At 66.0% G+C, this 47,776-nt stretch carries 57 protein-coding genes and 2 tRNA genes (1 of these 59 only partly in view); 32 read left to right on the top strand and 27 right to left on the bottom strand.

Annotated features, from left to right (window positions below; genetic code table 11):
- Positions 1–606 (top strand): tetratricopeptide repeat protein (locus tag ACYQ78_RS21265; protein ID WP_459802621.1); only part of this gene is annotated, 606 nt, incomplete at its 5' end.
- A 221-nt stretch (positions 607–827) separates the two neighbouring features.
- On the opposite strand, the gene ACYQ78_RS21260 is transcribed toward ACYQ78_RS21265, so the two are convergent.
- On the bottom strand, positions 828–1,109 hold the full coding sequence (locus ACYQ78_RS21260) for a winged helix-turn-helix domain-containing protein (protein WP_459802620.1): 282 nt from the start codon (positions 1,107–1,109) through the stop codon (positions 828–830).
- A gap of 206 nt (positions 1,110–1,315) precedes the next feature.
- Here ACYQ78_RS21260 and ACYQ78_RS21255 point away from each other — a divergent pair, with 206 nt between their 5' ends.
- Both ACYQ78_RS21255 and ACYQ78_RS21250 read left to right on the top strand, forming a co-directional pair.
- Positions 1,316–1,519, top strand: coding sequence for a hypothetical protein (locus ACYQ78_RS21255; RefSeq protein WP_459802619.1), 204 nt, complete (start codon positions 1,316–1,318; stop codon positions 1,517–1,519).
- Positions 1,500–2,135 (top strand): hypothetical protein, encoded by a 636-nt coding sequence (locus ACYQ78_RS21250; protein WP_459802618.1) that lies wholly within the window; start codon positions 1,500–1,502, stop codon positions 2,133–2,135. Before ACYQ78_RS21255 ends, ACYQ78_RS21250 begins: the two co-directional genes overlap by 20 nt.
- Positions 2,136–2,195: 60 nt before the next feature.
- Here the strand turns inward: ACYQ78_RS21250 and ACYQ78_RS21245 are convergent, their stop codons facing one another.
- Positions 2,196–2,759, bottom strand: a complete 564-nt coding sequence (locus ACYQ78_RS21245) for a nucleoside/nucleotide kinase family protein (protein WP_459802617.1) — start codon at positions 2,757–2,759, stop codon at positions 2,196–2,198.
- Positions 2,756–3,811 carry an AAA family ATPase gene (locus tag ACYQ78_RS21240; RefSeq protein ID WP_459802616.1) on the bottom strand — a complete coding sequence of 352 codons (1,056 nt, stop codon included), beginning with the start codon at positions 3,809–3,811 and terminating at the stop codon, positions 2,756–2,758. The genes ACYQ78_RS21245 and ACYQ78_RS21240 overlap by 4 nt, the downstream gene beginning before the upstream one ends.
- Before the next feature lie 217 nt (positions 3,812–4,028).
- On the opposite strand from ACYQ78_RS21240, the gene ACYQ78_RS21235 reads away from it, so the two are divergent.
- From ACYQ78_RS21235 to ACYQ78_RS21190, 10 genes are all read left to right on the top strand, one after another.
- Positions 4,029–4,382, top strand: a complete 354-nt coding sequence (locus ACYQ78_RS21235; RefSeq protein ID WP_459802615.1) for a hypothetical protein — start codon at positions 4,029–4,031, stop codon at positions 4,380–4,382.
- Positions 4,379–4,540, top strand: a complete 162-nt coding sequence (locus ACYQ78_RS21230; protein ID WP_459802614.1) for a hypothetical protein — start codon at positions 4,379–4,381, stop codon at positions 4,538–4,540. Before ACYQ78_RS21235 ends, ACYQ78_RS21230 begins: the two co-directional genes overlap by 4 nt.
- Positions 4,531–4,737: a hypothetical protein gene (locus tag ACYQ78_RS21225; RefSeq protein ID WP_459802613.1), complete on the top strand. Its 207-nt coding sequence runs from the start codon at positions 4,531–4,533 to the stop codon at positions 4,735–4,737. The genes ACYQ78_RS21230 and ACYQ78_RS21225 overlap by 10 nt, the downstream gene beginning before the upstream one ends.
- Before the next feature lie 9 nt (positions 4,738–4,746).
- The gene (locus ACYQ78_RS21220; RefSeq protein ID WP_459802612.1) at positions 4,747–4,938 is read left to right on the top strand and encodes a hypothetical protein; all 192 of its coding nucleotides are present in this window, start codon (positions 4,747–4,749) and stop codon (positions 4,936–4,938) included.
- Between the two features lie 172 nt (positions 4,939–5,110).
- A complete protein-coding gene (locus ACYQ78_RS21215; RefSeq protein ID WP_459802611.1) occupies positions 5,111–5,338 on the top strand; it encodes a hypothetical protein in 228 nt (75 codons plus the stop codon).
- A gap of 59 nt (positions 5,339–5,397) precedes the next feature.
- Positions 5,398–7,119, top strand: coding sequence for a helix-turn-helix domain-containing protein (locus ACYQ78_RS21210; RefSeq protein WP_459802610.1), 1,722 nt, complete (start codon positions 5,398–5,400; stop codon positions 7,117–7,119).
- 168 nt (positions 7,120–7,287) lie between these two features.
- A complete protein-coding gene (locus ACYQ78_RS21205) occupies positions 7,288–7,461 on the top strand; it encodes a helix-turn-helix domain-containing protein (protein ID WP_459802912.1) in 174 nt (57 codons plus the stop codon).
- A gap of 173 nt (positions 7,462–7,634) precedes the next feature.
- Positions 7,635–7,811 (top strand): ribbon-helix-helix protein, CopG family, encoded by a 177-nt coding sequence (locus ACYQ78_RS21200; protein WP_459802609.1) that lies wholly within the window; start codon positions 7,635–7,637, stop codon positions 7,809–7,811.
- Complete coding sequence (locus ACYQ78_RS21195) at positions 7,789–8,985, top strand: site-specific integrase (RefSeq protein WP_459802608.1); 1,197 nt, start codon at positions 7,789–7,791, stop codon at positions 8,983–8,985. Before ACYQ78_RS21200 ends, ACYQ78_RS21195 begins: the two co-directional genes overlap by 23 nt.
- 302 nt (positions 8,986–9,287) lie before the next feature.
- Positions 9,288–9,830 carry a GIY-YIG nuclease family protein gene (locus ACYQ78_RS21190; protein ID WP_459802607.1) on the top strand — a complete coding sequence of 181 codons (543 nt, stop codon included), beginning with the start codon at positions 9,288–9,290 and terminating at the stop codon, positions 9,828–9,830.
- Between the two features lie 193 nt (positions 9,831–10,023).
- Here the strand turns inward: ACYQ78_RS21190 and ACYQ78_RS21185 are convergent, their stop codons facing one another.
- Both ACYQ78_RS21185 and ACYQ78_RS21180 read right to left on the bottom strand, forming a co-directional pair.
- Positions 10,024–10,518: a hypothetical protein gene (locus tag ACYQ78_RS21185; RefSeq protein ID WP_459802606.1), complete on the bottom strand. Its 495-nt coding sequence runs from the start codon at positions 10,516–10,518 to the stop codon at positions 10,024–10,026.
- A gap of 25 nt (positions 10,519–10,543) precedes the next feature.
- Positions 10,544–10,834, bottom strand: a complete 291-nt coding sequence (locus ACYQ78_RS21180) for a hypothetical protein (RefSeq protein ID WP_459802605.1) — start codon at positions 10,832–10,834, stop codon at positions 10,544–10,546.
- Between the two features lie 973 nt (positions 10,835–11,807).
- Here ACYQ78_RS21180 and ACYQ78_RS21175 point away from each other — a divergent pair.
- The gene (locus tag ACYQ78_RS21175) at positions 11,808–11,993 is read left to right on the top strand and encodes a hypothetical protein (RefSeq protein ID WP_459802604.1); all 186 of its coding nucleotides are present in this window, start codon (positions 11,808–11,810) and stop codon (positions 11,991–11,993) included.
- Between the two features lie 40 nt (positions 11,994–12,033).
- Here ACYQ78_RS21175 and ACYQ78_RS21170 read toward each other — a convergent pair whose 3' ends face one another.
- A complete protein-coding gene (locus tag ACYQ78_RS21170; protein WP_459802603.1) occupies positions 12,034–12,444 on the bottom strand; it encodes an ATP-binding protein in 411 nt (136 codons plus the stop codon).
- A 172-nt stretch (positions 12,445–12,616) separates the two neighbouring features.
- Here ACYQ78_RS21170 and ACYQ78_RS21165 point away from each other — a divergent pair, with 172 nt between their 5' ends.
- The 9 genes from ACYQ78_RS21165 (at position 12,617) to ACYQ78_RS21125 (ending at position 20,579) form a co-directional block, all read left to right on the top strand.
- A complete protein-coding gene (locus ACYQ78_RS21165; protein WP_459802602.1) occupies positions 12,617–12,925 on the top strand; it encodes a putative quinol monooxygenase in 309 nt (102 codons plus the stop codon).
- Positions 12,922–14,124 carry a helix-turn-helix domain-containing protein gene (locus tag ACYQ78_RS21160; protein ID WP_459802601.1) on the top strand — a complete coding sequence of 401 codons (1,203 nt, stop codon included), beginning with the start codon at positions 12,922–12,924 and terminating at the stop codon, positions 14,122–14,124. The genes ACYQ78_RS21165 and ACYQ78_RS21160 overlap by 4 nt, the downstream gene beginning before the upstream one ends.
- A 179-nt stretch (positions 14,125–14,303) precedes the next feature.
- Complete coding sequence (locus tag ACYQ78_RS21155) at positions 14,304–14,633, top strand: SCO3933 family regulatory protein (protein WP_459802600.1); 330 nt, start codon at positions 14,304–14,306, stop codon at positions 14,631–14,633.
- A 94-nt stretch (positions 14,634–14,727) separates the two neighbouring features.
- The gene (locus tag ACYQ78_RS21150; protein ID WP_459802599.1) at positions 14,728–16,086 is read left to right on the top strand and encodes an FtsK/SpoIIIE domain-containing protein; all 1,359 of its coding nucleotides are present in this window, start codon (positions 14,728–14,730) and stop codon (positions 16,084–16,086) included.
- Between the two features lie 11 nt (positions 16,087–16,097).
- Entirely contained in the window at positions 16,098–16,244 is a 147-nt protein-coding gene (locus ACYQ78_RS21145; RefSeq protein ID WP_157520834.1) for a hypothetical protein, read from the top strand.
- Positions 16,245–16,431: 187 nt separating this feature from the next.
- On the top strand, positions 16,432–17,799 hold the full coding sequence (locus tag ACYQ78_RS21140) for a replication initiator (protein ID WP_459802598.1): 1,368 nt from the start codon (positions 16,432–16,434) through the stop codon (positions 17,797–17,799).
- Positions 17,789–17,986, top strand: a complete 198-nt coding sequence (locus tag ACYQ78_RS21135) for a helix-turn-helix domain-containing protein (RefSeq protein WP_062440095.1) — start codon at positions 17,789–17,791, stop codon at positions 17,984–17,986. Before ACYQ78_RS21140 ends, ACYQ78_RS21135 begins: the two co-directional genes overlap by 11 nt.
- The gene (locus ACYQ78_RS21130) at positions 17,986–19,113 is read left to right on the top strand and encodes a tyrosine-type recombinase/integrase (protein ID WP_459802597.1); all 1,128 of its coding nucleotides are present in this window, start codon (positions 17,986–17,988) and stop codon (positions 19,111–19,113) included. Before ACYQ78_RS21135 ends, ACYQ78_RS21130 begins: the two co-directional genes overlap by 1 nt.
- Positions 19,114–19,940: 827 nt before the next feature.
- Positions 19,941–20,579: a hypothetical protein gene (locus ACYQ78_RS21125; protein WP_459802596.1), complete on the top strand. Its 639-nt coding sequence runs from the start codon at positions 19,941–19,943 to the stop codon at positions 20,577–20,579.
- A 303-nt stretch (positions 20,580–20,882) separates the two neighbouring features.
- Here the strand turns inward: ACYQ78_RS21125 and ACYQ78_RS21120 are convergent.
- The 7 genes from ACYQ78_RS21120 to galU form a co-directional block, all read right to left on the bottom strand.
- Positions 20,883–20,956, bottom strand: a tRNA-Ala gene (locus ACYQ78_RS21120).
- A 53-nt stretch (positions 20,957–21,009) separates the two neighbouring features.
- Entirely contained in the window at positions 21,010–21,594 is a 585-nt protein-coding gene (gene sepX, locus ACYQ78_RS21115; RefSeq protein WP_459802595.1) for a divisome protein SepX/GlpR, read from the bottom strand.
- Positions 21,595–21,716: 122 nt separating this feature from the next.
- The gene (locus ACYQ78_RS21110; RefSeq protein ID WP_459802594.1) at positions 21,717–22,355 is read right to left on the bottom strand and encodes a GNAT family N-acetyltransferase; all 639 of its coding nucleotides are present in this window, start codon (positions 22,353–22,355) and stop codon (positions 21,717–21,719) included.
- A 36-nt stretch (positions 22,356–22,391) separates the two neighbouring features.
- Positions 22,392–22,868 carry a MogA/MoaB family molybdenum cofactor biosynthesis protein gene (locus ACYQ78_RS21105; protein WP_459802593.1) on the bottom strand — a complete coding sequence of 159 codons (477 nt, stop codon included), beginning with the start codon at positions 22,866–22,868 and terminating at the stop codon, positions 22,392–22,394.
- A complete protein-coding gene (gene moaC, locus ACYQ78_RS21100; protein ID WP_459802592.1) occupies positions 22,865–23,332 on the bottom strand; it encodes a cyclic pyranopterin monophosphate synthase MoaC in 468 nt (155 codons plus the stop codon). The genes ACYQ78_RS21105 and moaC overlap by 4 nt, the downstream gene beginning before the upstream one ends.
- Complete coding sequence (glp, locus tag ACYQ78_RS21095) at positions 23,329–24,534, bottom strand: molybdotransferase-like divisome protein Glp (protein ID WP_459802591.1); 1,206 nt, start codon at positions 24,532–24,534, stop codon at positions 23,329–23,331. Before glp ends, moaC begins: the two co-directional genes overlap by 4 nt.
- Positions 24,518–25,426, bottom strand: a complete 909-nt coding sequence (galU, locus tag ACYQ78_RS21090) for a UTP--glucose-1-phosphate uridylyltransferase GalU (protein WP_459802590.1) — start codon at positions 25,424–25,426, stop codon at positions 24,518–24,520. Before galU ends, glp begins: the two co-directional genes overlap by 17 nt.
- Positions 25,427–25,450: 24 nt before the next feature.
- On the opposite strand from galU, the gene ACYQ78_RS21085 reads away from it, so the two are divergent.
- The 5 genes from ACYQ78_RS21085 (at position 25,451) to ACYQ78_RS21065 (ending at position 29,983) form a co-directional block, all read left to right on the top strand.
- Positions 25,451–26,035 carry a 5-formyltetrahydrofolate cyclo-ligase gene (locus ACYQ78_RS21085; RefSeq protein WP_459802589.1) on the top strand — a complete coding sequence of 195 codons (585 nt, stop codon included), beginning with the start codon at positions 25,451–25,453 and terminating at the stop codon, positions 26,033–26,035.
- 18 nt (positions 26,036–26,053) lie between these two features.
- Positions 26,054–27,562 carry a potassium/proton antiporter gene (locus ACYQ78_RS21080; RefSeq protein WP_459802588.1) on the top strand — a complete coding sequence of 503 codons (1,509 nt, stop codon included), beginning with the start codon at positions 26,054–26,056 and terminating at the stop codon, positions 27,560–27,562.
- 88 nt (positions 27,563–27,650) lie between these two features.
- Complete coding sequence (locus ACYQ78_RS21075) at positions 27,651–27,947, top strand: FmdB family zinc ribbon protein (RefSeq protein ID WP_459802587.1); 297 nt, start codon at positions 27,651–27,653, stop codon at positions 27,945–27,947.
- Positions 27,948–28,025: 78 nt separating this feature from the next.
- The gene (locus ACYQ78_RS21070) at positions 28,026–28,832 is read left to right on the top strand and encodes an S-methyl-5'-thioadenosine phosphorylase (protein WP_459802586.1); all 807 of its coding nucleotides are present in this window, start codon (positions 28,026–28,028) and stop codon (positions 28,830–28,832) included.
- A 542-nt stretch (positions 28,833–29,374) separates the two neighbouring features.
- Positions 29,375–29,983, top strand: coding sequence for an SAF domain-containing protein (locus ACYQ78_RS21065; RefSeq protein WP_459802585.1), 609 nt, complete (start codon positions 29,375–29,377; stop codon positions 29,981–29,983).
- 281 nt (positions 29,984–30,264) lie between these two features.
- Here the strand turns inward: ACYQ78_RS21065 and ACYQ78_RS21060 are convergent, their stop codons facing one another.
- Positions 30,265–31,305, bottom strand: a complete 1,041-nt coding sequence (locus ACYQ78_RS21060; protein WP_459802584.1) for a D-alanyl-D-alanine carboxypeptidase family protein — start codon at positions 31,303–31,305, stop codon at positions 30,265–30,267.
- Between the two features lie 730 nt (positions 31,306–32,035).
- On the opposite strand from ACYQ78_RS21060, the gene ACYQ78_RS21055 reads away from it, so the two are divergent.
- Positions 32,036–32,111, top strand: a tRNA-Arg gene (locus ACYQ78_RS21055).
- Between the two features lie 115 nt (positions 32,112–32,226).
- On the opposite strand, the gene ACYQ78_RS21050 is transcribed toward ACYQ78_RS21055, so the two are convergent.
- From ACYQ78_RS21050 to ACYQ78_RS21020, 7 genes are all read right to left on the bottom strand, one after another.
- Positions 32,227–33,618, bottom strand: a complete 1,392-nt coding sequence (locus ACYQ78_RS21050; protein WP_459802583.1) for a tyrosine-type recombinase/integrase — start codon at positions 33,616–33,618, stop codon at positions 32,227–32,229.
- Positions 33,618–33,803 (bottom strand): helix-turn-helix transcriptional regulator, encoded by a 186-nt coding sequence (locus tag ACYQ78_RS21045; RefSeq protein WP_459802582.1) that lies wholly within the window; start codon positions 33,801–33,803, stop codon positions 33,618–33,620. Before ACYQ78_RS21045 ends, ACYQ78_RS21050 begins: the two co-directional genes overlap by 1 nt.
- Positions 33,804–33,813: 10 nt before the next feature.
- On the bottom strand, positions 33,814–35,358 hold the full coding sequence (locus tag ACYQ78_RS21040; RefSeq protein WP_459802581.1) for a YfjI family protein: 1,545 nt from the start codon (positions 35,356–35,358) through the stop codon (positions 33,814–33,816).
- Positions 35,355–36,236: a bifunctional DNA primase/polymerase gene (locus ACYQ78_RS21035; RefSeq protein ID WP_459802580.1), complete on the bottom strand. Its 882-nt coding sequence runs from the start codon at positions 36,234–36,236 to the stop codon at positions 35,355–35,357. Before ACYQ78_RS21035 ends, ACYQ78_RS21040 begins: the two co-directional genes overlap by 4 nt.
- A 351-nt stretch (positions 36,237–36,587) precedes the next feature.
- Complete coding sequence (locus ACYQ78_RS21030) at positions 36,588–38,723, bottom strand: cell division protein FtsK (RefSeq protein WP_459802579.1); 2,136 nt, start codon at positions 38,721–38,723, stop codon at positions 36,588–36,590.
- A complete protein-coding gene (locus ACYQ78_RS21025; protein ID WP_459802578.1) occupies positions 38,720–39,595 on the bottom strand; it encodes a DUF2637 domain-containing protein in 876 nt (291 codons plus the stop codon). The genes ACYQ78_RS21030 and ACYQ78_RS21025 overlap by 4 nt, the downstream gene beginning before the upstream one ends.
- 345 nt (positions 39,596–39,940) lie before the next feature.
- Positions 39,941–40,189 carry a hypothetical protein gene (locus ACYQ78_RS21020; protein WP_459802577.1) on the bottom strand — a complete coding sequence of 83 codons (249 nt, stop codon included), beginning with the start codon at positions 40,187–40,189 and terminating at the stop codon, positions 39,941–39,943.
- A gap of 217 nt (positions 40,190–40,406) precedes the next feature.
- Here ACYQ78_RS21020 and ACYQ78_RS21015 point away from each other — a divergent pair, with 217 nt between their 5' ends.
- Together ACYQ78_RS21015 and ACYQ78_RS21010 are read left to right on the top strand one after the other, a co-directional pair.
- Positions 40,407–41,165, top strand: coding sequence for a GntR family transcriptional regulator (locus ACYQ78_RS21015; RefSeq protein WP_459802576.1), 759 nt, complete (start codon positions 40,407–40,409; stop codon positions 41,163–41,165).
- Positions 41,162–41,977, top strand: a complete 816-nt coding sequence (locus ACYQ78_RS21010) for a hypothetical protein (RefSeq protein ID WP_459802575.1) — start codon at positions 41,162–41,164, stop codon at positions 41,975–41,977. Before ACYQ78_RS21015 ends, ACYQ78_RS21010 begins: the two co-directional genes overlap by 4 nt.
- A 151-nt stretch (positions 41,978–42,128) precedes the next feature.
- Here the strand turns inward: ACYQ78_RS21010 and ACYQ78_RS21005 are convergent, their stop codons facing one another.
- Both ACYQ78_RS21005 and ACYQ78_RS21000 read right to left on the bottom strand, forming a co-directional pair.
- A complete protein-coding gene (locus ACYQ78_RS21005) occupies positions 42,129–42,275 on the bottom strand; it encodes a hypothetical protein (protein WP_459802574.1) in 147 nt (48 codons plus the stop codon).
- Positions 42,276–42,382: 107 nt separating this feature from the next.
- Positions 42,383–42,775 (bottom strand): ATP-binding protein, encoded by a 393-nt coding sequence (locus tag ACYQ78_RS21000; RefSeq protein WP_459802573.1) that lies wholly within the window; start codon positions 42,773–42,775, stop codon positions 42,383–42,385.
- Between the two features lie 329 nt (positions 42,776–43,104).
- On the opposite strand from ACYQ78_RS21000, the gene ACYQ78_RS20995 reads away from it, so the two are divergent.
- Positions 43,105–44,439: a helix-turn-helix domain-containing protein gene (locus tag ACYQ78_RS20995; RefSeq protein WP_459802572.1), complete on the top strand. Its 1,335-nt coding sequence runs from the start codon at positions 43,105–43,107 to the stop codon at positions 44,437–44,439.
- On the opposite strand, the gene ACYQ78_RS20990 is transcribed toward ACYQ78_RS20995, so the two are convergent.
- From ACYQ78_RS20990 to ACYQ78_RS20975, 4 genes are all read right to left on the bottom strand, one after another.
- Positions 44,429–44,884: a hypothetical protein gene (locus tag ACYQ78_RS20990; RefSeq protein ID WP_459802571.1), complete on the bottom strand. Its 456-nt coding sequence runs from the start codon at positions 44,882–44,884 to the stop codon at positions 44,429–44,431. The genes ACYQ78_RS20995 and ACYQ78_RS20990 overlap by 11 nt on opposite strands.
- 391 nt (positions 44,885–45,275) lie before the next feature.
- Positions 45,276–45,437 carry a hypothetical protein gene (locus tag ACYQ78_RS20985; RefSeq protein ID WP_459802570.1) on the bottom strand — a complete coding sequence of 54 codons (162 nt, stop codon included), beginning with the start codon at positions 45,435–45,437 and terminating at the stop codon, positions 45,276–45,278.
- Between the two features lie 346 nt (positions 45,438–45,783).
- Positions 45,784–46,869, bottom strand: a complete 1,086-nt coding sequence (locus ACYQ78_RS20980; protein ID WP_459802569.1) for a hypothetical protein — start codon at positions 46,867–46,869, stop codon at positions 45,784–45,786.
- Between the two features lie 215 nt (positions 46,870–47,084).
- On the bottom strand, positions 47,085–47,776 hold the 3' portion of the coding sequence (locus ACYQ78_RS20975) for a M48 family metallopeptidase (protein ID WP_459802568.1). It continues 13 nt past the right edge of the window; the window shows 692 of its 705 coding nt (coding positions 14–705); its start codon lies beyond the right edge, outside the window; its stop codon occupies positions 47,085–47,087.

Here is a 47,776-nt window from a genome sequence, read left to right as displayed (position 1 = left end):
CTGGGGCGGCGCGAGGAGGCACTGAACGCAATCGAAGAAGCGGTGACTATCCGCCGGATGCTGGCCGAGGCCCGACCCGACGCCTTCCTCCCCGACCTCGCTACTTCACTGAACAACCAATCCGCCACCCTGTCGGGCCTGGGGCGGCGCGAGGAGGCACTGAACGCAATCGAAGAAGCGGTGACTATCCGCCGGATGCTGGCCGAGGCCCGACCTGACACCTTCCTCCCCGACCTCGCCACTTCGCTGCACAATCAGTCCAACCACCTCGCTGAACTGGGGCGAGGGGAGACTGCGCGGTCCTCGATCGAGGAAGCGGTAGCTATTCGCCGGGCCCTAGCTGAGGCTCGACCCGACGCCTTCCTCCCCAGCCTCGCCCTAACTAGGGTCCTACATGGGATGATCCTGCTCCAAACTGGAAACGTAGCGGAATCAGTCACCGCAGCTCTAGAGGGCTTGGCAATTGCTATTGAACGGAACCTAGAGGACCTAATCCCAGCAGCTGCTGACCTTTTGCGTCGCGCTTACAGTCAATTTCCAGAAGTGGTTGCGCAAGAATGGAAGAACCTCACCGACACTGAACCACCTACCTGGCTCACACAATGACCCGCCTCGGGAACACTTGCCTGCCTCGTTCCTGACAGATGAGGGCGCAGGCGGGCCACCCCTTATAACGGGCAGGAGAGTCGCTGTGATGGAGCTAGGTATATCCATCGGCACCTGGCTAACAGCCTACCCAGGAGCACTTTCTTTGCCTATCAGAAGCAGTAGTTCGCCTTGATATATAGGTGAGCTACCCGCTCTCGATGTTATAAAAGTCCGGCGATTTACTCCGCTATAGGTGATACGTTGTCCTCCGGCTTGGCGACGTAGGTTCCTTTCGCCGGCAACGTGACGACGAGTCCGCGATCACGAAGATCCTCGATCGCTCGTCGTGCGGTACCGAGGGCGACCCCGTACTCTGCCGCGAGATCCCGTTCTCCGGGGAGTCGCACGCCTGGCGCCAACTCGCCAGTCACGATCCGTGCTGCTATGTGGTCGGCCACTCGTGCGTAGACATACGTAGCAGGCCCGGATGCGTCGGGGTCGTACGGCGGCACAGCACTCATAGCGATCACCCTAGAACGCCTTTGAGCTGCATAGACGCGCATAACGCGGCGCGCCGCTGTACACCGCTCTATAGCGCGGTTTATTCTCTCCAGCGGGCGGTGACGAGCCCTAGGAAGGTCCGCACTTCCACCTGATCAGGCCCGTCGGCCTCTGGCGTCACCCAAGGTCGGCGGGCCGTCCGGCGTGGTGACGTATGACTCCTGACGTGCTGAAAGAGCTCTATCCCGAATGGACGATCTGGGAGCTGGCAGGCATCTGGTACGCCACCGGTTCCTGTTCAAACCCGACCTGCGGATGCCGCCGCACCCTTCACAGCCAGACGATCAACCGTCTCTCCGAAGTTCTTGCGGACGGCAAAAGTCCACGCGACGGAAAGGAGGACGGCATCGATGACACGCACCCGATCTGACCACGCGTCGAAGATCCCCGTCCCCTACGTCATCGCCTACTCCGGCGAACTGGACACCTCGCCGATCAAGTTCGTGCGGAGCCCCATCGGTGGCCTGCGGCTCAGCTACGAGCATCCATACGAGGGCGATTGGCGGTACGGAGCCCTGCGCGCCCGCTCAGGGCAATCACGCGAGGGCCAACCCCAGTGGCGCAAGCTGAACACACGCCGGCAGTGGGACTGCATGGAGAACCTTCTCTGCCAGGTGTGCGGAAACCCCGCTCAGGACCCCGCGACAGGCCGCGTCCCCTGGATCGTCACAGACGCCGTGTTTCGCCGAGTCGGCGCTACCGGTGGACTCGCAAGCGCGCCCCCGACGTGCCTGAGCTGCATTCCGGTCGCGCTCTCGCTGTGCCCCCATCTGCACGCATCGCCAGCAATGTACATGGTCGGCAATTCAAGGCCCGCAAGTGTGCTTGCCGACATGTATACCCCCGATGCTGAGGGACGCGCGTACTTCACTGGTGAGCACAATGTGGAACTTCCCCTCTGGGGTAGCACGAATCTGCCCTTCGCATTCGCTCACCAATTGGTCATGTTCATCAGCGAAATGACGCCATTGAGCATGACCCGCTAATCCTCCGGCGGGGCCGCTTCGAGGTCACCGCTCAAGCGGCCTCGCCGGAGCACCACGGGATCAATGATCATTCGTGATCTTCAATGCCGTGAGGATCGTCTGAGCCGCCGCGTCGACATCCAACAGGTGCGTCTCAATGCAGATGTGGAACGTGTGCCCGTCGTCGTGGGCCTGAAGATCGGCAAGGGTCTCGTCCCACGCGCGCAAGCGCTCAGAGGTGTCCGCATCGCCCCTCTGCCGAGAGCGCTGTTCGCAGACCTCCCGAGGAACATGCAGCCGCACCCGGAACCAGGTGTCGGGATCGCTGGCGCTGAGGGCCCGCAGATCAGGGATGTTCCCCATGTGGACAACGGGCGTCGCCCCCGCCGCGAGCATGGCAGTGACGTCGGCCTGGTCAACGGCATAGACGTTCCCGTAACGGTGAGTCTCGACGGCTAATCGCCCCTCCTGACGTAACTCGTCGAGCTGCTCACGGCTGGCCGACCGGTACCCCACCGACCGGCCGCCACCGACTTTCAGCTTCTTGAGGTACGTGAACCTCTCGTCGGCCTGCGAGAGCGCGGCTGTGATCGTGTCCTTGCCGCTCGTCGGGGGCCCGTACAGGATGACCGCCCGCAGCGTCACGGGAGCAGCCGGCGCAAGGTCTCGCGCGTCCGGTCGGCGGTGGCTATCGCCATCCCATAGCGGTTGTCCACCGTGACGTGAACACCCGGAGGGCTGTTCTCCGTGTCGATGGAATTGGCGTAGTCATCCCAGTTCTGAAGTTTCCAGGTGTCGCGAGGAGCCGACCGGAACTCCATGTATTCACGCATGGAATCCACATCGCACCGTACCCAGATCACGGCGACCTCGACGCCCTTAGCCGCGCACCGATTCTCCAGCCTCTTCAACCAAGCCTCTTGCTTGAGTTCGGAGATGAAAGGCGCTGAAAGAACCGTGGAAACGCCGCAGTCGAGATTGTCGTAAGCCGTCTCCATCATGCACCGATACTCCAGCGGGCGAACTTCGCTCAAATAGAGCTCCGAGTGCCGGTCGTTCGGATCGCCACCCAGTGAAACCAGAAGGCGTTCAGCGATCCCTCGCGTCATGGAGTCCTTGTCCAGGAACGCCCACCCGGTGATGTCGCTGAGGAACCGAGCGAACTCCGTCTTTCCTGATCCGGCGTACCCGCCGACCAGGGTGAGCGTCTTCTTGTGCGGAGCTCCGATGACGAACCGCGAACCCCACGCGTCGAGCACCCGCGATTCGAGCACGGCACGCATCGTGCCGTCTCCCTCGCTCACACCGCTCGCGACGCGCTCCAGAGCCTCTGTTATGGCACGCTCGGCCTCCTTCTGGAACGCGGGCTCCGACACGATCCCCGGAACGTTCAGCGCCGGAACCACGCCGGTCACGTCAGCGGGCTGGGCGCGGAACCCCAACGTGAACTCATCGCTCTGGTAGAGCAGCGAGTACGCGCGCCGGTAGTGGACGTGTGGGTAACTCTCCCCGCGCTCGTGCTTCCCGATGGTCTGAAAGTTCGCCGCCAGGTTCCAACTGTGAAGCTCTCCGATGGTGCGTAACTGCTCGCCGGCCGCTTCGAGCGTCAGCCCAGCGGCCTCGCGATGTTCCCGCAGCTTGGACGGCTGCCAACCAGCATGTTTGACCTGCATCCGCCGGTTCCTCCTGTAGGTCACCGCTACTCGGGATGATCGGAAGTGCAGCCGCGATACTACGGCCCGTCAATGGCCTAAGCCAGGGGAACGCTCAACTCGTCTAGTTCGTGTTTAGTCGATTAGCTGAGCCGTCTAGAAACCCGGCTAGGGATTAGTGATGGGGGTTATCGCGGGATTTCGGTGAACTTGAGGCACGCCAGCAGAACGGCTGGCGAACCTCAGGAGGTGATCCGAAAAAATGACCTACGACCCCAGTGAATTGCAGGCCCGCGAATTCGTCTCCGGATTGCGCCGGCTGGCGTATTTCCTCGAAACGAATCGCGCCCTCCCCTCCCCGCTCAACGTCGACATGATCGTCTTCCCGCGAGACGACACCGACGAAGCACGCTGCGCGGAGGTCACGCGGATCGGTGCCGCCCTCCGGAGCGAGGTCCACCACGACCACCACGGAAGCGGGCACTGCCGGACCAGCAAGAGTTTCGGCGGCGTCAGCTACACGGCCGTGGCCATCTCGTCCAGAGCGCGCGCCAGTTACGACGCGCTCATGTCCTACGACGGCTCGATCCACCCCACCGACGCGGATGCGCGGTGACGAGCCGGATGCGCATCCCCGGAACACCCGGCCACCGATGCCGATGCGGCGGTGTCGCCGACCTCGGAGCGATCGTCTGCCGCAAGTGCCTCGCCCGCTACCGCTGGCGCCGCCGCAAGGCCCCCTATCCCGGAGAGGAGGACGTCACATGTTCCTGATCATCGCGTTCAGTGGCGCGGTCGGCCTGGTGACCGCCGTGGTGGCGGTGCTGTGCATGTCCGCCGAGATCCGCCGCGAGGACCGCACCCGCGTCAGCATTCACCACGCCCCCGGCTCCACCCCTTGCGCCATGACCCGCAGGGTTTCGGGACTGGTCGTCCTCGACCCGCCACCCGCACGACTGCGGAGGAGGTGAATCCTCTTGGTGGTCTCCGTCTCCCTGGTCCTGCTGCTCGGTGTCGCCCTGCTGATCGCGCTCCGCTACACCCGGCTCCGGCTGTGGCACGCGGCTGTGAGCGTGGCGTTCGGCTTCTGTCTCGGCAAGTCCGTCTCTACGCCCGAGTTCCAGAACGTCATGAGCACGCTCGCCCGAATCCTCCGACTTCTCATCGGCTGAACGTCCACGTCATCTACCACTCCCGGGGCGACGCGCCCCGGGAGGAAAGGGGGTGGTCAACACGTCGACCACACGACCCACCCGACGAACCGGTCTCCAGGAGGTCCGCAACCGTCTCGGCGCACTCACCCAGTTCGCAGAACAGCCCTCTGTGCGCCCGCTGGTAACCGCAATGATGGTCACCCCTCAGGGATCGGCACTCGCCGCGATCCTCGCCGCCGTCCCCATCCTGTGCGACGAGATCGAGCGACTCGACGAAGCTCTGACCGCGCTCCGGCTCGACCACCACAACCTCACGGCATCCGCGCTCGCCACCCTCGCCGCCGACCGCGAAGGCGAACACGATCCCCTGTACTACGTGCGAGACGAACTGTCCGCGCAACGTGGCGAGGCTCCATGAGGGCCCGTCATCTGTCCCGCTCCCAGGTCCGCCGTATGCGCCGGTATGGCGTCGAACCCATGTTGATGATCGACGCGAACATGCAGTTCGGCCCGCTGGCCGTCACGGTCATCGTGTCGTGGCTGTGGCGACGGCGTTCCGAACTGGGGCCGTTGTTGATCTCCGGATTGACCGTGCTCGCGGGTGCCACCGTGCACGTCACCCGTCCGGAATGGGCTCAACTGATCATCGTCAGCACAGGCGTCGCCGTCGCCCTGGTCGCGATGCTCGGAGGCGCGGCGCTCCGTCTGCGCGTCAGCGAACGCGTGTATGCCGCGCTCACCGTCGCCTGCATCGGTAGCTGGGTCGCTTTCGCCGGCGCGTACGGTCCGCTCAAGCCGCCGATGCCCGCACTCCTGACGGTCGGGACGCTGATCCTCGCGTTGCCATGGTGGGTCCACCGTCGCCGCCGTACCCGGGTGCGCGTTGAACGCACGCTGGCCGCGTGGCCGGAGATCTCCCACGCCATCGGCCTCACCGGTTCCCGCGTGCAATCAGCATTCGTCGACTTGTGGGGGTATCGCGCCCGCATCGGTCTCGCCCGTGGTCAGACCGTGGAACACGCCATGGGTCGTATCCCTGAGATCGAGTCGGCGTTGGGCACCCGCCGTGGTGCCGTGCGCGTCCAGCCCGTCCCGGAGAGGGCCAATCGGATGGAAATTCGGGTGATCGAGACCGACCCGCACGCCGACGCCATCGGCTGGACCGGCCCGTCTGTCACCTCGATAACCGACCCGATCGAACTGGGCGTCTTCGAGGACGGCACCCCGGTACGTGTGTCCTTCCTTCGCCGGCATGGCCTGTTCGGTGGTGTCTCCGGATCGGGAAAGAGCGGCGGACAGAACGTGCTACTCGGCAACCTCACCGCGTGCACCGACACGATCGTCTGGGGAGTCGACCTCAAACGCGGCATGGAACTGCTCCCGTGGACATCCTGCCTCGACCGCATCGCCACCACACCACGGGAAGCCGAAGCCCTGTTCCGCGATGCCGTCGCCATCCTCGACGGACGCGCCGAGATGCTCGCCATGCAGGGACTACGGGTCTGGGAACCCACCCCCGACGCGCCGGCGCTCGTCATCGTCACCGACGAGTACGCCGAACTCTCCGACGAAGCTCCCATAGCGCTGGCACACGCCGACTCCATCGCCCGACGTGGCCGCGCACCCGCCGTCCAACTCGTCATCGCCACCCAACGCCCATCCCAGAAGACCATGGGCAACAGCGCCGTCCGCTCCCAGATGGACATCAGAGTCAGCTACCGCGTCCGCGAACGCCGTGACGTCGACCTGATCCTCGGACAAGGCATGCAGAGGGCCGGCTGGCACGCCGACAAGCTCGACGCCCCCGGCAAATTCCTCATCAGCTCACCCGAACACGACATCCCACGCCGCGCACGCGGCTACCTCCTCGAAGACGACACCGTCCAACGCGCCGCACTACGCCACGCCGACCGACGCCCCACCCTCGACGAGGTATCGCGCCAGGCGCTCAACCATGTCCACCCCGACGAGCCACGCGACCAGCCCAACCGCAAGAGCGCCCATGACGCCGACGCGGCTCTACTGGCCGCCCTGTACGACGCTCCCGACGAGGGAATCGGATTGGCCGATCTACTGACGGCGACCGGCATGAGCCGCGCCACGCTGTACCGCCGTCTGGCCCAACTCGAAGACGAGGGACGCGCCCGCCAGACCAGACGCGGACGCTGGCGCGCCGCTGACAGTCATCACAGCGCGTAATCGTCTCAACGTCTCAATGTCTCATCGTCTCGCGCGCGTCTGCACATAGGCGTGAGACAAACGCTGAGACGAACCCATGAGACAAGCACACACCGTAACCAAGAGAGGTGATCGCCAGACGACAGCACATACCCCGGGGCGACGACCCCGGGGGAAAGGAGGTGATCCATCATCCAGGCGTACACGGTCGAACAGGTCGCCGAGATCCTCAACATCGGACGCGACAAGGTCTATGCGCTATTGCGCACGAAGCAGCTCAACAGCATCAAGATCGGCAAGCTTCGCCGCATCACTGACCGGCACCTTGCCGACTTCGTGTCCTCACTCGAAGAGATGCGATAGAAGCATGAAGCGGTATAGAGCAGTATGCAGCGCCATGCCGCTGTGCTACGTTGCGCTACAGACCCCGGATGCGCCGACCGAACACCGGCCGGAAGGTCCTGAGGTCAGACGCCTTTTGACAACTCCATCGGCAAGTACGCGCACCTCATCGCAACAACGAGAGGAGGCATCCCATGTCGGACGAGCGAACCACGCTGCCGGCCGTGCGGGTCAGGACCGCGTTCAAAGCGCGCCTCACCCGCTACGCCGAATCGCAGGAGCGCGACGTGTCATGGGTGATCCGAAAGGCGATCGAGGAGTACCTCACCCGCCACGAGGAGGCATCGCATGTCGAAGATCATGATCGGTAAGTACGAGGGGACCATCTATGAGGAGGCCGGAGGCTACACCGGAGCGATCTCGCTTGGGTTTGCCGCCGATGGGAAGCGACTGCGCCTCAAGCGCAAGGGCAAGACCAAAGCCGAGGTCAAAGACAAGCTGATCAGGGCTGCGAAGGACCTCGAATCCGGGGTCAAGAGCCCAGAGAACTACACCGTCCGCAACGCGGTAGAGGACTGGTTCGCCACCGGGCTCAAGAAGCAGAGCGCGAGCACCATCGGAACGCTGAAGATCCTTGCCGATCAGCACGTCATTCCGCTGATCGGCAAGGCGAAGCTCAGCACCCTCAAGGCCGATGACGTCGACACATGGCTCGAAGGTCTAACCGGCAAGCTGGCCACACGGACGCTCGTCTCAGTCCACTCGATCCTCAAGCGGGCGACGCGCCACGCACAGGCCCGCGAACTGGTGATCCGCAACGTCGCAGAACTCGTCATCACCCCGAAGGGCAAGGAGGGCCGCCCAAGCAAGGCACTCACCCGTGACCAGGCAGCCGCCCTGCTCGACGCGGCGAAGACATCACCGCTCCACGCTTACGTGGTCGTCAGCCTGACGACCGGAATCCGGACTGAGGAAGCCCGTGCCCTCAGATGGGATCACGTCGTCACCTCGGTACCGAAGGACAAGGCATGGCGACCGGTCCTCGAAGCGGGGTTCAATCACAAGCGGTTCGCCATCTACGTATGGCGTGCCGATCGAGTGGGAGGCGACACCAAGACCCGCAAGTCACGGCGTTCGCTGGAACTCCCCGACCAGGCGGCCACCGCTCTCAAGCAGCACAGAGCCGCACAAGCCGCTCAACAGCTCGAAGCCGGCGAACTGTGGACGGATCACAGTCTCGTCTTCTCCACGGGCGTCGGAACAGCGCTCGACGCTCACAACGTCCGCCGCTCATTCCGCGCCATCATCAAGCGGGCGAACCTCGAAGGGGACTGGGTCCCCCGGGAACTCCGTCACTCGTTCGTCTCGATCATGAGTGACAACGACGTGCCCTTAGAGACGATCGCCGATCTCGTCGGGCACGCCGGCACCCGCGTCACGGAACAGGTCTACCGCCACCAGTTGAAGCCCGTCATCGCGACGGGTGCGGGCACGATGAACAAGGTGTTCGGCACAACCAGGAAGAGCAAGCGCAAGTCTGCGTGAGGTGGCTCCCCGTTTGGCTCCCCACGGCCTCAAAGATCGAAAAAGGGGCCTCGGATGATCTCCGAAACCCCTTCTGACCTGCTATCACGTGGTGGAGCTATGGGGATTTGAACCCCAGACCCCTTCGATGCGAAGCCACTTGCGCACCATACGCCGCCCGGCCTTTCAGGCCGTTGACCTGGGGATATAGTCCGTCAGCGGTCGGTAGCGTCCGCCAATGTGCACCCCCGTTGTCACTCAGTTTGTCACTCACCCCGCGTGCCCTAGCCTCTCTTCATCGGCCCGGACGGAGAGGAGACGCAATGGACGCCTCAGCTCTTATCGAGCCTGAGAAGCTGTGGCAGGCGGCCGAAGTGCTGGCAAGACCCAGCCCGATCCCTGCGGCCCCTGGCGTCTACGGCTGGTACTTCACCCAGTCACCTGATTCACGGCTGTCAGCCGACACCCTTCTCTACGTCGGTATCGCCCCTCGCCGGATGGCGACCCGTACAAGTACTCAGAATTTACGCAAGAGGATCCGGTACCACTACAAAGGCAATGCCGAAGGCTCCACGTTGCGACTCACACTAGGCTGCCTGCTTGGGCTCGAACTCCGCCGGGTGGGGAGTGGCCAGCGACTGACATTTGGCCGAGAGGGAGAGCGAGAACTTACGGCTTGGATGCAGGCGCATGCTTACGTCTCATGGTTCCAGCATCCTGAACCATGGCTCGCTGAGTCTGAACTGATCGCTCAGCTGGACCTTCCGCTCAACCTCGACCAGAACCACAGCAACGGCTTCCACCCCTACTTAAGCAGCCTCCGAGCAAGCGCAAGAGCCCGCGCCCGACAGCTCCCCATTATTTAGCGGCTATTGCTGGCGAGCCTCAACGGGACAATCCAGGGCATACCTCGCACCACAGCTAATGCGATCACGACAGGAGACATCATCCCTGCTTAGGCTGCTTACAGACGTTCGGCAGCACAGATTTTGAGTGTAGCGATTTGCCACAAACCAAAGAGCGAAGGCTAAATGCCTCCGCTCTTAATGTACGAATGCTTTAGGCCGTTGCTAGCAGCTCGGCTTGGGCCCCATCTAAACCCTCATCGAGTGCAGCTAACTTGGCACGCACACGCACTCCGGCATCATCTACACGATTCACCGAAGAAATGACATCATTCAGGAATGCCTCGACAGCCGGCACCAGCCCCTCTGTCACCTCTCGTCGAGTCCACCTATCGATCAGCCGGTCATCTTTTGCTAGCGCTATGACAGCTTCCCTACCTTGGAACAGAGATTCTACGTAGTCCCTAAGGTCATCAACTGTGCTAAACGAGTCGAGACCAGCCAAATCATCCTCACGAATGCAGGAATATGCCCACGCGGAAAATCCTTGCGAACTTTCCAAGACCTGCGTGAACACGATTAGGCTGCCATTTATCCGAAAGGTGCCGGTTAGCGGAATCTCATACTCGTGCCAGACATCGAGATCGCTAGCATCCTGACGAGGACGCCAAGGTAGACAACCCCGCTTAATTACCGAGTCCAGATTCATTCGTTGCACCTCCCATCTGACACTCCTAGTACCCATTGAAGCATTGAACAAAGCTCTCCGCCACGTCCGGCGGCCAGGGGATGTCCTGACGGACCAGGGGATCCTCCACCGGCCAGATGACTGAGACATGCTCGCCATCCGCACCGCAGCCGTTGGTGACGCGCCCCGGCGTGTGGACTACCGCAAAGCCCGCCGCACGCAACTTACCTACCGACGTGTAGCGTACGGCGGCACGTTCAAGATCGTGAGCGGTTAAAACCTTCTTGCGATAGTTACTAGCGAACTTCACCGACAGGCGCCCAGTGAGGAGCGACACGTCCCGCTCCCTCTCATACCTGGGCTCACTGGGGAAAACAGGCTGCTCAAAGGTGTGATGGGTAAGGACCACATCATCTGCCAGGCACGCCTGAGGAACTCCACTCGCCCTACATGCCCTGTTACGCACGTAGGCGGTCGTCGGCTCGCTCATTTTGCCTAAATTACACCATCCAGAGCGGAGCGTCAGCAAAGCATCACGCTTAGGAAATGAGCGCGCATACCTTCACGAGCCAGCTCGAACGATAAGGTAGTACCACATCCTCGCTTCCCTTTAAGGATCGCGCGGCATCCACGCCCGACTAGGCTCCACCTTCGTAATGGCATCTATTCGTGGAGCCTAGTCGGGCGTGGATGCATAAGACCGTTTTGATATTGAATTGTTATAAAAATGCAACGCGGTCCGAACTGCACGTTGCGCGCCCGGTTACCACTCTCGCATCACCTCGTACGCCGTCGTCCCACCCCGGAGGGGCAGCGGGCCGGTGGCGGAGGGGCAAGCTCGGCTTCGCGTGTACATGCTCCCGGTGACCTTCCTCGCCCGCTGGTTGCCCTACGTGCACAGCCGGGCTTGAGCCGGAGCCTCCGGTCTGCTGGGCTTGCCTGGGACGACGGTGTGCGAGGTGATCCCCCGCCCCCACCTACGAACCCGCCACGTCTTGCACCCACGATCACCTCGGGGCCGGAATCCCCCGCCGGAGGCGAAAAGACCTTTGGCTCCTTGTGGCCGGCACCGCCATAGCTCCGCCCGGAGTTGGGTTCTCACCTGGCTACGTGGTCAAAGTCGCTGTCCCTGGATCGGGCGCGGGAAGGTGGCGCGGACGGGTCGGCCCGAAGAGGCCGCATGCCCGGCCGCGCCTGGCCGCCCCGCGCCGCCGACGCCCGCAGGGCGGCGGCTTGAACCCGTAAAGAAGGTTGTAACCAGCCCCCGGCATCGGAGCTACTGAGCACGCCCCGCCAGTAGGTCAGACCAAATGGCCCGCCCTTCGTTCACGTTCACCCGGGGCGTCTCCTCGACCTTCCCGCGGCTGGTCCGGCGCAAGTACGCCTGTCCCCCGCTCTCGCAGAGCTCGTACACCGTCGGCAGACAGTCGCATGTCCACTCGATCACCCGTGGTGGCCGGTCTCCAACAGGCGCCCGCCACATCAGCTCCCGCTGATCCTCCTGCGCCCGCCCAGGATGCGGGCTCAGGCACTCGTTCATGAGCAGGGCAACCGTGGCGACAGCGCCACCGTCGCCCACACGGTCCGGCTCCGCTCGTCCCCGTGAACGCCCCACGTCTCCGCCAGGTGGTCAACGAGGTCGAGCCCCCGGCCGCCTTCAGCCCGCTCGTCGGCCTTGCACACCTCGGGCTCGGCCCGGCCTCCTTCGTCGAGAACCCCCATCCACAGCTCGTCGCCCTCGATCCGTAACGTCACCGAGAACCGGCCCCCAGGCTCCCCGCTGTTCGTGTGCCGCACGGCGTTCGCCGACAGCTCCGAGACGATCAGCTGAGCCGTATCGACCTCGCGCCGGTCCCCCAGGTGCAGCGCCACGAATCGGCGCACTCGCGCGACCTGCTGGGCGGTTCCGGGGAAGGTCTGACGCCACTCGACGGCGGGGGCGTTCATCTCGGGCACCTCACGATCACGCAGGCCAAACGCGGTCAGATCGCTATCGGTACTTAAAGTACTGTTATGGTATTGAGAGTACAAGCCACTTCGAGTACTTGCCCCGCACAATAAGTGCTGATCAGATGCGAGGTGGCGATTCCGACACGTCCACCACGAGGGGAGAGGTGCCATGTTCGGGCTAGTAGTCCGCTTCACCTGCAAGGACCAGGCCACCGCCGACGCGTTCGATCAGCTCATCGGCGAGACCATCGAAGGGATCAAGGCGCACGAGCCGGGCACGCTCGTCTACACCGTCCACAAGGTCGAGGGCGAACCGCTGCTGCGGATCTTCTACGAGCTCTACCGCGACCGCGACGCCTTCGACGCCCACGAGGAGCAGGAGCACACCAAGCGGTTCCTCGGCGCCCGTGACGAACTGCTGTCCGGCGTCGAAGTCGACTGGCTCGACCTCCAGGTCGGCAAGGTCACGACCCTATGAGCGACGAGTACCAGCGCGCCTTGGGTCGACGCATCGCCCAGGAGCGCAAGCGACGCGGCCTGTCCCAAGTGGAGCTGGCCCAGCTCGTCGGCCGCTCGGTCGCCTGGGTCTCCCAGGTCGAGCGCGGCGTGCGCAAGATCGACCGCATGTCGGTCCTGGAGAAGGTCGCCGAGACCCTCGAAGTCCCGCTGTCGGAACTCGCCGCCGAAGCCCCCATCGTGGCGGCCACCACCGAGGAGATCCCCGGCTCGGCCAACCTGCGCCTGGTGCTCTCCGGCGCGCACACCCTAAAGGCGATGCTGCACGCCGCCCCCGCTCCCCCGTCCGACGAGATCCGCCCGCAGGTCGAGCGGGCTTGGCACCTCACCCACGAGAGCCAGTACGTCGAACTCGGCGACCTGCTCCGCAGTCTCATCCCCGTACTGGAAGGCGCGGGCCGCTCGGCTCCGGAAGAGCGCCGACCGGAGCTGTACGAGATGCTCGCCGCCCTCTACCAGGCATGTTCGGCCGCGCTGGCCAAGCTCGGTGAGCCTGAGGCCGCGTGGATCGCCGCCGACCGGGCCATGGTCGCAGCCGAACGTGGCGGTGACCCGCTGATGGTCGCGGCCGGCGCTTTCCGGCTCGGCTTCGTCTTCCTCGGTGCGCGCCACTTCGACCAGGCGGAGGAGACCGCCCGCACCGCCGCAGAAGCGCTGTGGTTCCTCGCCGAACAAGGCAAGCCCGAAGCCATGTCGCTGTGGGGCGGCCTCACCCTGCAACGCGCCGTCGCCGCTTCGCGCGTCAATCAGGCCGACGCCGCGTACGAACACCTCGCCCGCGCCCGGAGCATCGCCGAGAAGCTCGGCGAAGGACGCAACGACTACAACACCGAGTTCGGCCCGGCCAACGTCGCTCTGTACGAGGTCGCCGTGGCGGTCGAGCTCGGCGATGCCGGTCACGCCCTCCGGATCGGCACGGCCGTCGACACGTCCACGCTGTCGAGCGAGCGCCGCGCCCGGCTGCACATCGACCTGGCCCGCGCGCACGCCCAGCGACGTCAGGTCGCCGAGGCCACGAGCGCACTCCTGGACGCGGAGAGGATCACACCGGAGCAGCTCCGCAATCACCGCATGGCGCGTCAGCTCGTGTCCGACCTGCTCACGATGCAGGACCCACCCGCCTCTGACCTGCGAGAACTCGCTGATCGGATCGGCGCGTAGAAAAAGTACTAGGACTAGTACTTGAAGTACTAGCTAATACTGCAAGTACCAGGTAGCGTCTGTGTTGGCGCTGAGGTCCCTGCTACACCAGGGGATCCCAGCACCAGCACAGGCGCTTTCTGCGTTCTCAGGCCGCCACTGATCGCGGCAACAACCAACCGACATGAGGTGTGTTCAGCATGCGCAACATCCCCGTGGACCTCTCAGCCCTGTCCTTCGTCGTCGCCGGTGAGGCGGAACCGAAGATCGTCGACCGCGCGACCGGCGAGATCAAGAGGGACGCCGAGGGCCGGGAGCTCTACACCGTCCCGCTGCTGCCCAAGCCGAACGACGACCGCCGCAACCCGGTGATCGTCGTGACCTTCCCGTCCGCGACCTTCCCGAGCCTGCCCGAAGGGGTCCAGGTCCGGCCGGTCGGCCTGGCCGCCTTCTTCTGGCAGATGAACGGCCGGTCGGGGCTCGGCTTTCGCGCCGAGACGATCGTCCCGGCCAGTAGCAAGGCCGCCTGACCAGGCCACGTCTACGCCCCGGGAGCGGGTCTAAGCCTGCCAGCTCCCCTGCTCCCGGGGCCTTCCCTTCGCTCACCGAAGAGAGGCACCAAGTATGACTGACCTGCTGGTTTCACTCGCCCCGATCGGGGGTGTCCTCGCGTTCCTCGCCGCGCTGCTGGTGACCTGGCGTCATCTGCACCCGGCCTCGTTCTGGCTCGGCGTCGGCTACCCCCTGCGGGCCGCGCGGGTCTACCTCACGTGGGGGAACGTCGCGGCCGGGTGCGGACTCAGCACCAAACGGCGCCGCATCCGATGGACGCTCGACGGCATCACCGCCCTCGACCTGCTCACGAAGGGCAGGGAGGACAAGCGCCGGATACGCCGCGTCCAGGTCGACAAGGCACCTGGGCTCGGCCTGGTCCTGCCACTGCGGCACGGCTTCAAGCTGTGGGTACGCCTCCCGGACGGCCAGACGCCCGACCACTACACCGCCAAGCTCGACCATCTCGGCCACGCCTGGCGCGTGCACTCGGTGCGGGTACTGCGCTGGAAGCCCGGCAGGGTCCAGCTTCAGGCGACCGTGTACGACCCGCTCACCTCGGTCAGCGCCTCCGTCGTCGACCAGTTCCTCAAGGTCTGTGTCGGGCGGCTGGAGACCAACGCTCCCTGGGTCATCGACTTCACCACGATGCCGCACTGGCTCATCACCGGGGCGACGCAGTCCGGCAAGTCGACGCTCATCAACCGGCTCATTTGCGGTCTGGCACCGCAACCTCTCGCCATCATCGGATGCGACCTCAAGGGCGGGGTCGAGCTCACCCCGTACGAGGACCGGCTGACGGCCCTCGCCACCGACCGCGCGCAGATGACAGCGGTCCTGAACCGGCTCATCGACGAGATCAAGCGCCGCATGACCACCTGTCGTAACAACAGGGTGCGCAACATCTGGCAGCTTCCCGAGAGCGCCCAACCCGTCCCGGTCATCATGTTCGTCGACGAGGTCGCCGAGCTGTTCCTGATGGCCGACAAGTCCGAGAAAGACGAGATCGCCGTGACGGCGACCAACCTCATCCGCATCGCCCAGCTCGGCCGCGCGTTCGGCGTCTACCTCGTCATCTGCGGCCAGCGCGTCGGCTCCGACCTCGGCCCGGGAGTCACCGCGCTCCGCGCCCAGCTCTCCGGCCGCGTCTGCCACCGGGTTAACGACCCCGAGACGGCGAACATGACGCTCGGCGACATGGACCCGGCCGCGCTCAACGCCGCCCGGCTCATCCCCGCCGAGACTCCCGGCCTCGCCGTCGTCACCGGCGCGGACGGCCGCTGGTACAAGGCCCGATCCGAGTACGTCAGCGAGCAACAAGCAGAGCAAGCCGCGGTGACCTACGCCCATCTGCGCCCGACCTGGGCCGACATCACGACCGCCGACGTCGTCCCGATCGGCGACGACGAGTACAACGCCTACGCGGCCTGAAAGGGATTCTCATGCCTCGGAAGAAGCCCGTCCCCTGCCTCACCTGCGGTGGCGAAGGCCAGATCGAAGACACCGTCATCGTCAGGCGTGGCCGCTCCATCGCCGAGTTCGACACCTGGGCGCTCTGCCTCGACTGCAGCGGCACCGGCATCCTGTGATCCGCTCCCGCTGCTGCACCTGCGGCGGAACCGGTCTCGTCAACGACGACCAGGGCGAGGCAGTCACCTGCCTCGACTGCCTGGGCACCGGCATCGACAACCACGGCATCTGAACTCTCGGCGCGGGGCGGTCGACGCCTGCCAGCTCCAGCCTCGCGCCGCATCTCATAGCTCACCAGGAGAACCGTTGTCTTTCGCACGCCCTGAAGTCGCTCAGGTGACGCCGACCGCGCTGAGCGACCTCATCGGCCCGGTCATCCGCGACCTGGCCCGCCGCTCCGGCCACGACCTGAACCGCTGGCTGGACCAGGTCGAACGACTGGGCGGCTGCCGCGAGCCGATGCGGCTCACCGGCCACACCGAAACGCTCGACACCGAGACCGGCCAGATCGTCAGCACGTACGACACCAGCGCCGAACCGCACGGTCACCTCTTGCTGAGGTGCGGCAACCGCCGCGCGTCCCGCTGCCCGGCCTGCGCGGAGGTCTACCGCCGCGACACCTTCCACCTCATCCGGGCCGGTCTCCTCGGCGGGGACAAGGGCGTGCCCTCGACCGTCAGCGCACACCCGCGCGTCCTGGCCACGCTCACCGCACCGTCCTTCGGCCCGGTCCATCGCGGCCCCGGCAAGGACGGCAAGACCGTGGTCTGCCACCCACGGCGGACCGGCCCGTCCTGCCGCCACTGGCACAAGGCCGGCGACCCGCGTATCGGCCAGGCCATCGACCCCGGCACGTACGACTACACCGGCCACGTCCTGTGGAACGCCCACGCCGGAGACCTCTGGCGGCGCTTCACCATCTACCTGCGCCGTCACCTGGCCAACGCCGCCGGACTGTCCCGGACCGCCTTCGACGCCACCACCCGCGTCTCCTTCGCCAAGGTCGCCGAGTACCAGGCGCGCGGCCTCGTTCACTTCCACGCAGTCATCCGCCTCGATGGGCGCTCATCGAGCGGGCTCGTCACACCGCCGCCGTGGGCCACCGCCGAACTCCTCGGGGACGCGATCCGGTCAGCCGCGCTCGCGGTCAGCCTCGACGTCCCCGGCCTCGACGAGCCGCTTCGCTGGGGCCGACAGATCGACGTCTCCGTCATCACCGCCTCCGGCGCTGTCACCGAACGCGCCGTCGCCGGATACGTCGCCAAGTACGCCACCAAGTCGGCCGAGACCTCCGGCACGCTCGACCGGCCGGTCAGAGCTCACGACATCGCCCGGCTCAAGGCCCAAGGGGTGCCCGACCACACCGCCCAACTGATCCGCACCGCCTGGCGGCTCGGCAACCACATCGCCTATCCCGAGTACGCCGACCTCCGACTCCGCGAGTGGGCTCACATGCTCGGCTTCCGTGGCCACTTCTCGACCAAGAGCCGCCGCTACTCGACCACGCTGACGCGCCTCCGTCAGGCGCGCACCGACTTCCGTATCCGCATCACCCGCGACCCGGCGACGACGCTCGTCCTCGGCTCGTGGACCTACGCCGGTCAGGGCCTCACCGCTAGTGAAGCCGCCCTGGCCGCCGAGCTCAAGGGAACGGGGACCGCCCATGGCAAGTGAGCTGACGTCCTTCCGCCTCTACCGGGTCGCCACCGCGATGGACCTGCTCGGCCTGAGCCGCACGGTGATCTACGAACTCATCCGGTCCGGCCGTCTGCGGTCGGTCAAGGAGGGCCGGACCCGGCTGGTGCCCGCGAGCGCCATCGCCGACTACATCACTCTTCTGGAACGGGAGGCGGGAGCCTGATGACCAAGCGACGTAGCCCGGGAGACGGCGGTCTCCACTGGGACGAAGAGCGTCAGCGCTGGATCGCGTCCCTCACGGTGGGCTACACCCCGAAGGGCAAGCGCATCGTCAAGAAGGCCAGCGGCAAGACGAAGACCGAAGCGAAGAACCGCCTGAAGCAGATCATCCGCGACTGGGAGGCGGGCCTCCTCGTCTCCTCGGCTGGGTACACCGTGGCGAACGCGGTGGAGAACTGGCTCCTGTTCGGCCTCAGCGGCCGGGACGCCGCCACCGTCGAGAAGTGCAAGATCCTGGGCCAGAAACACGTGATCGCCTGTCTCGGAGCTCGCAAGCTGGCCGAGCTCTCCGCCGACGACGTTGACACCTGGCTGGCCGACCGCTCGAAGGTCCTCAGCACCCGGTCCCTGCGTGAGGTGCGCTCGATCCTGCTCCGCGCGGTCAACCGCGCCCAGGCCCGCGACAAGGTGAAGCGCAACGTGGTCCTGTTGTGCGAGATCCCGAAAGGCCGGCCGGGCCGCCCGTCGAAGTCGTTGACGTTCAACCAGGCGGAAGCGGTCCTGGACGCGGCGGACGGGACGTTGCTCAACGCGTACATCGTCCTGTCTCTGCTGATCGGCGCTCGTACGGAGGAGCTCCGCGCCCTGACCTGGTCGCACGTCGACCTCAAGGGCGAACCCGCGTCCATCATGGTGTGGCGGTCCGTCCGGGCCGGTGGCGACACCAAGACCCAGATGTCCCGGCGCACGCTGGCCATGCCGAAGCGCTGCGCTGAGGCTTTGAAAGCCCATCAGGAGCGTCAGGCCGTGGCCCGCAAGGCAGCCGGGAAGCGGTGGCAGGAGAACGACCTCGTGTTCGCCTCGACGGTCGGCACCCAGCTCGACTCACACAACGTCCGCCGCGCCTTCCGGAAGGTCCTCAAGAAGGCTGGCCTGAACGAGAAGGAGTGGACACCGCGCGAGATGCGGCACAGCTTCGTCTCGCTGCTCTCAGACAGCGGCGTCCCGATCGAGAACATCTCGCGCCTGGTCGGCCACAGCAACACCAAGGTCACCGAGCTCGTCTACCGGAAACAGCTCAGGCCAATGCTTCTGGAAGGCGCAGAGGCTATGAATGACATCTTCAGATAGCCATTCATCCGCCGTTAAGGGCCTGGAAAGTCTCATAAAGACATCACTGCAACCACAGGAAATTAGCAGCGAAGGCCTCCGCTAGCGCCGCAACCACACCCGCCGAACATAGAAGCCCAGGACGCTATATGGCGTCCTGGGCTTCTAGGGTATCTATCGATTTACATCAAGACGCCGACGCCGACGCCGAATCATCCATGCGATAAGGCCAACGACAGCGGCAGCGATCAGTGCTGCGGGAAGCTCGGTCAGAAGTCCGTTGATAACGAGGTCGACCCAAGTGTCCACAACTACTCCAGGGATAGAGATCGGCAAAGCGCTGTTTGCTCCAACTCCACTATCTCGGAGACTTCAAGGGGGCTGACGATCTCTAACGCCATCAAACAAGATATGACAAACCGTCCGGGCCCGCACTGGTATGTTCGTGGTCCGACACAGACTGGGCGTTCCCGCATAACCAGGGAGATCGACGCATGGGACGACTGACACCCCCCGCCCTGGCTCCTGGCCCACTGCGGGTCCTCAACGAAGCACTCCACGATCTTCATCAGAGAGCCGGGCGTCCTTCCGTTCGCACGCTGGCAGAAGACCTTGGTGCCGGCACTTACAACCGAATCTTCGATGTCTTCAGGAGCCCTAGGCTTCCCTCGTGGGGACTCGTAGAGCTGCTAGTCGAAAATCTCGCAAGCCGTATCCGTGACACTGCCCCCGAGGCCGAGGTTGCTCGCTTTCATCAGCTTTGGCTGTCAGCGGACGGGGGCACTCCTAGTTCCACACCGACATCTATTAGCGTACTGAACGGACTTCAAGAGGCCGTTCTCAGATCAGTGACTGTTGAAATATTCTCGCACCCACAAGGCAACAAAAGAATGCGTCATGGCTGCGGCTTCCTGGCACGAGACGAAATTATTGTTACTGCCAACTGGCTAGCTCCCCCTGAGGCGCGAATAGAAGTCCGCGATAGCGAAACAGAAACCATCCACCAAGCTATTAACATTCAAAACGAACCCATCAACCCAAATCCTGGCCCCGAGCAATCAGGGCTCGCCGTACTTAGATTGACTAAATCTCTTCTCCCCAGAAAGGTCAGCCTAGCCACTCAACCTCCCCCACTGGGGAGCCGCCTGGCTACCGCCCATTACACGCAGAACTCAACCAGCGATTTCGAGATGCGCCTATCCGAGGTAGTTGGTTCAGGAGAAAGCGCCATCCGAATCAGAGTCGACGGCATTGGCCAAAAAGGCGTCATGCCGCGCGGCATTACTATTGGCGGCGCTCCAGTAGCAGATTTAGCAACAGGAGAAATCGTTGGCATAGTCTGTAATTACGACCCAGATAGCGGCCTCTTTATGGTTGTGCCTGCAGCACGGATTCGACAGCTGCGCAACCCATACAACCGGCCTGGATATTGGTACGAAGATTTCTCTCCTGGTCCGCAATCTCTTCCACGGGTTGGCGATGCGTGATCTGCAGGTCACGGCACCTCTACTGTCTAGAGTTCGAGCCATGTGACGTGCGGGCAGCAGCGGCTGCCTAAGAGAGCTAAGCCGCCGATCGGGCAGAACCCAGGGCGTCAGCCAATGCGGAGCCCAGAAGCGCCAACAGCCACGCCACGGGGCACTGCTGGATCACTCGGAGCCACACGCCCTGAACCGGGCCAGAGCGCTAAGCCGCTCTCGGATCCTGCTAGTCACTCAGTTTGTCACTCAGAAGATCAAAAAGGCCAGCCCCGCTAAGCGGAACTGGCCTCTGACCTGCAAGTTCATGAGTGGAGCTATGGGGATTTGAACCCCAGACCCCTTCGATGCGAACGAAGTGCGCTACCGGACTGCGCTATAGCCCCGTGAACGAGATCTAGGCTACCAAACTCCAGCACCCCTTCGCGCCATCCACGCCCTAGTCCCCCACAGCCCGCCGATGATCCGCGTACTGGTCGAACACGAACGCGCGCTTCTTCTCCAGCTCGATGATCTCGGCCTCCCGGGCCGCCTGAGCCGCCCGCCGAGCCTCCATCCGCGCCCGTCGCACCCGATCGGCCCGCACCCGCGCCGCAAGGTCCTGCTGCTCGTCCTCAAGCTTGGAAGCCACCCGCAACAGGAGCACATAAAGCCCGAGGAGAAGTGCGGCCGGAGCGACCCCCCACCACGCCACCACGCCAAGGGAAGCGGCCAGGCCGGACACGAGGACCATGGCCAGGCACCAGAGAAGGGTCCGTCGCCGGCGTACTCGGATCTTGGCCCGCCTTCGCTTGGTCGCGAACTGGGGGTCGGAGGCCGCGGCGGGTTCTGACACCGGGGCCTCCTCCTCCGAAGTCGTCGTGGGGGCCACGGCCTGATCAAGGGACTCGATCAGGGTGTCGCCGCCCTCGGTGGTGTCCTTGTCTTCGTCCATTAGGACATAGCGGTCGCGGCGTAGCCACATCGGGACCAGAACGCCGAGCCACATCGCGACGATGGCCAGATAGAGGAGGACGCTGCTCATCGGCTGCTCTCCCCCTGATCTCGACCCGCCTGCATGCTCACGTCACGCACCGTAAGACGGCGTGTCACTGATTGACGAGCATTCGGTGCGGTGTGTCGCGAGATCGTCAAACCTGTTGGCGCCTAGGGGGACTCTCCGTGACGTGCTTTGGACGCGTCTCGGGCTCTTCTCCACTGGACGAGCAGGCCCCTCGGCACATCCTCCACGGTCAAGGCGTAGCAGATGTGGTCTCGCCACGCTCCGTCGATGTGCAGTTGCTTTCGGCGTACGCCTTCCTCGCGGAAGCCCAGTTTCTCGACGACGCGGCGGCTGGCGTGGTTCTCGGGGCGGATGTTGGCCTCCAGGCGGTGGAGGCCGGTGGTGAAGAAGCAGTGGTCGACGGCCATGGCCAGGGCGGTGGGGGTGATGCCACGGCCCGCCAGGGCTCCGTCGACCCAGTAGCCGACCTGGGCGGAGCGGGCCGAGCCCCAGACGATCGCGCCGACGGTGAGCTGGCCGGCGAAGGCGCCGTTGTACGTCACCACCCACGGCAGCGCGAGGCCCTGCCTGGCCTCTCTGCGGAGCGTGCCGACCATGGAGACGTAGGGGCTGAGGCCGGTGCGGAACAGGGGCGTCTCGGGGTTGCTGGGTTCCCAGGGGCGCAGCCAGTCGGCGTTGCGCAGGCGGGTCTCCCGCCAGACGCGCACGTCGCGGAGACGGAGCGGCCGGAGCCCCACGGGGCCCTCCGCAAGGGTCGCGGGCCAGCCGCGAAGTCGATCCACTTGTCAATCATCCCTCTTGTTCACCGAATCACGCCATCAGACGCGGTGGTCACCGCCCCGGATCTGGTCGACCACGTGGCCCAGGATCGGGCCGAGGACGGCCATGCCGTCGCGTACTCCGCCGGATGATCCGGGCAGGTTGACGACCAAGGTGGTGCCCGCCTGTCCGGACAGGCCGCGGGAGAGGACCGAGGTCGGCACCTTCTCCCGGTTGACCTGCCTGATCGCCTCGGCGATGCCGGGGATCTCCCGGTCGAGGACCCGCGCCGTCATCTCCGGGGTCCGGTCGGTCGGGGTGAGACCGGTGCCGCCGGTGGTGACGATGACGTCGTATGTTCCCTCGAGACCCTTCACCAACGCTTCATACACCGGTTCACCGTCGTGGACCACCACCGGCCCGTCGACCGCGCAGCCGGACTCCTCCAGCAGGCCGTGCAGGATCCGCCCGGAGCGGTCTTCGTAGACGCCGTCGGCGGCGCGGTTCGAGGCGGTGATGACGAGAGCGCGGATCATGGACGCCGCCAGTCGCCGGTCTTGCCACCGGTCTTCTCGTCCACGCGAACGTCGGTGATCACCGCAGCCGGGTCGACGGCCTTGATCATGTCGATCAGGCCCAGGGCGGCGACGGTGACGGCCGTCAGGGCCTCCATCTCGACGCCCGTCTTGTCGGCCGTCTTCACGCGGGCGGTGATCTCCACGCCCTCGTCGACGATCTCCAGCGAGACCTGGACACCGTGCAGGGCGATCGGGTGGCAGAGCGGGATCAGGTCGGGGGTCTTCTTGGCGCCCATGATCCCGGCGATCCGGGCCACTCCGAGGGCGTCGCCCTTCGGGGTGTCACCCGATCGAAGAATGGCCACGGCCTCCTCTGAGAGGAGGACGCGACCGGAGGCGGTCGACGTACGGACAGAGACGGGTTTTTTCGACACGTCGACCATGCGGGCCCTGCCCGATTCGTCGAGGTGGGAGAGGTTCACAGCGCGATCACCTCCACAGTCTTGCCCTTGGGGATCTCGGTGACGTCTTCGGGCACCACGATCAGCGCGTTGGCCGAGGCCAGAGCCGCGAGCTGGTGGGAACCCTGGCCGCGCGCCGGAACGACGGAAGCCCCGGTGAGGACGGCGCGTAGATAGGAGCGGCGGCCCAGCGGCGAGCGCACATCCGCCCCGAGGACGACGCGGACCGGTTCCACCGGCGAAGCGGGCAGGCCCTGCATCCGGCGGAGTGCGGGCCGCACGAACAGGACGAAGGAGACATAGGACGAGACCGGATTGCCCGGCAGGGTGAAGATCGGGATCTGGTCGTCGCCGACCACGCCGAAGCCCTGGGGCATGCCGGGCTGCATGGCGACCTTCTCGAAGCGCACGGTGCCGAGCGGGCTCAGGCCCTCTTTCACCGGCTCGTAGGCGCCCATCGAGACGCCGCCGCTGGTGATCACCGCGTCGGCCCGGACGAGCTGCGCGTCGAGCGTCTCCATGAACACGCGGGGGTCGTCGGTCACCGCGCCCGCGCGGAAGGCCTCACCACCGGCCTCGCGGACCGCGGCGGCCAGCATGAAACTGTTGGACTCCCAGATCTGGCCGTACCCAAGAGGGGTTCCGGGCTCGGCCAGTTCGGTGCCCGTCGAGATCACGGCGACCCGGGGCACCGGACGGACCGTCACCCGGCGCCGCCCCACCCCCGCGAGCATGCCGATCTGGGCCGCGCCGATGCGCGTGCCCGCCGGCAGGACCACCTCTCCCACCCGCACATCCTCACCGGATCTGCGGATCGCGTTGCCCCGCTCGACCTGCTTGTGGACAACCACGTTCGCGGTGCCGCCGTCGGTGTATTCGACCGGGACGACCGTGTCGGCACCCGCCGGGAGCGGTGCCCCGGTCATGATGCGCGCCACCAGGCCGGGCCCGATGGCGCGCGGGTGGGTGTCGCCCGCGGCGATGTCCTCGGTGACCGGCAGCGTGACCGGCGCGTTCGCGAGGTCTGTTGCCACGACCGCGTAGCCGTCCATCGCCGAGTTGTCGAAGGGCGGCAGGTCGACCGGCGCGGTCACGTCTTCGGCGAGCACCGACCCCAGCGCCCGCTCGAGATCGAGTTCGAGCGGGACGAGGGGGCGAACGGTCGCCAGGATGTCGGCGAGGTGCCGATCGACCGGTTTGAGATCGCTAGGGCTGTGCCTCATCCAGGAATTCTCGCAGCCACGGCAGGAAGTCGGGGGCGAGGTCCTCTCGCCGCGCCGCGAACTCCACCACGGTCTGGAGGTACTGGAGCTTGTCACCGGTGTCGAAGCGGCGTCCACGGAACAGAACGCCGTAGACCGGGCCGCCCTCTTCGGGGGTGCTGCCGGCGAGGGTGCGCAGCGCGTCGGTGAGCTGGATCTCGCCGCCGCGGCCGGGCGGGGTCTTCTCCAGCACCTCGAAAACGGCCGGGTCGATCACGTAGCGCCCGATGATGGCCCAGTTGGACGGGGCCTCCTCTTTCGGGGGCTTCTCGACCAGGTCGGTGATCCGCACGACGTCGTCTTCGTCGGTGAACTCGATGGCGGCGCAGCCGTACTGGGAGACCTGCTCCTCGGGGACCTCCATGAGCGCGATGACGCTGCCGCCGCGCTGCTGGCGGACCTCGATCATGCGCTTGAGCAGGGGGTCGTTGGGGTCGATGATGTCGTCGCCCAGCAGGCAGGCGAACGGCTCGTCACCGACGTGCTGCTTGGCGCAGAGCACGGCGTGGCCGAGGCCCTTCGGCTCGCCCTGGCGCACGTAGTGCATGGTCGCGAGGTCGACGGGTTCCTGAATCTGCGACAGGCGCTTCTCGTCACCCTTCGCCCGGAGCGCGCCCTCCAGCTCGGCGGCGACGTCGAAATGGTCTTCAATCGATCGTTTGTTGCGCCCGGTGACCATCAGCACGTCGAGCAGCCCAGCCGACACGGCCTCCTCAACGACATACTGGATCGCCGGTTTGTCGACGATCGGCAGCATCTCCTTCGGAGTGGCCTTGGTCGCGGGGAGGAAGCGCGTCCCGAGACCGGCGGCGGGGACGACGGCTTTGGTGACGGAGTCGAAGTCAGCACCCATGAGTGAAGGCTAGTGGAGGCCCCTTTGGACAAGTTCGAGCTGAGGCGTGAAATTCTGCGTGAACGTTCCATCATGGACGCGGCCGACCGCCGTGAGAGCGCTCGCCGGGTCAGGGAAACCCTGCTTGACCAGCCATGGGTCCAGATGGCCGGCCTCGTCGCCTGTTATTGGTCGACCGGAACGGAACCTTCCACGGAAGGTCTCGTCTTCGCCCTGTGGAAACACGGCGCGACGGTGATCCTGCCGGTGCTGCGCGACGACAACGACCTCGACTGGGCGGTCTACGACGGTCCCGACACCCTGGCGCCCGGCCGCCACGGCATCATGGAACCGGTCGACACCCGGCGCGGCGTGGACACGATCCGCACGGCCGCGCTGGTCATCGTCCCGGCGCTCGCCGTAGACCCCGATTCGGGTGTACGCCTCGGGCGAGGCGGTGGCTCCTACGACAGAGCCCTGGCCAGAGTCGGCCCCAATGTGCCGACCGTCGCCCTCCTGCACGAGGGCGAGCTGCGTCCGGGCGTACCGGCCGAGCCGCATGATCAGCGGGTGAGGTACGTGGCGGCACCGTCAGGGGTTCGTGTGATCCCTGTGACAGAATCCGCATAAATCCTGAAAGGAGACCTTGTGCGCCTGGATCTCGACGGATGGCTCCTCCTCTCCGCCGTGATCGTCCTGGCGGCCGTGATCTCGGTCAGAGTCGCCCACCGCACCGGTCTGCCGTCACTGCTGCTCTATCTGGCCCTGGGCGTCGCCCTCGGCGAATCGGGCCTCGGCGTCCATTTCGAGAACGCCGAGCTGGCCAAGCAGCTCGGGCTGATCGCGCTGGCGGTCATCCTGGCCGAGGGCGGCCTGACCACCAACTGGGAACACGTGCGCAAGGCCGTGCCGACGGCCTTGGTACTGGCGACGCTCGGTGTGGCGATCAGCATCATCGTGCTGGCCCTGGCCGTCTTCGGGTTCCTCGGGCTCGACTGGCGCTCGGCGCTCCTGCTGGGCGCGATCCTCGCCTCGACCGACGCCGCGGCGGTCTTCAGCGTGCTGCGCCGCCTCCCGCTGCCGCCGCGCCTGGCCGGCACCCTGGAGGCCGAGTCGGGCTTCAACGACGCCCCCACGGTGATCGTCGTCGTGATGTTGAGCCAGATCAGCGAGCCCATGCCGTCCATGTGGAACGTTCTGGGCACCTCTCTGTGGGAACTCACCGCGGGCGCCGCCGTCGGCTGCGCCGCCGGACCCATCGCCGCGTACGCGCTCAGAAGGGTCGCCCTGCCCGCCTCGGGCCTCTACCCGATCGCCGTCCTCGCGGTGGCCTTCATCGCCTACAGCGGCGCGGTCAGCCTCCACGCCTCAGGCTTCCTTTCCGTGTACGTCGCCACCCTGATCATCGGCAACAGCCGCCTCCCCCACCGGGCCGCGACCAGGGGTTTCGCCGAAGGAACGGCCTGGCTGGCCCAGATCGGCCTGTTCGTGATGCTCGGCATGCTGGTCAGCCCGTCGGAGCTGCCGAGCCAGATCATCCCCGGCCTGGTCGCCGGCCTGGCGCTGGTCCTGCTGGCCCGCCCGATCTCGGTGGTGCTTTCGTCGTGGGCGGTCCGCCTGATCAGGATCGACCGGGTCACCTGGCGCGAACAGGTCTTCCTCTCGTGGGCCGGCCTGCGCGGCGCGGTGCCGATCGTCCTGGCCACCATCCCCTGGGCCGCCGGGGTGCCCCACGCGAAGGAGCTGTTCAACGAGGTCTTCGTGGTCGTCGTGGTGTTCACCCTGATCCAGGGCCCGACCCTGCCGTTCCTGGCCCGGGTGCTCGGCCTGTCGGCCGACGGGGAGGCGCGTGATCTCGACGTGGAGGCCGCGCCCCTGGAGGAACTCAACGCCGACCTGCTCCAGGTCCGCATCCCGCAGGAGTCGAAGCTGCACGGCGTCGAGGTCTTCGAGCTGCGCCTGCCCTCGGACGCGGCCGTGACCATGGTCGTCAGAGACGGCCACTCGTTCGTCCCCGACGGCAGCACCCGGCTCCGGCGCGACGACCAGCTCCTCGTCGTGACCACCGCGTCAGCCCGCAGAACCGTCGAAAAGCGGCTGCGTGCGGTGAGTCGTAGGGGCAAACTCGCAGGCTGGTATGGGGAGACAGGGGACTAAACTCCCCCACGGCAACGTTGCAGCTTGCCAGTTGCCTTATCATTTAGCAGTCACTTGGGCCGAGTGCCAAGTCACTGAGGAGGACCGCGTGCCCACCTACCAGTACGCCTGCACCAATTGTGGTGAGCAGCTCGAAGTCGTCCAGAAGTTCACCGACGACGCCCTGACCGAGTGCCCCGCGTGCGCGGGCCGCCTCCGCAAGGTGTTCAACGCGGTGGGCATCGTGTTCAAGGGCTCGGGCTTCTACCGCACCGACAACCGCTCGTCGACGACGTCGTCCACGACCACGTCCTCGCCGTCCAAGCCGGCGACGGAGAGCAAGCCCGCCGAGACGAGCACCCCGAGCACCACCAGCACCACTCCGGCGAGCACTCCAGCGGCCTGACCTGCAACGACGCAGGTTGTCCACAGGAAGCGGCATAGGGCCTCACCGGGTGGGTCCGGGGGCGCTAGGGTCGGCGCCATGGTCAATCGTGCAGACATCGGTGTCATCGGCGGTTCAGGGTTCTACTCCCTGCTCGACGACGCCGAGGAGATCGATGTCGCGACCCCCTACGGGCCTCCCAGCGACAAGGTGACGGTCGGGCGCATCGGCGGGCGCAGCGTCGCCTTCCTGCCCCGCCACGGGCGGGGGCACAGTTTCCCGCCGCATCGCATCCCCTACCGATCCAACCTGTGGGCGCTGCGGAGCCTCGGCGTGCGCCAGATCCTCGCCCCCAGCGCCGTGGGCTCCCTGCGGGCCGAACTCGGCCCCGGCGCCCTGGTCGTCCCCGACCAGCTGATCGACCGTACCTCCGGGCGCATCCAGACCTTCTACGACGCGGGCGGCGCGGTGCACGTGTCCCTCGCCGACCCCTATTGTCCAGATGGCCGCACCACCGCCGTGACCGCGGCGCACGCCGCCGGGTGGGAGGTCGCCGACGGCGGCACCCTCGTGGTGATCGAGGGCCCCCGGTTCTCGACCCGGGCGGAGTCGCGGTGGTTCACCAGCATGGGCGGGACCATCGTGGGGATGACCGGGTTTCCCGAGTCGGTGCTGGCCCGGGAACTGGCGCTCTGCTACACGTCGATGTCCCTGGTGACCGATCACGACGCCGGGGTGGATGTGGGCCAGGGGGTCACCCATGAAGAGGTGATGGCCTTCTTCGCGGCCAACGTGGAACGGATGCGGTCACTGGTGGGGCAGGTGGTGGCGGGGTTGCCGGAGGAACGTGCGTGCGCCTGCGGGAACGCCCTTGATGGGATCAAGCTGCCGTTCGAACTGCCGTAGGCGGTTGGCTGGGGCTGTTTGTGCTGGTCGCGTCGTAGTGAGGGGCGACCTGAGGCGTCGTTCTCTGGCGTCGCGCTGAGTCGTCGTGGTGCGACATGACTGGGGCGTCGCTTTGTCCGGCGTGCTGGGTCGCGGCGGTGCGATGCGGCCTGAGACATCGTTCTCTGGTGTCGTGCCGAGTCGTCGTGGTGCGACATGACTGGGACGTCGCTTTGGTGCGAAGTGCTGGGCGGGGCGACCTGAAACGTCGTGCTGCGGCGTCGCGTTGAGTCGTCGTGGTGCGAACGGCGTGGTGCTAAGTCGTCGCGGTGCTCTGTGAACTGGGGATTCGTTGTGCTCGCGGCAGCTGAGGTAGCGGTGCCACAGGACTTGGTAGATCGTTCTGTGGCACCTCGAACGGTGGCCGTAGGTAGGCCAAGTAGGCCGATGAGGGTCTGAAAGCACGGTCTCGAGCCCGAGCCGCCCCATTTATCGCGGCGATATCGCCGTCTTTTGTTGCGGCGACCCGAGGGGGCGGCGGTGTCGGGTGTTGCCCATCCTTCTTGTCTTGGAGTGTTCTGATGCGTGTCGCGGTGCCGGCGCGGTGGGCTCGGGTGCTCGCCAAGCGTCGTCGGCTGATCTCCGCTGTTCTGCTCGGGGTGGCGGTGGCGGGAACGCTGGTGTCTGTACGGGCTCCGTCTGGGGTGGACGTTCTGGTCGCTAGTCGTGATCTTTCCGGTGGGCGGCTGGCGGCCGGTGATCTCGCGACGGTTCGGCTGCCGTCCTCGGCGTTGCCTGATGGGTATCTGGCTGCCGGGGCTTCCGTTGCCGGGAGGGTGTTGACGGCGCCTGCTCGGCGGGGGGAGGTGCTGACCGATGCCCGACTGCTGGGTGGTGGGCTGCTGGCCGGGGCCACGCCTGGGCTGGTCGCGACGCCGGTGCGGGTCGAGGACGCCGATGCTGCCGGGCTGGTGACGTCGGGGGATGTGATCGACGTGTTGGCCGCTTACGAGACTCACGCTGAGACGGCGGCGGAGCGGGTGACCGTGCTGACGAAGGCGCAGTCGGAGGAGGGCGGGCTGCTCGTGCTCGCTACGACGACCGGTCAGGCCACGTCGTTGGCTCGGGCTCAGGCCGGGGCGCGGTTGTCGTTCGCGATCCATCCGCGTTAGGACGACAGGTGGAGTCGGCAGGCTCGCGACCCATCGCCGTTAAGTAGGCGCCCCGTTGCGCTGGGGTGGAGTCGGCGTGCCTGAGGGCGAGTGCTCGCCGTTCGCCATCCATCCGTTCACGCATAGCCATGGCGTTTGTATGGCGCGTCGTTTGGCCAGGCTGTCGCCGTTGCGGGGAGAGGCGGAGGGCGGCCGGTTGGCGCCGGCCGCGGTGAGTACCGGGGGCGGTGGTCGGGGTTGGGGTAGGCGGGAGCCGTAACGGAAGAAAGAAGTTTGGGGTTTTAGAGGAGGGATCCGACCTTGGGGTCGTATTCCCAGTGCCAGGGTTCGAAGGGGTTCACGTAGGCCCAGTCGGGGTGGATCCAGCCGAACTGTTTGCCGTTCTGTTCGAGCCAGACGAATTCGGTGGATTTGTACACGCGGATAGGGCCGCAGAAGTCGATCGCGAGGCCGAGTCCGTGGTTGCTGCGGCCGGGGATGGCGGCCAGGCCGGGGCGCTGGTAGTAGACGATCTGCTGGTCGCGGAGGCTGCGGTAGCTGTCGACGACGCAGAGGGGTTCGCCGAAGCGCTTCTTGTACGCCAAATTGAGGTCGGCGAAGGCGATCGCGGCGTCGGCGCGGAGTTCCTCGCCCTTGAAGGGCAGCGGGCAGAGCACGTTGGTGGGGAGCAGGCCGTTCGCGTACTCCTCGGCGAGGACGACCCTCGTCGGGTCGCATGCGCCGCCGCCGCGTTTCACGCCGAGCTTCGCGAGTGCGGACGTGAGGGATTTGACGGTCTTCTGCGACTGCTTCCGGAGTGTGTCGATCTCGAACGTGAGCTGGGCCTCCTGCAGGAGCTTGGTCGCCCGGAGCTCCTGCGCCTCTCCCGCCAGGCGCTCGCGATCCTGGAACAGGCGCGTGGCGTCTTCGACCACGATGTTGCGCCCGGCGATCAGCTGCTGGACGTCACTCATCGCCCGCAGCGACGCCTCGCCGTTCGTGCTGGTCATGAGGGAGCCCATGTTCCGGCTGATCGGGTTCTGGTACATGCCCTCGATCAGGTCGGACATCGGCTGCCGGATGCGCGCGAGCTCCTCGTCGGCCGTGCGCAGCTCGGTGAGCTTCGACTCGAGCTGCTTGTTGGAGGTGTCGAACTCCTTCTGCCGCGCCACCAGCGCCTTGGTCGCCGACTCGATCCCCTTGGCCGCCTCTTCTGCGGACCGCCGCAGCTCGGTCAGCGTGGCGGGCTCCTTCTTCTGCGCCGCCTGCGCACTCCCCACCTGGACCAGGGAGAACACCAGCATGACGGCCGCGACCAGTCCCGCTGATCGAGGAGTAGGCACGCTTCGACCCCTCCGTTTGCGAATTCGTGACCTCGGTCAGGGAGGCACGTTACTACAGCAGGATGCGTGGTCGTGCCCGAGTCGTTGGAGCCGTTACATACCGATTGGCGTGTCTTATGCCGAATGGGCTTTGTGGACCGTTCTTGCTGGTGGACTGTGCTGTTTCAGGCTGGTTTGCGGGCTTCCTCCTGGCAGAGCTCCCAGAGCCAGGTGTCCGTCCACTCGTCGGGGCAGGCCGCTCTTACCTCTGGGGGGTGGTGCTTTTTGGGCGGTTCGGGGGTTCTCGTTGTCGTGGGGGGGTGCTTGGCCTCTGGGGCTGCTACGACCCTCGCTTGGGGGGGTTGGCGCTTGGGACGCTTCTTTTGCGGGGCGGGGACCCTGCCCTCGTAGAGGCGGTCCGGCGTCAGGGGGCGCGGGAGCGGGGTGGGGGCCATGAAGACCGGGGGGACCGCGGGTCTCGCGCGCAGGTAGGGAGGGACGCCGAATTCCGTCAGTTCGGCGACGAATAAGCCTAAGGCCAGGACGGCTGGGGCCAGCAGGGCGGCCAGCAGGACCATGGGGCGGAGTGCGCGGCTGCCGGGCCGGCGTCCTCGGTTCACGTGGGCGAGCCCATCACCTCTTGATCTGGTGGGTGGTGGGGGTTGTCCTAGCTTTACCTTTGACGGGGATGACCTTGAGGGGGGTTGGGTGGCGCGCGGGGGGCTCTGGTTTCGCTAGGCTTGGGGGGTCGGCTCCCGTAGCTCAGGGGATAGAGCACAGGTTTCCTAAACCTGGTGTCGTAGGTTCGAATCCTATCGGGGGCACCAATAAAAGAGGCCCTGACCTGCACGGATGCAGGTTCAGGGCTCTTTCTTGTGTCCGGGTGTGATCGGCTAAAGCTGATCGTTTACGGGTGTTCTTACCCAGTTCTTACCCACGGATTTAGTCTGCGGCGAGGGCTGCTGCGATGCGCTGACGTGCGACGGCGTCCTGTCCGGTGACGCACTTGGCGTAGATCCGGAGCAGGACTTCCACACTGTGGCCTGCCCACTGGGCTACCTGGGTTGCTGGGACGCCTGCGTTGAGCCAGGTGGAGACGCACGCGTGGCGGAGGTCGTAGGGGCGCTTGGCCAGGGCCGAAGCGGCCTGGGCTGCGGTCAGGGCTTGCGTGCGGGCTGCTTTCCAGGCTCGCCGGTAGGTGACGTGCGAGAGTTCGTTGCCGCGCACGCCGAAGAAGATGCGGCTATCCGGTCCGTTCGGGTAGTCGGTTAGGTGGGCGCGGAGAATTGCGGTGAGTGCTGGTGGTGTCGGAACGGTCCTCGAATGGCCGTCGGGACGGTGCTTGAGGGAGCGTTCTTCCCGGATCGTGCGGGTGTCGGTCCATTCTCGTCCGGCGTAGGGCGCGGCCTTCTTGAAGTGGAGTTCTCCCCAGCCTTCTTCCTCACCTTCTTCGAGTTCGGGGAGGATCACGTTGTCCGTGCGGAGATTGACCGCTTCTTCGGGGCGTAGGCCCGCGTAGTACATGACGGCGAAGAACGCCACGAGGCGGGGGCCGCTCGGCTGCTGTTCGCGCAGGGCCTCCAGGAGTTGGCGAGCCTGGGCGTGGTTGATCACGCTGGCTCGGTCAACCTCGTAGGTGCTCTTTGGCGGCTTCCAGTTGAGTGCCTTGAGCGGGTTGCTCTCCAGGAGCTTCAACTCCACGGCGTAGTCGAGTGCGTTGGAGACGATCAGGCGGTGCTTTCTCACGGTGTTCGGTGCGGCCCGGGTGCCGGTGATCGTGGACGTCGCCTTATCGAGGACGTCGCGTACGAGGCTGGCATCGGTCAGAGCCGATATCGGCTTGCTGTGGTCGGCCAGCCACTTCAGCGTGTCCGCCACGTCGCCGGTCGCGGTCTCCCGCTGTTGGGTGTTGAAGGCGTAGCGGTGGAGCGCTGAACGGATCGCTTTATCGTTCGGCTTGCCCCGCTGCGTGGTGAACATGGCTGGTGTGGCGGCCGTCAGGGCGCGGGCGATGACCTGGCGGTAGTTGGCCGATGCGCTCTTCCACTTCATGTCGACGTACTTGCAGAGGAACGCGTGCCAGGTCATTTCCGGGGTTTTCGTCCGGGTCCAGGAAACGGGTTCTCCCGTGACCAGGCTGAATGCCTCGCCATTTCGTGCCGCCGTGATCAGGCTGCTTCTGTACGTCTCGGCTTGGGCCGCCAAAGGAAAGGACTTCTTCCAGATCTTGCGGCCTTCGGTCTGCCACTGGACTCGGTAGGACGTGACCTTTCCAGCCGCCGTCTTCCTGACCTCGGTCTTGAAGACCCGGACCTTGTACGTGATGTCGGGCATCAGGCGTTGTCCTCTCGGGCGTCGAGCCAGCGGTCCAGGTCGGCACGGCGAATGCGCAGGTCGCCGTTGGGGAGCTTGAGGCACTTGGGGGCGCGGCCCTTGGCGCGCCAGTCGTAGAAGGTGCTGCGGCTGATCTGGAGCTCTTCGCAGAGGTCGACGAGGGTGAGCATGCGAGGCGTGGGCATTGGCGTCTCCTCAGGCCGAGCGGTGCAGGTCAGGGTGCACGGCGTAGCGGGGTGAGGGGTTGCCCCTGCTAGTAGTTGGGTCGGGTTCGCGGCGGATCCAGCCGGACTGCTCCAGCAGGTCGAAGGCCGGGTCCAGGTCGGCGGCCTTCTTGAACTTGCGCTGGAGCGCGCGGTGAGCGTCGCGACGGGTGAACCGCTCGGGCCTGGTCTTGGTGAGCCAGGCGTGGACGGTGCGGGCGGCCTCGACGCCGGGGTCTTGGCCCATGGCGTCGAAGGTGGCCAGGGCGTGGGCGGTGAAGTACTCGCCCAGCTCGATCGCGGCCGTCATCGTGTCGGCGGCGATGGGCTTACGCCAGCCGTCGCCGATGTGGGCAGCCAGATGGAGCAGGCCGGCGATCCGGGCCACCGCGCCGTCGAACTTCGCGGCCCAGTCGCTGATGTGCGCCAGGTCTCCGGCGTCGGGACGGAGCCGGGGTTCCGTGCGCTCCCGTTGAGCACGGAACAGGTCAGCCGCCTCCGGCGACAGGACCAGGCGGGCCGGGTCTTGCCAGCCGTACATCTCGGTGACGAGCCGCCCCAGACTGGCCGCGTATTCTGCCGCGACCTGTTCGGGGACGGCGGGCGGATCGATCAGCCGGTAACCGACGTTGCTGGTCGGCAGGCTGTAGAGGATGCGTCCGAGCAGGCCCTTGCCGCGAAACCCGGGTGAGCTGGCGATCTCGGTGACGATGTCGGGCTGGACGGCCAGGCCCAGGGTCAGCGCGGCGTGGTCGACGCGCTCCCGGCGGCTTCGCCGGTCGACGATCAGCAGGTCACCCGCGTGGCCCTTGAGGAACAGGTCCAGATTGGCGACACCGGAGTAGCGTCCGGCCAGGGTGGCGAAGATGCCGCCCTCGGCCGACAGCACGGCCAGCCGCCCGCCCTGTTCGGCGAGCAGGCTCGCGGCGGCCTCCGGCGTGATGTCATCCGCGATCAGGCGTGGTTCGGCCGGGACGGTGATGCCGTCGACGGCCAGGGCTGCGCTGGTCGCCTCGGCCAGAGCTTCGCCTGAGGCGTCGCCGCGTGCGGAGGCGGCCACGCGGGCGGCTTTGTCGGCGGACTCTTGGGCGACCTTGCGCGCCAGCTCGGCCTCAGTGATGAGCGGGCGAACCTGCTCCTGAAGCGCCCTCTCGGCCGCCTGGAGCGGCGCAACGATCGCCCGGAACACCGGTGACTTGCGTGAGCCAGGCGGCATCGCGACGACCACGAACAGGTTCACCGGCTCGCACCAGCTACCGCGCACGTTGACCAGCGCGCGACCCCCGGCGGCGGTCGACAGTGCGGCGAGCACGATGCATCCGGCCAGATCAACCGGGGTCTGCGTCTCTTCGGCCAGGGCGGAGGTGAATGCTCCGGCCCAGGACGGGAGGGCCTTCGCGGGAAAGGCCGGCAGTGCGCCGCGCGCGGCCAGCGGAACCGGGGTGTCCCAGGGCTGAGCGTGCATCGCGGTGAGCACCTGGTCGGCGTTGTGGTTGGAGAGCAGGGCTGTTGCGCGCTCTGCGGGTGTGTTAGTCATCGTGCGTCCCGGCGTGGCGTGCGGGCTCCGGCGGTCAAGCCTGAGCGGATGGTCGTGGCGGCCTCGTGGGCGGGCAGGCCGATGGTTTCGGCGGCCTCTTGGAGAGCGCCCTCCACCAGGTGGCGCGGGAGCAAGCCGTTCGCGATGAGCTGGCCCAGGGCGAACGCGGCCTCGTTGAGCGTGCTGTTGCGGGTACCGGGTCCGGCGCTGAACAGGCGCTCGGTCTCTCCGTGGAGCGCACGCCAGGCGTAGCGGGTCGCCTGATCACCTCCCAGAGACGCCGGGGCGTTCCGAAGTGCTGGCGGCTTCTCGGTGAGCCGGGAGGCCAGCCAGGCCGGGAGTTCCGCCAAGGCGATGGCGTTGGTCACCTCGTATTCGCCGGTCTCTCCAGGGGTCGGGACGTTGCTGCCGGGGCCGACCACGTAGCCGCCGCTGGCGCGGGTGTCGATGAGCCAGCCCAGCCGTCCGGCGGTGTTACCGAGCACGAGGCCGATTGGCGCGGTGAAGTACAGGTGGGTTCCTCCGTTGCGGGTGCGGACGGTGAAGGTGTCGAACGGGAGCGGCTGACCGACTCGTTCGCAGAGCAGGGCCAGGGCGTCGGCGCCATCGTTGACACCGGGTTCGTCGAACGGCTCCGGCGGCATGGCCCCAGGCTTCGGCCGGTCCAGGTCGACGACCACCAGGCGGGACGGGCCGCACGCGATGCCGATGTTGAACGGGTTCGCGCCCCAGCACCGGCCGATCAGGTCGCGGTCGGTGGTGGCGTGCTTCTCCCATGCGGTGAAGCCGCGGAGCGGGGTCTTCGCGTTCGGAGTGAGCGGGAAGACGTGCCAGCCGTGGTCAGCGGCGGCAACCGCGTAGGCGTGAAGGGCGTTCATCGGGCACGTCCGAAGCGGGTCAGGTAGACCCAGACCTGCCAGCCCAGACGCTGGCGCAGGCCGGTGCCGTTGCAGGCACGGCAGGTACGGGCGCGGCGCTTGTTCCGGCACCGGGTGCAGGGCTTCCATGGCGACCCGGCGCAGAGGCCGATGTAACCGAGCGTGACGACGATTGGGCAGAGGACTAGCAGGGCTATGGCGATGGCCACAGGTGGCTCCTAGGGGTGTTTCCCGGGCTGACGCAGATGGGCTGCTAGCGCGCTAGATCACGTACAGGAAGGGCTTTGAGGCGCTAGCAGGGGCGCTAGGTCTAGCGGGGGTGGCCGCTAGACCTAGCGGCGAGAGCGACGGCTACGAAGCGTCAGATGAGCGGTTGGCGAGCGCCCTGGCGATCTCGTCGCGGGTGATCCCGCGACGGTTCGCGCCGCGTCCGTCTTCGGTGTTGCCCCAGACCTGACCGGTACGGACGCCGTAGGGCTTAAGCGCGGTGGTGAGCTGCGCCGCCCGCGCTTCGGGCTCCAGGTCGGCCCATGGGCCGTAGACGGCGGGGCGGAGTTCGGCCAGCCGCGACACGACGACCTCGTTCCACACCTTCGGTTCGCCGACCACGCCCAGGATGTCGGCCAGCAGGTCGTAGGCCGGGGCGGTATCGGCCTCGAACTCGTCGCCCAGGGCGTGACCGGACAACGTTCCGGCCTGGACTCGCAGGGCACGTGCCTTGAGGGCGATCTTCTCGGCGGCCGGAGCGTCGATGTAGACGGACTTGGTGATGCGCGGGGCGTCACCTTCACCCGCGTAGTAGCAAATCCCCTTGTCGGAGAAGCTGAACATGGTGGCCCTGACGCCGTTCTTGTGCGCGGAGGTGCCGAGCACCATGTCGTTCTCGGTATGGCCCATCACCTTGAGACACAGGCGCAGCACCGCGTTCGCGCTGATGCCAGTCGGGAGCGACTTGGCATCCGGGCGCTGAGTCGCGACGACCAGCACGATGCCCAACGCCGGGCCGCGCTTCACCAGGTCGGTGCAGATGGATTCGAACTCGTCGCCGTACTTGGCGTGCTCGAACCAGACCTGGCACTCGTCGACGGCGATCACGATCGGGTGCAGCCCGAGGCTCTTGTTGCTAGCCAGCTCAGGCGTGACCTTCGACTCCGGACACACGTCCTTAGGCAGGTTCCTGATCACCTTGGCCCGGCGGCGAAGCTCCTCCTTCAGCGCCCTCATGTCGGAGATCGCATAGGCGATGTCTTCGTCTTCCTCACCGGCCCGGTACCGGTGCGCGACCGGCTCCAGCGGCGACAGGTCGCCGGTGCCCTTGAGGTCGTACAGGTGCAGTTCGGCACGCGGGTCCAACGCCGCGATGAGGCACAGCAGGCGGAGCAGGAACGTCTTGCCCATACGCGGGATGGAGCCGATGATCACCGAGACGAACATCAGGGTGATGGACGCGAACCGTCCCCGCTGGTCGGTGCCGAACGGCTGAGCTTTGAACAGGTCGACGGCCCCCGACTTGAACAGCGGCCAGGCCGGCTGCTTGGCCTTGTTCATGTCCTGATCGCCGACGAACAGGACCATGCGGCCGGTGTGCTGGTCGGGTACCGCCTCCGGCCACACGCAGCCCAGCGGGCGACGCAGGCCGGACGCGAGCTTCTCCCGACGGTCCATGACCTCAGCGACCGTGACGCCGTAGGGCAGGTCCAGGTCTGCCCGGTAGCCAGTGCCGCCGTCGCGGGTGATGGGGGCGACGAAGTTGATCCCCGACCCGCCCCGAGCGAGGGCCTGGTTGATGGCGGGTACGCCCAGCGCGCCCAGGGCGCGGATCACGATGTCGCTGGTCAGCTTCTCGTGAGCGGTCGGCACGACCGCGCGGTCGATCAGCGGCCGGTCCGCCGGACGACCGGCGATGCCCAGGGCGGCCACCAAGACCACGAGCGCGCATAGCTGAGCTCCCGGCGGGGCAAACGCGACCACCAGCCCGGCGGGCACGACCACGCCCAGGGCAAGGAGCGCGATCACCACCCGCAGCCGGACACGGGCGTCCCGCTGACGCGACAGCTTGAGGTAGACCTCGGCGTCGGCCCGGCGGACCGCGTCCATTCGGACCGGCCGTCCTTCCAGGTCGAACGTCCAGGACAACGAACCGTTGACCACGCGGCCCAGGCCGACCGGGGCGCGCATGGCCAGCCGTCCGGCGTACTTGGGCGACCGGGTGACGTGGTACCCGGCCACGTAGGTGTAGTGGGCGGCGACCCACTTGACGGTCGCGGTCCGTTCCGGTCCCGACCGCATCCACGACGGGACGATCGGGCGGCGGTCCTTCGACCGCTCGGCAAGGGCGGTCAGCCAGTCCGGGCCGTCCGCGTCGGGCCGGTCGACGCGGACGATGACGCCCTCGACCGGTCGGTCTTCTGCGGCCGCCCGGCGTTCCCGGGCGGCGTCGATCTGGACGACATCAGCGGTGGGCTCGTGGTCTTCAGGCTGCGTCATGAAGAGGTCACCTCGTGAGCCTTGAAGCGGGCGGTGCGGCGAGGAGGCGTCTCAGACCGGAGGCGTGCGAGCAGCGCCCCCGCCCGGTCGGTGGAAATGGACTGGCCGGTCTCACGGACGGCGTCGCGGAGCCGGTCGCGGGTGAGCGGCGTACCGGCGGCGTCGTGGTCAGCAAGGATCTGCCAGCCGAGAGACATGAGGTCGTCGACGGTCCGGCGGACCGTGGGCACGGGGCGCTCTGCGGGCGTGAGTTCGCCCAACCGGTAGAGCGCACGCTCCCGACGGCTGGCCTTGAACCGCCACAGGCGGCCGTAACGGTCATGCAGATCGGTGGTGGCCAGGACGCGCTCACGCTCTCGGTCGAGCGCGTCCCCATAGCTGCGGATCTCCCAGAGGACCATGCGCCGCCACAGGAGGCCGGTCGAGATCGGGGCCAGTACCCAGCGCGAACTTCGGATGCGGTCCATCCGCGTCGGGTTGGCCAGGTTGGCGCGCTTGCGGATGACATGGGCGCCCACTTCGACGGCGACCACCCACAGGAGTGGCAGCACCGCGTGGGCGACCATGCCGAAGACATCGGCCTGCGTCGCGACATTCAGATAGACGGTGGCGGCGGTGAGTGTCCACGGGATCAGGCGGAGCCACCTAACCCGCATGTCCAGCCGGGCAAGGACGATGTCCAGCGCGGCGAACACTCCGATCCCGAGGTCGACACCGAGTGGCAGCAGGAAGGCCAGGCGGCCGAAGGCCGGTTCGGCGGCCTGCGCCACGGTGGCGAACGAGATGACGAATCCGATGAGGCCCAGCACACCGACCGCCGCCGTGGTGACGGCAACAGCGGTGTGCTCGCCTTCGGTGAGCGGGCGCATCATCGGTTCCGGCTCCCTCCGCAGCGAGGGCATTCGGGCTTGGCGCACTCGCGTCCCAGGTCGCGGGACCAAAAGTGGGCCATCAGCTCCCAGGACCCACCGAGCTTGCGCTGATCGTTGAGCAACTGCCGGGCCTTGATACGGGCGATGAGGCCACGCAGACGAACGAACACGCGGGCCTCCTATCGGCCGGACTGGGAGCGGACGAGAGCGCGGCAGGCACGACAGCCGGCCACACAGCGCATGGCGTGAACGACACACATCTGGATCTGCGGGTACGGCGTGCCGCATCGGCACCCGAGGGCCGAACCGTGGCGGTGTCCGCAGTCGGGACAGGCGAACCGCATGTCAGCCCTCCATCCCGCTGAAGTCCACCGACACGCCGGACTCGCGCAGCGTGTTCATCGCCTCGGCGATGGCGAGGGCGTTGCAGGAGGAACAGATGGCGGGAGTCGGAGCCTCGTCACCGGGCTCGCACTCTTCAGCGCCGTCGCAGACGAGGCAGATCCACTGGACGCCCGCGAAGGCGTCGTCCCGTCCGAAGTCGAGTTCGACGCGCAGGACGGGAAGGTTGGGCAGGTTGGACCCGTAGGTCATGATGAGTACACCTCTCTTAAGGGGTGCCGGGGTGCGGATCTGGTTTGGCGACTTGGGCCGCGTCCCGGCTTTTCTGTGTTCGGAGGCAAGTCCGCTTGTACGTTGAGTACGTACTCACCTCTGTGTACGTACAGTGCTACCCAGCGTGACCAATGTCAAGCACGTTGGTACGGTGAGTACGTACACCGACACAGAGAGTTGAGAGGGGTGCGCCAACGTGCCTGCGGGAGCGGACACACGCGCGCTGTACGAGCGCGTCGCAGACGACCTCAGAGCCGCCATCGTGCGCGGCGAGTTGAAGCCCGGGGACAACGTCCCCGCAGAACAAGAACTGGCGGCTAACCACCAGGTCAGCCGCCAGACCGTACGCCAAGCTCTGCAGCAGCTCACGAACGAGGGACTGCTTTCCAGTGGACGTGGCCGCGGGCGTGTCGTGCGTTCGCAGACCCGCTTGCGCTGGCAGTTGTCGAGCTTCGAGAGCACGGCGCGCCACAACGCAGACGGCGACGCCTGGAACAACGACGTCCGCACCCAGGGTCACGAACCCCGACAAGAGGTCACAGTCGGGATCGACACGCCGTCCGCGAAGGTCGCCCAACGACTCAACGTCGCCGCAGACGACCTTGTCGTGGTGCGTCGGCGTGTCCGCTACGTCGACGACATGCCGTTCCAGCTCTCAGACAGTTACTTCCCGATGGACATCGCACAAGGAACTGTCCTGATGAAGCCGGGCGACATCGCCGTGCCCGGCGGCATCCTGTCGTCCATCGGGCACCCGCAGGTGAAGACGCTCGACGAGATCCAGGTTCGGATGCCGACCAAGGACGAGACCACGCGTCTCGGCCTGCCTGCCGGAACACCCATCGCGGAGCACACCCGGACCGGCTACGACGCGGACGGCCGACCCGTCCGGGTCATGGTCTCCGTGCTCCCCGGTGACAGACACGTCATGGTGTACGAGCTGGACGCCACGTGAGCGCCCCCGAGCTCGACGTCGACGACCTGTTCGTCGACGACCCCATGACACAACCGCTCACCTATCCCGGCCGGATCCCCCCGACCTCCGGCCTGTTCTCCGACGGCCAGTACACCCGCCTCGACGCGGGCGACGGAGAGCCGGCCGAAGCATGGGTTCTCGACACCGACCTCGGCCGCTTGGACGACCGCCTCGACCAGCTCGGCGTTGCACCGATGTCCGAGCGGAATCGCGTGATCGCGGTCGGATCCAACGCGGCCCCCAGCCAGCTCCACCGCAAGTTCGTCAACCACGACGTCCGGCCGGTCATCCCCCTGACCTTGGCCGACGTCACCGGCATCGCCCCCGGCGTGTCGGCCCACATCAACCGGAACGGCTACATCCCCGCCGCCCCCATCGCCGTACCGGAAGAAACCTCACGCCTGTTCGTCCTGTGGCTCGATGAGCCGCAGTTCGAGATCCTCGACGCCACCGAACCCAACTACGACCGGCGGCTACTTCCCCTCGACGACTTCCCCGTGGTCCTGACCTCGGGCGTGCCGCTCCAGGCCTGTTTCGTGTACGTCGGCAAGCACGGCTACCTGAGCGACCAGCAGGGCCAGGCCCTCCGGCTCACCGAGCAGCGCGCCTTGATCAGCCAGGTACTCGGGCTATCCGCTGAGCTGCGAAATCTGTGCGGAAGCACCGTTGCCGAGTTCATCACGCAGGTACAGAATCCGGCGGTCCGAGAGGCCGCGTACGAGATATTCCGGCGGGAGGGCTGGGCACGCCCGCAGCCCGAATTCGCCGAGACTCCCGCGCCAAGCATGTGAATGGAACGGCGGGGTGGCTGAGCACGCCAGACCGTGCTCAGCCACCCCGCCGCATACCGCCAGACCGGGGCCGTCCACGCTGTGGGGGCAGTACGTGAACGACCTCACTCCGAGCCACGGATTCCCGGAGCTCATCAGCCCAGCGGCAGCCTCATTGGCCTGACCACTCGACCCACTCCTCGTCGGTCATCAGGACCACGTTCTCTTCAGCGGACCGCGCATCGATCCACTCGCGGTCGAGCCGACCCAGCGCGTTGACGCACTCCCTGAACAGCCGCTCCCGCACCACGTTGGCCACGACCTGAGCAGAAGCAGCCAGCGCCCGCGTGACGCTGCACCTGTAGGCAGTTCCGTCACACGATGGCGCCCCGCAACCCTCAGGCCCAGGAGCCAAGTCCACGCCGCTCACGGAACCTCCGTGATCGTGGCGTAGACGACCTTGCCCCCGAAGATCACGGGTCGGTGGTATCCCCACCCCTGCGCCAGCGCCGCCACCAGCAGTAGCCCCCGGCCCCCTTCCGCATCCTCGTCAGGGCACAGCACACGGGGAGGCTCGCGGGAGCAGTCCCAGACCGCCACCATCACACCGGCCGGGCCCGATTTCGGGAGTGGGTAGACGTCCAGGCCGATCACGTTGGTGGACGAATCCGTCGCCCTCTCTGTTGCCGTGATCGCGTTGGTGGAGAGCTCGCTCACAACGAATTCGGCCGTCTCGCTCAGGTGGTCCTCATGGCCCCATGCCGCCATGAGGCCGCGAACATGCGCCCGTGCCTTCGCGACAGACTCAGGATGGGCCACCAGGCGCAGATAGTTGCCAGGGGGAATTGGCGCGCACGAATTCAGCAGAGAAAAGCAAGCGCTTCCTATCGCCGCCGAATCCGCAGTTCCGCCGGCCTGCTCGTGATCATCTCGCCTTGCTGCTCTTCCGGCCCTATTGTGTGCCACGGGTCGCACCTCCGAGTGCGATCAATGGGGCCCGTAGGACGTGGCGACGTTTCTGCGGGTCCCGCTTATGTTCGGGGAAGAACTGCGGTGCAGTGACATACTTAGGCCACGGGTAGTAACCGAGAAGACTCAGCGCGTGGCAAATCACGTATGCCACATGGCGACACAACCGGAGATGGTTGATGACCGAGCCCGAGATCTCAACCGAAGTTTCCGATATCTGGGAGCTTTTCGGCCGCCACATCCGTCACGCACGTCACACGAAAGATCTCAGCCTGCGCCAGCTCTCAGACCGTCTGAGCTGGCATTTCTCTCTGATCGGCAAGTGGGAACGCGGCATGCACCGCCCACCGCCGGAAGCCGTCGAAAGGCTTGACCACGCACTAGAGACAGATGGCCGACTTGTCAGCCTTTATGCCCTAATCGTTGAACTTGACCAGTTCCGCAGGCGTATGCTCAAGATTCGCCCAACAGCCTCAGCACGTGACGAGGATGACGATATGGACCGCCGTGCAGCCCTGCGACTCATGAGCGCGTTAAGCGCCGGAGTGACAGTTCCCGCAGGAACGCTGGAAACCATTCTCAGCAGCGTCGAACGATCCTTCGGCCTGCGGGACGACCATCACATGGACGACTGGCACAGAACCGTCCAGACGTATGGCCAGCTCTATTACGCCCAGCCACCCAACGCGTTGATCTCGGATTTAACGGCTGATTTGCTGGAGGTCGGCCGCCTTCTCCAGGACCCCCGGACCGGTCTCCCGCGCAATGAGCTGCTCCGGGTGGGGTCGCAGCTCACGGCCCTGATGGCGACCGACTTCAACGACGCCGGTAATCGGCGTTCCGCCCGTCTGGCTTGGCAGACCGCCCGTCGCACGGCCGACGCGTCCGAGGACAGGAACCTCTCTGTCTGGGTGCGGGCCAGAGAGGCCGACTGCCTGTTCTGGCAGGACCAGCCGCGATCCATGATCGCCGCTCTTCTCGACGACGCCTTGGGCCAGGCCCAGGGCACCCCCAGTACGGGGCGCGCGATGGCCCTGGAGGTCCGCGCCAAGCTCGCCGCCCTCGACGGCCGGTCCGCGGACGCCATCCAGGCACTCAACGAGCTGGCCGACACGTACGAACGGCTACCCGACCACGCCACGACGGCCGGGGCGATCGGCTCGTCGGTGGGGACCAGCTACCCGGAAGCATCGGTTCACCGAAGCGCGGCCTACGTGTACGCCTTCCTCGCCGACACGAAGAAGGCGCCCGCCGCGATCGACCGAGCCATTGCCACCTACCCGTCGAACCTCGCGGGCGGCAACCTGCGCCTGATCCAAGCGCTCTCAGCCATCCACGGGGGCGACCTGACACACGCCCTTCAGGATGCTCTACGCATCGCAGAAGGAGTTCGGCAGCTCACCCCCATGAGACAGCTCATCATCCGTCGCATCGTCGACGCGGTACCTCGCGAGTCCGCCAACCTGCCGACGGTCAGGGAACTACGCGCGCTGGCTCACCCCGTCAGCGCTTGAACAACGTCTTGCAGACCTGCGCCTTGTAGCCGTCGAAACGGGCGCATGGGTGGTGTCGAACGGAGCGGTGGCGTTTCGCCGCTGGCCCCTTGGCCTTCTTGCTCACCCTGACGAGTGGCGTCCGATGCTGCTCAGTCGGCTTGGCCGACGCCGCGCTCTTATCCGCCAAAGGGGCATGAGGCACGCTCACTGACGCGACTCTGAGCGCCACCGGAGCGGGTGAGGTCGTTTGCGCTGCGGAAACGGGCGCAACCGCGAGTGCGGGTCGCGCGGGCGCTTCCGCTTGCACGATGACCCCCAACGAATAGCCGAACCCCACACCGAACCCGCCAGCCAGGGCCAGCGTCACGGTTCTGCGGAACAGGCTGTGCCGGCCCCAGAAGAACCGGCCGAAGGGCTTGATGGGCGGACGACGCTTGTAGGCGGACGGCGGCAGCTCGTTCATGGAAACCCCCCGATATCCAATACGACCGGCCAGCCAAACGATCGTTGAGGACGGCGGTGTTCCCTCGCTGTCGAAATTTGGCGATCTTGCGCGGACACAGATGACAGCGGTGACAAGCATGCTTGCCCATGGATCCCCCGGGAGTTTCGCGGGAGGTCTCCGGCGGTGACACCCGCTGACAGCCGTTGACGCAGGCCTTGCTGTCAACGACTGTCACGCTGTGTCATCGCTACGCCATCGAGCGACCGGGCCTCCACGAGCCTGGCTTAGCGTCGTCGTGTCATCGCCGTCATCAGTGTCAGGAGGTCATTGTGCTGGGGCCAGCCTCCAGGGTCTCCCCTGCAACTGTTCCGTTGCCGTGGATCACGAAGGTAAGCAAAAACACTTACCTTCAGCCGAAGTTGCTCTCCGTAAGCGACCTCAGTTTGAATTTTTTTAAATTGGCGGAGGGCGAAACGGCCAGCGCGGCAGCAGCAATGCACGCGGTGACGCCGAACACAACCTGATGCCAGGCAGGGAACTCGTCGAAGTTTGACGCGATGCTGAAGAGCATCGTTCCGCTAGATAGGAGGATCACACGCCAAGGACGCTGCGGGCTTATGCCCTGCTGGCGTCGCGCTCGACCTCCCACGCCCCGATGCTAACTCCCGGCGCAGATCTCGCGTGGGGAATCCCATATTCGGCAGTCGGCTCTTTACGGAGGACGCAGCTCGATGGTTTGCCGAGCACCTTCGTCCCAATGCCGTCCCAAACAGCCTGCACCCTTGACCACTCCCACGAGTTTTCCCAGGTCAAAGACTATTTCGGACGATGTCGCTGTGACGCTTCCTGAACCTGGTGTCGTAGGTTCGATTCCTACCGGGGCACCCTTGAAATAGCCCGTGACCTGCTGCTGGGGCCTACGCCAGCTTCTTAACCAAGAAGGCGGCAGCCGGGTCGACGTCGTCAGCAGTGGCCAGGTGTGGCAGAGCTACTCCTGTGAGACCACTCAAGGCCAAGCCGGCCACAGCAAGATTGTGTGCACCCTGGATCGACTGTCCGTCGGTGATCGCAGCATAGAACTGCGCGGCATAGGCAATCGCATCGCCGTCTTCGATCTCATCGGACATTCCGATCGCGAACGGCGCTACACCCAGCATCGTGATCTGGTCCGCCTGTTTAGCCGAGTTGCAGGAGTTGAGCATGACCAGCAGGGGCGGCTCGTCAGGCGCCTTCATCGCGAGCACGAATGCCTCGGCCGTGACGATCGCGGATTCATGGGCTTCATCAATGTCTTTCTCGAACTCGATGAACTGCTCGTCGCTGTGCCCCGAAAAATGGACTACGTGTGGACGGAATCCCGACAGGCCGTCGAGCAAGTCTTGTGTGGTTGCAGCTGGCCGGCCGTCTAGTTCAACTGAGTCCCGGTTGATGGCGGCGTTCACGGCAGCGCGGATTCGTTTCTGCTCGCGGCCAATGCGCAACCCACCGTCGCTTGTAGCGCCCAGCAGGAGAATGCGGAGCTTTTCGGGCTTCGGGACTCGCAGTTCACGGATAGCCTGAGACACCTTGTACTCCGTCTGATTGATACGACGCTGGAGGGAATCGCGCTCAGCACGGTGGGCGACCTCAGCCCGCTTCTGCGCCGTCTCGGCCTGCTTCTGCGCATGCAAGCGTCGTCGGTTAGCGTCGGCTTCTTCCTTCGCCCGTTCCTTGTCACACTTCTCCTGCAGTTGACCTTCGGCTTTCGCATAGCCAGCGGCCTTGCTCGCCCAGTCTCCAGCCGTCTTGCCTGCCGCAGCGGCAGCCTTCTCCTCTCGTTCGGCCTCACTCAGTTTACTTTTCCTGGTCAGCGCACTGGAGGTCGTGTCAGCGGCGAGCCTCGCCTTCGCCGCCTTCGTTCTCGCCTCACTTTCTTTGCGGCGGTGCTCGCTAGCCTTCTTTTCTGCGTCTATCCGCTGACTACGCTTGCTGTTCAGCTGACGCTGGGTCTCACTGGCGCCCATCGTTTCATCTCCCTATCTCCCGCTGGCGAAGGGGAACCCCGATAGCCTAAAGCACATCCGGCTATACCTGTTCAGGGCAGACGGCCATGACTGGAGACGACACTTTGTTCGGGCCATGAAATATGCGAGGTTGCTGACGTTTAAGCCGAATCATCGCTTCAAGTGCTGAGATACAGATCCATGCATAGCTGTGTCGACTGTGATCTCGCCTTCGCTCATCGCCCTTCTTCGGGAAGCCACAGTTCATTCCCGCCTGTACGGAGTCGTTCCCGATATTCTTCATGGCCGGGCATCGCTCGCTCGACGATCCGCCAGAACTCGGGGCCGTGGTCGGGCCGTTGGAGATGCGCCAGTTCGTGGACGAGCACATAGTCGATCAACGTAGGTGGGAGTTGCGTCGTGGCCCAGTGGATGTTGACCTGGCCATCCTGGGAGCATGATCCCCACCGGTAACCCAGCGGCCGGACCCGCAGCCCGGTCATCTCGGCACCCATGCGGGACACCCAGGGCTCGACCCGTTTACGCAGCCACGGCTCGCCGACCCTGCGATACCAGCGGACCAGGTCCTTGGCCGCACCACCTCGGGCGAGCTCCAGCCGCCCCCGGATAAGCCGGACCTCGCCCAAGTCGACGATCCGAAGACGATAGGACCGGCCAAGGTAGAGGAACCCCTCCCCCGAGACGTACTCCTTGTCCCGTGGTGCCTCACCCAAGTCGCGTTTCTCGGCGAGCTTGCCGTACAGCCAGGACCGTTTTGCCTCGACCATCTTGACCAGGTCGGCTTTGGACACCTGGGGCGGAACAACCGCCGTCACCGAGGCGTCGCGCTCGACGGTGAGCCGCACGCTTCTGCGGCGTTCGCTCACCGACACGGCGACCTCCAGATCGCCGACGCGCAGGACCCCCG

The organism is Herbidospora sp. RD11066 (assembly GCF_054661255.1).
This window is presented reverse-complemented; position numbering and strand designations above follow the sequence as displayed.

Bases quoted from the DNA above. Each gene is read 5' to 3' on its own strand.
- ACYQ78_RS21260 (WP_459802620.1), bottom strand. From the start codon at position 1,109: ATGAGTGCTGTGCCGCCGTACGACCCCGACGCATCCGGGCCTGCTACG.
- ACYQ78_RS21250 (WP_459802618.1), top strand. From the start codon at position 1,500: ATGACACGCACCCGATCTGACCACGCGTCGAAGATCCCCGTCCCCTAC.
- ACYQ78_RS21235 (WP_459802615.1), top strand. From the start codon at position 4,029: ATGACCTACGACCCCAGTGAATTGCAGGCCCGCGAATTCGTCTCCGGA.
- ACYQ78_RS21225 (WP_459802613.1), top strand. From the start codon at position 4,531: ATGTTCCTGATCATCGCGTTCAGTGGCGCGGTCGGCCTGGTGACCGCC.
- ACYQ78_RS21215 (WP_459802611.1), top strand. From the start codon at position 5,111: ATGATGGTCACCCCTCAGGGATCGGCACTCGCCGCGATCCTCGCCGCC.
- ACYQ78_RS21210 (WP_459802610.1), top strand. From the start codon at position 5,398: ATGTTGATGATCGACGCGAACATGCAGTTCGGCCCGCTGGCCGTCACG.
- ACYQ78_RS21200 (WP_459802609.1), top strand. From the start codon at position 7,635: ATGTCGGACGAGCGAACCACGCTGCCGGCCGTGCGGGTCAGGACCGCG.
- ACYQ78_RS21195 (WP_459802608.1), top strand. From the start codon at position 7,789: ATGTCGAAGATCATGATCGGTAAGTACGAGGGGACCATCTATGAGGAG.
- ACYQ78_RS21190 (WP_459802607.1), top strand. From the start codon at position 9,288: ATGGACGCCTCAGCTCTTATCGAGCCTGAGAAGCTGTGGCAGGCGGCC.
- ACYQ78_RS21185 (WP_459802606.1), bottom strand. From the start codon at position 10,518: ATGAATCTGGACTCGGTAATTAAGCGGGGTTGTCTACCTTGGCGTCCT.
- ACYQ78_RS21175 (WP_459802604.1), top strand. From the start codon at position 11,808: ATGGCCCGCCCTTCGTTCACGTTCACCCGGGGCGTCTCCTCGACCTTC.
- ACYQ78_RS21170 (WP_459802603.1), bottom strand. From the start codon at position 12,444: ATGAACGCCCCCGCCGTCGAGTGGCGTCAGACCTTCCCCGGAACCGCC.
- ACYQ78_RS21165 (WP_459802602.1), top strand. From the start codon at position 12,617: ATGTTCGGGCTAGTAGTCCGCTTCACCTGCAAGGACCAGGCCACCGCC.
- ACYQ78_RS21160 (WP_459802601.1), top strand. From the start codon at position 12,922: ATGAGCGACGAGTACCAGCGCGCCTTGGGTCGACGCATCGCCCAGGAG.
- ACYQ78_RS21155 (WP_459802600.1), top strand. From the start codon at position 14,304: ATGCGCAACATCCCCGTGGACCTCTCAGCCCTGTCCTTCGTCGTCGCC.
- ACYQ78_RS21150 (WP_459802599.1), top strand. From the start codon at position 14,728: ATGACTGACCTGCTGGTTTCACTCGCCCCGATCGGGGGTGTCCTCGCG.
- ACYQ78_RS21145 (WP_157520834.1), top strand. From the start codon at position 16,098: ATGCCTCGGAAGAAGCCCGTCCCCTGCCTCACCTGCGGTGGCGAAGGC.
- ACYQ78_RS21135 (WP_062440095.1), top strand. From the start codon at position 17,789: ATGGCAAGTGAGCTGACGTCCTTCCGCCTCTACCGGGTCGCCACCGCG.
- ACYQ78_RS21130 (WP_459802597.1), top strand. From the start codon at position 17,986: ATGACCAAGCGACGTAGCCCGGGAGACGGCGGTCTCCACTGGGACGAA.
- sepX (WP_459802595.1), bottom strand. From the start codon at position 21,594: ATGAGCAGCGTCCTCCTCTATCTGGCCATCGTCGCGATGTGGCTCGGC.
- ACYQ78_RS21105 (WP_459802593.1), bottom strand. From the start codon at position 22,868: ATGATCCGCGCTCTCGTCATCACCGCCTCGAACCGCGCCGCCGACGGC.
- glp (WP_459802591.1), bottom strand. From the start codon at position 24,534: ATGAGGCACAGCCCTAGCGATCTCAAACCGGTCGATCGGCACCTCGCC.
- galU (WP_459802590.1), bottom strand. From the start codon at position 25,426: ATGGGTGCTGACTTCGACTCCGTCACCAAAGCCGTCGTCCCCGCCGCC.
- ACYQ78_RS21070 (WP_459802586.1), top strand. From the start codon at position 28,026: ATGGTCAATCGTGCAGACATCGGTGTCATCGGCGGTTCAGGGTTCTAC.
- ACYQ78_RS21050 (WP_459802583.1), bottom strand. From the start codon at position 33,618: ATGCCCGACATCACGTACAAGGTCCGGGTCTTCAAGACCGAGGTCAGG.
- ACYQ78_RS21045 (WP_459802582.1), bottom strand. From the start codon at position 33,803: ATGCCCACGCCTCGCATGCTCACCCTCGTCGACCTCTGCGAAGAGCTC.
- ACYQ78_RS21040 (WP_459802581.1), bottom strand. From the start codon at position 35,358: ATGACTAACACACCCGCAGAGCGCGCAACAGCCCTGCTCTCCAACCAC.
- ACYQ78_RS21035 (WP_459802580.1), bottom strand. From the start codon at position 36,236: ATGAACGCCCTTCACGCCTACGCGGTTGCCGCCGCTGACCACGGCTGG.
- ACYQ78_RS21030 (WP_459802579.1), bottom strand. From the start codon at position 38,723: ATGACGCAGCCTGAAGACCACGAGCCCACCGCTGATGTCGTCCAGATC.
- ACYQ78_RS21025 (WP_459802578.1), bottom strand. From the start codon at position 39,595: ATGATGCGCCCGCTCACCGAAGGCGAGCACACCGCTGTTGCCGTCACC.
- ACYQ78_RS21020 (WP_459802577.1), bottom strand. From the start codon at position 40,189: ATGACCTACGGGTCCAACCTGCCCAACCTTCCCGTCCTGCGCGTCGAA.
- ACYQ78_RS20995 (WP_459802572.1), top strand. From the start codon at position 43,105: ATGACCGAGCCCGAGATCTCAACCGAAGTTTCCGATATCTGGGAGCTT.
- ACYQ78_RS20990 (WP_459802571.1), bottom strand. From the start codon at position 44,884: ATGAACGAGCTGCCGCCGTCCGCCTACAAGCGTCGTCCGCCCATCAAG.
- ACYQ78_RS20985 (WP_459802570.1), bottom strand. From the start codon at position 45,437: ATGCTCTTCAGCATCGCGTCAAACTTCGACGAGTTCCCTGCCTGGCAT.
- ACYQ78_RS20980 (WP_459802569.1), bottom strand. From the start codon at position 46,869: ATGGGCGCCAGTGAGACCCAGCGTCAGCTGAACAGCAAGCGTAGTCAG.